The 56779-nt window shown below is 59.6% G+C and carries 56 protein-coding genes and 1 riboswitch (2 of these 57 only partly in view); of the genes, 12 read left to right on the top strand and 44 right to left on the bottom strand.

What is annotated here, in order from left to right; all coding sequences use genetic code 11:
• The 7 genes from BTE54_RS09755 to rplU form a co-directional block, all read right to left on the bottom strand.
• On the bottom strand, positions 1–1043 hold the 5' portion of the coding sequence (locus tag BTE54_RS09755) for a glutamate-5-semialdehyde dehydrogenase (RefSeq protein ID WP_198939117.1). Its footprint begins 244 nt before the window's first position; the window shows 1043 of its 1287 coding nt (coding positions 1–1043); it begins with the start codon at positions 1041–1043; its stop codon lies beyond the left edge, outside the window.
• Positions 1036–2205, bottom strand: coding sequence for a glutamate 5-kinase (proB, locus tag BTE54_RS09750; protein WP_078052300.1), 1170 nt, complete (start codon positions 2203–2205; stop codon positions 1036–1038). The genes BTE54_RS09755 and proB overlap by 8 nt, the downstream gene beginning before the upstream one ends.
• Positions 2202–3272, bottom strand: a complete 1071-nt coding sequence (gene obgE, locus BTE54_RS09745; protein WP_078052299.1) for a GTPase ObgE — start codon at positions 3270–3272, stop codon at positions 2202–2204. Before obgE ends, proB begins: the two co-directional genes overlap by 4 nt.
• Before the next feature lie 168 nt (positions 3273–3440).
• Positions 3441–4031, bottom strand: coding sequence for a GNAT family N-acetyltransferase (locus BTE54_RS09740; RefSeq protein ID WP_078052298.1), 591 nt, complete (start codon positions 4029–4031; stop codon positions 3441–3443).
• Complete coding sequence (locus BTE54_RS09735; protein WP_003505256.1) at positions 4028–4660, bottom strand: GNAT family protein; 633 nt, start codon at positions 4658–4660, stop codon at positions 4028–4030. Before BTE54_RS09735 ends, BTE54_RS09740 begins: the two co-directional genes overlap by 4 nt.
• Positions 4661–4791: 131 nt before the next feature.
• Positions 4792–5061 carry a 50S ribosomal protein L27 gene (gene rpmA / locus BTE54_RS09730; protein WP_003492686.1) on the bottom strand — a complete coding sequence of 90 codons (270 nt, stop codon included), beginning with the start codon at positions 5059–5061 and terminating at the stop codon, positions 4792–4794.
• A gap of 40 nt (positions 5062–5101) precedes the next feature.
• On the bottom strand, positions 5102–5416 hold the full coding sequence (rplU, locus tag BTE54_RS09725) for a 50S ribosomal protein L21 (protein ID WP_003492690.1): 315 nt from the start codon (positions 5414–5416) through the stop codon (positions 5102–5104).
• Positions 5417–5746: 330 nt separating this feature from the next.
• Here rplU and BTE54_RS09720 point away from each other — a divergent pair, with 330 nt between their 5' ends.
• Entirely contained in the window at positions 5747–6187 is a 441-nt protein-coding gene (locus BTE54_RS09720; RefSeq protein ID WP_003520258.1) for a metallopeptidase family protein, read from the top strand.
• A gap of 19 nt (positions 6188–6206) precedes the next feature.
• On the opposite strand, the gene BTE54_RS09715 is transcribed toward BTE54_RS09720, so the two are convergent.
• Together BTE54_RS09715 and BTE54_RS09710 are read right to left on the bottom strand one after the other, a co-directional pair.
• Complete coding sequence (locus tag BTE54_RS09715; RefSeq protein ID WP_003505258.1) at positions 6207–6413, bottom strand: DUF1737 domain-containing protein; 207 nt, start codon at positions 6411–6413, stop codon at positions 6207–6209.
• Complete coding sequence (locus tag BTE54_RS09710) at positions 6410–7321, bottom strand: CoA ester lyase (protein ID WP_198939116.1); 912 nt, start codon at positions 7319–7321, stop codon at positions 6410–6412. The genes BTE54_RS09715 and BTE54_RS09710 overlap by 4 nt, the downstream gene beginning before the upstream one ends.
• Positions 7322–7431: 110 nt before the next feature.
• Here BTE54_RS09710 and BTE54_RS09705 point away from each other — a divergent pair, with 110 nt between their 5' ends.
• The 3 genes from BTE54_RS09705 (at position 7432) to leuB (ending at position 9767) form a co-directional block, all read left to right on the top strand.
• Complete coding sequence (locus tag BTE54_RS09705; RefSeq protein ID WP_020809819.1) at positions 7432–7662, top strand: hypothetical protein; 231 nt, start codon at positions 7432–7434, stop codon at positions 7660–7662.
• A gap of 165 nt (positions 7663–7827) precedes the next feature.
• A complete protein-coding gene (gene leuD / locus BTE54_RS09700) occupies positions 7828–8433 on the top strand; it encodes a 3-isopropylmalate dehydratase small subunit (RefSeq protein WP_020809820.1) in 606 nt (201 codons plus the stop codon).
• Between the two features lie 221 nt (positions 8434–8654).
• Positions 8655–9767 carry a 3-isopropylmalate dehydrogenase gene (leuB, locus tag BTE54_RS09695; RefSeq protein ID WP_065657028.1) on the top strand — a complete coding sequence of 371 codons (1113 nt, stop codon included), beginning with the start codon at positions 8655–8657 and terminating at the stop codon, positions 9765–9767.
• On the opposite strand, the gene BTE54_RS09690 is transcribed toward leuB, so the two are convergent.
• From BTE54_RS09690 to cobA, 3 genes are all read right to left on the bottom strand, one after another.
• Positions 9748–10998: a cytochrome-c peroxidase gene (locus BTE54_RS09690; RefSeq protein WP_143240706.1), complete on the bottom strand. Its 1251-nt coding sequence runs from the start codon at positions 10996–10998 to the stop codon at positions 9748–9750. The genes leuB and BTE54_RS09690 overlap by 20 nt on opposite strands.
• Positions 10999–11167: 169 nt before the next feature.
• Entirely contained in the window at positions 11168–12484 is a 1317-nt protein-coding gene (locus tag BTE54_RS09685) for a cobyrinate a,c-diamide synthase (RefSeq protein ID WP_078052297.1), read from the bottom strand.
• The gene (gene cobA, locus BTE54_RS09680) at positions 12481–13269 is read right to left on the bottom strand and encodes a uroporphyrinogen-III C-methyltransferase (RefSeq protein ID WP_078052296.1); all 789 of its coding nucleotides are present in this window, start codon (positions 13267–13269) and stop codon (positions 12481–12483) included. Before cobA ends, BTE54_RS09685 begins: the two co-directional genes overlap by 4 nt.
• Positions 13270–13327: 58 nt before the next feature.
• On the opposite strand from cobA, the gene BTE54_RS09675 reads away from it, so the two are divergent.
• On the top strand, positions 13328–14458 hold the full coding sequence (locus tag BTE54_RS09675; protein ID WP_198939115.1) for a cobalt-precorrin-5B (C(1))-methyltransferase: 1131 nt from the start codon (positions 13328–13330) through the stop codon (positions 14456–14458).
• Here BTE54_RS09675 and cobM read toward each other — a convergent pair.
• From cobM to cbiE, 3 genes are read right to left on the bottom strand one after another with little or no spacing between them, the layout of a single operon-like run.
• Complete coding sequence (cobM, locus tag BTE54_RS09670; RefSeq protein WP_078052295.1) at positions 14413–15186, bottom strand: precorrin-4 C(11)-methyltransferase; 774 nt, start codon at positions 15184–15186, stop codon at positions 14413–14415. The genes BTE54_RS09675 and cobM overlap by 46 nt on opposite strands.
• On the bottom strand, positions 15183–15602 hold the full coding sequence (locus tag BTE54_RS09665; protein ID WP_198939114.1) for a cobalamin biosynthesis protein: 420 nt from the start codon (positions 15600–15602) through the stop codon (positions 15183–15185). The genes cobM and BTE54_RS09665 overlap by 4 nt, the downstream gene beginning before the upstream one ends.
• Complete coding sequence (gene cbiE, locus BTE54_RS09660; RefSeq protein WP_078052293.1) at positions 15596–16855, bottom strand: precorrin-6y C5,15-methyltransferase (decarboxylating) subunit CbiE; 1260 nt, start codon at positions 16853–16855, stop codon at positions 15596–15598. The genes BTE54_RS09665 and cbiE overlap by 7 nt, the downstream gene beginning before the upstream one ends.
• Between cbiE and BTE54_RS09655 the strand changes: the two genes are divergently transcribed.
• Positions 16854–17636 (top strand): cobalt-precorrin-6A reductase, encoded by a 783-nt coding sequence (locus tag BTE54_RS09655; protein WP_078052292.1) that lies wholly within the window; start codon positions 16854–16856, stop codon positions 17634–17636. The genes cbiE and BTE54_RS09655 overlap by 2 nt on opposite strands.
• On the opposite strand, the gene BTE54_RS09650 is transcribed toward BTE54_RS09655, so the two are convergent.
• Genes BTE54_RS09650 through BTE54_RS09620 form a run of 7 tightly spaced genes read right to left on the bottom strand, consistent with a single transcriptional unit; the run spans position 17603 to position 25921 of the window.
• Complete coding sequence (locus BTE54_RS09650; RefSeq protein WP_078052291.1) at positions 17603–18364, bottom strand: precorrin-3B C(17)-methyltransferase; 762 nt, start codon at positions 18362–18364, stop codon at positions 17603–17605. The genes BTE54_RS09655 and BTE54_RS09650 overlap by 34 nt on opposite strands.
• Positions 18361–19128, bottom strand: coding sequence for a precorrin-2 C(20)-methyltransferase (locus tag BTE54_RS09645; RefSeq protein ID WP_078052290.1), 768 nt, complete (start codon positions 19126–19128; stop codon positions 18361–18363). The genes BTE54_RS09650 and BTE54_RS09645 overlap by 4 nt, the downstream gene beginning before the upstream one ends.
• Positions 19125–19757, bottom strand: a complete 633-nt coding sequence (locus BTE54_RS09640) for a precorrin-8X methylmutase (protein ID WP_078052289.1) — start codon at positions 19755–19757, stop codon at positions 19125–19127. The genes BTE54_RS09645 and BTE54_RS09640 overlap by 4 nt, the downstream gene beginning before the upstream one ends.
• Positions 19754–21109, bottom strand: a complete 1356-nt coding sequence (gene cobG, locus BTE54_RS09635; RefSeq protein ID WP_078052288.1) for a precorrin-3B synthase — start codon at positions 21107–21109, stop codon at positions 19754–19756. Before cobG ends, BTE54_RS09640 begins: the two co-directional genes overlap by 4 nt.
• Entirely contained in the window at positions 21109–24459 is a 3351-nt protein-coding gene (gene cobN, locus BTE54_RS09630) for a cobaltochelatase subunit CobN (RefSeq protein ID WP_078052287.1), read from the bottom strand. Before cobN ends, cobG begins: the two co-directional genes overlap by 1 nt.
• A 2-nt stretch (positions 24460–24461) precedes the next feature.
• Positions 24462–25499, bottom strand: a complete 1038-nt coding sequence (cobW, locus tag BTE54_RS09625) for a cobalamin biosynthesis protein CobW (protein ID WP_078052286.1) — start codon at positions 25497–25499, stop codon at positions 24462–24464.
• Positions 25496–25921: a DUF1636 family protein gene (locus tag BTE54_RS09620; protein WP_078052285.1), complete on the bottom strand. Its 426-nt coding sequence runs from the start codon at positions 25919–25921 to the stop codon at positions 25496–25498. The genes cobW and BTE54_RS09620 overlap by 4 nt, the downstream gene beginning before the upstream one ends.
• A gap of 119 nt (positions 25922–26040) precedes the next feature.
• Positions 26041–26255: riboswitch (cobalamin riboswitch) on the bottom strand.
• Positions 26256–26389: 134 nt separating this feature from the next.
• Here BTE54_RS09620 and cobO point away from each other — a divergent pair.
• Both cobO and BTE54_RS09610 read left to right on the top strand, forming a co-directional pair.
• Complete coding sequence (gene cobO / locus BTE54_RS09615) at positions 26390–27007, top strand: cob(I)yrinic acid a,c-diamide adenosyltransferase (protein ID WP_078052442.1); 618 nt, start codon at positions 26390–26392, stop codon at positions 27005–27007.
• Position 27008: 1 nt separating this feature from the next.
• Positions 27009–28466 carry a cobyric acid synthase gene (locus BTE54_RS09610; RefSeq protein ID WP_078052284.1) on the top strand — a complete coding sequence of 486 codons (1458 nt, stop codon included), beginning with the start codon at positions 27009–27011 and terminating at the stop codon, positions 28464–28466.
• On the opposite strand, the gene cbiB is transcribed toward BTE54_RS09610, so the two are convergent.
• A complete protein-coding gene (gene cbiB, locus BTE54_RS09605) occupies positions 28453–29418 on the bottom strand; it encodes an adenosylcobinamide-phosphate synthase CbiB (protein WP_078052283.1) in 966 nt (321 codons plus the stop codon). The two genes, BTE54_RS09610 and cbiB, sit on opposite strands and share 14 nt — an antisense overlap.
• On the opposite strand from cbiB, the gene cobD reads away from it, so the two are divergent.
• Positions 29417–30463 (top strand): threonine-phosphate decarboxylase CobD, encoded by a 1047-nt coding sequence (cobD, locus tag BTE54_RS09600; protein ID WP_078052282.1) that lies wholly within the window; start codon positions 29417–29419, stop codon positions 30461–30463. The two genes, cbiB and cobD, sit on opposite strands and share 2 nt — an antisense overlap.
• Here cobD and BTE54_RS09595 read toward each other — a convergent pair.
• The 9 genes from BTE54_RS09595 to BTE54_RS09555 form a co-directional block, all read right to left on the bottom strand.
• Positions 30445–31722, bottom strand: a complete 1278-nt coding sequence (locus tag BTE54_RS09595; RefSeq protein WP_078052281.1) for an L-fuconate dehydratase — start codon at positions 31720–31722, stop codon at positions 30445–30447. The two genes, cobD and BTE54_RS09595, sit on opposite strands and share 19 nt — an antisense overlap.
• 36 nt (positions 31723–31758) lie before the next feature.
• Positions 31759–32088: an L-rhamnose mutarotase gene (locus tag BTE54_RS09590; protein ID WP_065656842.1), complete on the bottom strand. Its 330-nt coding sequence runs from the start codon at positions 32086–32088 to the stop codon at positions 31759–31761.
• 11 nt (positions 32089–32099) lie between these two features.
• The gene (locus BTE54_RS09585) at positions 32100–33233 is read right to left on the bottom strand and encodes a mannitol dehydrogenase family protein (protein WP_078052280.1); all 1134 of its coding nucleotides are present in this window, start codon (positions 33231–33233) and stop codon (positions 32100–32102) included.
• A complete protein-coding gene (locus BTE54_RS09580) occupies positions 33230–34240 on the bottom strand; it encodes a zinc-binding alcohol dehydrogenase family protein (RefSeq protein ID WP_078052279.1) in 1011 nt (336 codons plus the stop codon). The genes BTE54_RS09585 and BTE54_RS09580 overlap by 4 nt, the downstream gene beginning before the upstream one ends.
• Positions 34241–34243: 3 nt before the next feature.
• Positions 34244–35065, bottom strand: coding sequence for an amidohydrolase (locus BTE54_RS09575; RefSeq protein WP_078052278.1), 822 nt, complete (start codon positions 35063–35065; stop codon positions 34244–34246).
• 4 nt (positions 35066–35069) lie between these two features.
• Positions 35070–36083: an aldo/keto reductase gene (locus tag BTE54_RS09570; protein ID WP_065656838.1), complete on the bottom strand. Its 1014-nt coding sequence runs from the start codon at positions 36081–36083 to the stop codon at positions 35070–35072.
• A gap of 65 nt (positions 36084–36148) precedes the next feature.
• Positions 36149–37090 carry an ABC transporter substrate-binding protein gene (locus BTE54_RS09565; protein WP_078052277.1) on the bottom strand — a complete coding sequence of 314 codons (942 nt, stop codon included), beginning with the start codon at positions 37088–37090 and terminating at the stop codon, positions 36149–36151.
• A gap of 76 nt (positions 37091–37166) precedes the next feature.
• Positions 37167–38189 carry an ABC transporter permease gene (locus BTE54_RS09560; RefSeq protein WP_065656837.1) on the bottom strand — a complete coding sequence of 341 codons (1023 nt, stop codon included), beginning with the start codon at positions 38187–38189 and terminating at the stop codon, positions 37167–37169.
• Positions 38190–38197: 8 nt separating this feature from the next.
• Positions 38198–39763, bottom strand: a complete 1566-nt coding sequence (locus BTE54_RS09555; protein ID WP_198939113.1) for a sugar ABC transporter ATP-binding protein — start codon at positions 39761–39763, stop codon at positions 38198–38200.
• 254 nt (positions 39764–40017) lie between these two features.
• Between BTE54_RS09555 and BTE54_RS09550 the strand changes: the two genes are divergently transcribed.
• The gene (locus BTE54_RS09550) at positions 40018–40710 is read left to right on the top strand and encodes a FadR/GntR family transcriptional regulator (RefSeq protein WP_003520219.1); all 693 of its coding nucleotides are present in this window, start codon (positions 40018–40020) and stop codon (positions 40708–40710) included.
• 42 nt (positions 40711–40752) lie between these two features.
• Complete coding sequence (locus BTE54_RS09545) at positions 40753–42285, top strand: altronate dehydratase family protein (RefSeq protein ID WP_065656835.1); 1533 nt, start codon at positions 40753–40755, stop codon at positions 42283–42285.
• 85 nt (positions 42286–42370) lie between these two features.
• On the opposite strand, the gene purH is transcribed toward BTE54_RS09545, so the two are convergent.
• From purH to htpX, 4 genes are all read right to left on the bottom strand, one after another.
• Entirely contained in the window at positions 42371–43987 is a 1617-nt protein-coding gene (gene purH, locus BTE54_RS09540; RefSeq protein ID WP_078052276.1) for a bifunctional phosphoribosylaminoimidazolecarboxamide formyltransferase/IMP cyclohydrolase, read from the bottom strand.
• A 152-nt stretch (positions 43988–44139) separates the two neighbouring features.
• The gene (locus tag BTE54_RS09535) at positions 44140–45807 is read right to left on the bottom strand and encodes a heparinase II/III family protein (protein WP_198939124.1); all 1668 of its coding nucleotides are present in this window, start codon (positions 45805–45807) and stop codon (positions 44140–44142) included.
• Between the two features lie 125 nt (positions 45808–45932).
• A complete protein-coding gene (locus tag BTE54_RS09530; RefSeq protein WP_078052275.1) occupies positions 45933–47318 on the bottom strand; it encodes an RsmB/NOP family class I SAM-dependent RNA methyltransferase in 1386 nt (461 codons plus the stop codon).
• Positions 47315–48280, bottom strand: coding sequence for a zinc metalloprotease HtpX (htpX, locus tag BTE54_RS09525; RefSeq protein ID WP_078052274.1), 966 nt, complete (start codon positions 48278–48280; stop codon positions 47315–47317). The genes BTE54_RS09530 and htpX overlap by 4 nt, the downstream gene beginning before the upstream one ends.
• 116 nt (positions 48281–48396) lie before the next feature.
• Here htpX and BTE54_RS09520 point away from each other — a divergent pair, with 116 nt between their 5' ends.
• Positions 48397–48609 (top strand): DUF1674 domain-containing protein, encoded by a 213-nt coding sequence (locus tag BTE54_RS09520; RefSeq protein WP_003520210.1) that lies wholly within the window; start codon positions 48397–48399, stop codon positions 48607–48609.
• A 61-nt stretch (positions 48610–48670) separates the two neighbouring features.
• Here the strand turns inward: BTE54_RS09520 and BTE54_RS09515 are convergent, their stop codons facing one another.
• The 8 genes from BTE54_RS09515 to hemE all read right to left on the bottom strand — a co-directional run.
• On the bottom strand, positions 48671–49552 hold the full coding sequence (locus BTE54_RS09515) for a ParB/RepB/Spo0J family partition protein (RefSeq protein ID WP_078052273.1): 882 nt from the start codon (positions 49550–49552) through the stop codon (positions 48671–48673).
• Positions 49553–49582: 30 nt separating this feature from the next.
• Positions 49583–50377 carry a ParA family protein gene (locus BTE54_RS09510; protein WP_003521142.1) on the bottom strand — a complete coding sequence of 265 codons (795 nt, stop codon included), beginning with the start codon at positions 50375–50377 and terminating at the stop codon, positions 49583–49585.
• Positions 50378–50396: 19 nt separating this feature from the next.
• Positions 50397–51014: a 16S rRNA (guanine(527)-N(7))-methyltransferase RsmG gene (gene rsmG / locus BTE54_RS09505; protein ID WP_078052272.1), complete on the bottom strand. Its 618-nt coding sequence runs from the start codon at positions 51012–51014 to the stop codon at positions 50397–50399.
• 11 nt (positions 51015–51025) lie between these two features.
• On the bottom strand, positions 51026–52909 hold the full coding sequence (gene mnmG, locus BTE54_RS09500; RefSeq protein WP_078052271.1) for a tRNA uridine-5-carboxymethylaminomethyl(34) synthesis enzyme MnmG: 1884 nt from the start codon (positions 52907–52909) through the stop codon (positions 51026–51028).
• Positions 52910–52971: 62 nt separating this feature from the next.
• Positions 52972–54303: a tRNA uridine-5-carboxymethylaminomethyl(34) synthesis GTPase MnmE gene (gene mnmE, locus BTE54_RS09495; RefSeq protein ID WP_161987782.1), complete on the bottom strand. Its 1332-nt coding sequence runs from the start codon at positions 54301–54303 to the stop codon at positions 52972–52974.
• Positions 54304–54389: 86 nt separating this feature from the next.
• Positions 54390–55655, bottom strand: coding sequence for a transcription termination factor Rho (rho, locus tag BTE54_RS09490; RefSeq protein ID WP_004444236.1), 1266 nt, complete (start codon positions 55653–55655; stop codon positions 54390–54392).
• A 186-nt stretch (positions 55656–55841) separates the two neighbouring features.
• On the bottom strand, positions 55842–56387 hold the full coding sequence (gene hemJ / locus BTE54_RS09485; RefSeq protein WP_162934141.1) for a protoporphyrinogen oxidase HemJ: 546 nt from the start codon (positions 56385–56387) through the stop codon (positions 55842–55844).
• Positions 56384–56779, bottom strand: the end of a protein-coding gene (gene hemE, locus BTE54_RS09480) for a uroporphyrinogen decarboxylase (protein ID WP_078052270.1). 639 nt of this gene lie beyond the right edge of the window; only the last 396 of its 1035 coding nucleotides appear in the window; its start codon lies beyond the right edge, outside the window; its stop codon occupies positions 56384–56386. Before hemE ends, hemJ begins: the two co-directional genes overlap by 4 nt.

Below are 56779 nucleotides of genomic sequence, written 5' to 3'. Positions count from 1 at the left end.
GAATAGGTGCCGATATGCTCGATCGCGCCTGAAATACCCTCCACCACGGCGACCGAAATGATCGCATCGAGATATTCGGTGCGCCAGTCCTCTTCCGTTGCCGGTGCGAGACCCGCCACCACATCGCGAACGGCCTGCGAACCGCGCACTTCGCAGCCGGCTTCGATCAAGGCCTTGACGAGCGGCGCAAGATGGGTGGACACGGCAGCGGCATCCACCAGCAGCGTTTCAGCCGCCCCGCAAATACCGGTGCGACGCATCTTGGCGTTGACGACGATACGTTTCGCCATGTCGAGATCGGCCGATTTGTCGATGTAGACATGACAAATGCCTTCCAGATGCGCGAAAACCGGTACACGGGCTTCCGACTGCACCCGCGCCACGAGGCTTTTGCCGCCGCGTGGCACGATGACGTCAACCGTGCCGTTCAGGCCGCTGAGAAGCGCGCCGACAGCGGCGCGGTCGGTCACCGGCACCAGCTGAATGGCATGCTCGGGAAGACCGGCTATCTTCAGACCTTCCACGAGGCAGGTATGGATAGCACGCGATGAATGTTGCGAATCCGAGCCGCCGCGCAGGATAACGGCATTGCCCGCCTTCAGGCACAATGCGCCGGCGTCCGCCGTCACGTTCGGGCGGCTTTCGTAGATCACGCCGATGACGCCGAGCGGCGTGCGCACGCGCTCGATCTTCAGCCCATTCGGACGATCCCAGGCGGCGATGACTTCGCCTACCGGATCGGGCAGCGCCGCCACCGAACGGATGCCTTCGGCAATACCGGCGATCCTTGCATCGTTGAGGGTCAGCCTGTCCACGAAGGAAGCGGCAAGGCCTGCACTTTCCGCCGCGGCCAGATCTTTCCTGTTGGCGGCGAGGATCGCATCCCTGGATGCCTCGATGGCGGAGGCCATGGCAAACAGCGCGCGGTTCTTCTGGTCTGTGCCGGCGATGGATAACGGTCGCGAAGCAGCTTTCGCCTGAGCGCCGATGGTGATCATCAGCGCGTCAATATCATGGCTCTGCTTCACGGCCTGTTCAGGCATGGACCTCATCCTTCTTTGCATTTTTAACTTTGACGGCAGCGCCCGTCATCACCAGATCGTCACGATGAATCATGGCCGCCCGCCCGACATAACCGAGGATCGCCTCGATCTCGTTGGACTTGTGACCGATGATAAGACGCGCCTCTTCAGCATCGTAACCCGCAAGACCACGAGCGACTTCACGGCCTTCCGCACCGATAATGGCGATTGCATCACCACGGCCGAAATTGCCCTTCACCAGTCGCACACCCGCCGGAAGCAGGCTTTTTCCGGCATACAGAGCCTTTTCCGCACCGGCATCCACATGGATTTCGCCGGCCGGCTGCAATTGCCCGGCAATCCAGGTCTTGCGCGCCGTCACCGGCGTGCCCGAAGGCGCGAACCATGAGGAGCGCGCGCCGTTTTCAATAGCCTTCAAAGGATTAAGCGTCTTCCCGGAAGCGATGATCATGCCGCAGCCGGCAGCCGTCGCGATCTTGCCCGCGTCGATCTTGGTGCGCATACCGCCGCGTGAAAGCTCGGATGCCGCACCGCCTGCCATGGCCTCGATATCGGGCGTAATATCGGCAATCGTCTCAAGGAATTTCGCATCGGGATCAAGATGCGGTGGAGCCGTGTAAAGCCCGTCAATATCAGAAAGCAGCACCAGAAGATCGGCGCCCGTCATGGTCGCCACACGCGCCGCCAGACGGTCATTGTCGCCATAGCGGATTTCGGTGGTCGCCACGGTATCGTTTTCATTGATGATCGGGATAGCGCCGATCTTCAGCAACTGGTTGATGGTGGCGCGCGCATTGAGATAACGGCGACGCTCTTCGGTATCGGAGAGCGTCAGAAGAATCTGGCCGGCGACGATCTCATGCCGCGACAGGCTTTCCGACCATGCCCGCGCCAGCGCGATCTGGCCGACAGCCGCCGCCGCCTGGCTTTCTTCCAGCTTCAATGCACCGGAAGGCAGGCCAAGCACGGTGCGGCCAAGCGCGATGGCGCCCGAAGACACAACCTGCACATCCGCGCCATTTTTCTTCAGCGCGGCGATATCCTCGCAGATGGCGTCGAGCCAGTCTTTCTTGAGACCGGTCTTCCGGTCCACCAGAAGCGCCGACCCGATCTTGATGACGATTCGGTGATGGCTCGCCAGCGGCTTGCGCGTCAGGCTCATAGACGGTCGTCCTCTTCCTCGGCCTCGTTGTCCTCATGCGGCATCGACCGATCGGGCAGGGCGGTTTCGCCGCCATTGCTCACCGAGACGATGACATCGCGAAGGGCACGCAGCGCTTCCGTCATGCCGATATGGGCGGCAGCGGAGAGAAGTAGCGGGGGACGGCCGCAGGCCTTCTCCAGTTCCTTGGCTTTCTTTTTCAGCTCTTTTTCATCAAGCACGTCGATCTGCGACAGCGCCACGATTTCCGGCTTGTCGGTCAGCCCGCCGCCATAGGCGTCCAGCTCGGCCTTAACGGTCTTATAGGCCTTGCCGACCTTTTCTTCCTGCGCGGAAACGAGATGCAGAAGCACACGGGTACGCTCCACATGGCCGAGGAAACGGTCACCGATGCCCACACCCTCATGCGCGCCTTCGATGAGGCCGGGAATATCGGCCAGCACGAATTCACGGCCATCGATTGTCGCGACGCCTAGGTTTGGATGAAGGGTGGTGAAGGGATAATTGGCAATCTTCGGCCGCGCACGGGTGACCGTTGCAAGGAACGTGGATTTGCCCGCATTGGGCAGACCGACGAGACCGGCATCGGCGATCAGTTTCAGGCGAAGCCAGACTGTCTTTTCCTCGCCCGCGAGGCCCGGATTGGCATGGGTGGGCGCCTGATTGGTCGACGACTTGAAGTAAGCATTGCCGAACCCGCCATTGCCGCCGGCGGCAAGACGAAAGCGCTGACCTTCCTTCGTCAGATCGACGATCAGCGTCTCGTTATCTTCCTCGAAAATCTGGGTACCAACAGGCACCTTCAGCACCACGTCCGAACCCTTGGCGCCGGTGCGGGTCTTGCCCATGCCGTGCTGCCCGATCGAGGCCTTGAAATGCTGCTGGAAACGGAAATCGATCAGCGTGTTGAGGCCGTTGACCACCTCAACCCAGACATCGCCGCCGCGTCCGCCATCGCCACCGTCAGGGCCGCCGAATTCGATGAATTTTTCGCGCCGGAAGGAAACGGCGCCCGCGCCACCGTCACCGGACTTGATATAGACTTTTGCTTCATCGAGAAATTTCATCGGACTGCCGTTCTGTCGGTTTGCGGACGCAACAATCTTGCCATTGCGTCGAACAAAAATATCGTCGTTTCGAATACAAGCGCTTCTCCGCAAGGTCAAAGACTATCGTGCGGGAAGCCCATGCGTGAGACAAGGCCGGTTTGGGACAAACCGGCCTTGTTTGGGTTGCTAGCGATGCGGCGGAATGAAATCCTCAGCCGTGATCATCGTATCGATATGCGCCACCATGGCGGCGCGCGCCGTGGCATAGATTTGGTGACAACCGGTCACCCGGAAGCCGAGTTTTTCCTGCACGCGCAGCGAAGCGGGATTATCCGCAAATACGCCGGAGTGAAGGGTCATTCCGGGCATACGGCGGAAGAACCGCTCGACCACGGCGGCCACCGCCTCGGTCATGTAACCCTTGCCCCAGTAGAAGCGGTTCAGCCAGTAGCCGAGATGCCACTCGCCGTGCCGCAATTCCACCGAGACGACGCCAATCAGGGTGTCGTCACCGCTGGTGATGGCGAAATCCCAGTCGGGCAGCGTGCCAGAGGTACGCAGCACCAGCCATTCCAGCGCATCCTGCTTGTGGTAGGGCGCGGGAACGCGGGCCAGCATCTTCGTCACGGCGAAATCGCCAAGCGATTCCGCAATGCTGCCGGCATCGGAAAGCCGTTGCGGACGCAACACCAGACGCTTTGTTTCGATGACAGGGCAGGGGCCAGGCGGTGCTACTGTCGTTGCCGTCCGCCGTCGGGTCAGTTCGAGCGCACTCATCCCATGTCCCCCCAGCTCTTCAGCGAAACCCAGGTCTTGCGGTCCAGCCTGTACCATTCGACCGGTACCATGCCGCCAAGCGCCAGCGAACCGACCATGCCGGAGCCCTGGAACTGGAAACCGCATTTCTGGATGACGCGGCGCGACGCGATGTTGGTGACCCGGCAACGGGCATCGATCTGGTCGATTTCACGCGTGCGGAAGGCCATGTCGATCAGCGCATGCGCGGCTTCCGTCATGTAACCCCGGTTCCAGTAGGGTTCCCCCAGCCAGTAACCGATCTCCAGCGTCTTTTCATCTTCCTGGGGTTCGAGCGCGCAGCAGCCCAGAAACTCGCCATTGTCCATGCGGGTAATCGCATAGACGCACTTGCCAATCTCGCCAGCTTTGGAGCGTCGCACAAAATCCGCGGCGTCTTTGGCCGTGTAAGGGTGCGGCATACGCGACACCATGGTCGCGATATTGGCATTGTTGGCAAGATGGGCAAGGGCGTCGATGTCTTCTTCGTGAGGCTTACGCAAAACCAGCCTCTGCGACAGTAAAACGGGGCAATCGCTCCTCGACCGATCGGGCCTCGGCCGCTCTTCGGGTGACCGTGATTGGTCAACCCTCAACAATTCAGCTTGCATGGTTCAGTCCCTCCATGAGGTTAAAGAAAAAGGGGAGTTGGGTGGTGCCCCATCTCCCCTGTTTTCTTGACTGGACCTGATACGTCTCAGCCGGGTCGATGGGACACCGGCTGCATATGACGCTTACCGGCTTATTCTGCGGCTTCCGCTTTCGGGGCCACGGATACGAATACGCGGCCGTTGGCCTTCGTACGGAAGTTCACGTTACCTGCGGTCAGTGCGAAAATCGTGTGGTCCTTGCCGATGCCAACATTGGCGCCCGGATGCCACTGCGTGCCGCGCTGACGCAGAATAATGTTGCCTGGAATGACAGCTTCGCCGCCGAACTTCTTTACGCCAAGGCGCTTGGATTCGGAATCGCGACCGTTACGCGAGGAACCGCCAGCTTTTTTGTGTGCCATTGGAGTTCTCCTTTAAACCTTGTTTCCCGTGTCGCGCCGATCAGGCAGCAACGATGTCCGTGATGCGGACGACAGTGTGATGCTGACGATGGCCGCGCGAACGCTTGGAGTTCTGACGACGACGCTTCTTGAAGGCGATGACCTTCTTGCCGCGATTGTGCTCGACAACTTCAGCCTTGACGATGGCGCCCTTGACGAAGGGAGCACCGAACTTGGCGTCGGCGCCTTCGCCAACAACGAGAACTTCGGTGAATTCTACAGTTGCGCCTGCCTCTGCTTCCAGCTTTTCGATGGTCAGCACGGCGTCGGCCGCTACGCGGTACTGCTTACCGCCGGTCTTGATGACTGCGAACATTTTTTATCCTTTCATGTTCGTTCCGGCTCTGCCCGCAAATGCAAGCTGGCCGTCTTTTTATCAGTCGGAGTAGCGGAAATCCGTCAGGACTGAATGCCCCTTTGAATGTCTGCCGGTGAAGCCGCCTTTTGAGGGGCGGAATAAACAGAAGGCGCACTACGCCATCAATTTGGGTGCCGATTACGCGAGACGCCCGTTTATGTCAAGATGACGACGGCTTGAAAAGTAACTGTAACGCCAAGAATTTCATGCTTTTTCGGCGGGTGAAGCAGTCGGGTCTCGAAATTTGTCCAGCAAGTGTTTATATGGGCCTTCCAACAAGGAGCAGAAATGGCCCGCATAGACCAGACCGACGATTGGCGGGACCGCCATGCGCCGACACTTTCCGCCTTCGAGTCGCTTGCGATCGAGGCATATGGCCACCTGCCGGAAGAATTTCGCGCGCTGACGAAAGATCTCATCATCGAGATCGCCGATTTTCCGACCGACGACGTGTTCGAAGACATGGCGCTCGAAACACCCTTCGATCTTCTCGGACTGTTCGAAGGACGCGGCATCTCCGAACGGTTCACCATGGAAACGGGTGAGATGGTGAACCGCATCACGCTTTATCGCCGTCCCATTCTCGACTACTGGGCCGAGAATGAGGAGACGCTGGGCGATATCATCACCCATGTCCTCATCCACGAAATCGGCCACCACTTCGGCCTGTCGGACGACGACATGGAACGGATCGAAGAAAGCGCCGACGAGGCCGCCGCCGATCGCTGATCGGGGCGGCTACTGCCGCTCACTGCTCGCCGAGCTTCATATCCGGATGGTATTCCTTGCCCTCGACCACCTTGGTCACGGCCTGGCCGCAATGCATGACGCCGCTTGCGGCGTTGAAGGCGTAGCTTGGCGAACCCGCGAGTTCCCATCCCTTGTTCAGCGCCTCGGTGACCCGGTGACAGAATTTCGCGTCGTCGGGACCGGTTATGAAACGATAGACCTTCACGTCTTATTTGCCTCTCTTTGTGCGATGATATCGGCCATGGCGACCAGCCTTTCGGCCTGCCCCACATGCAGCCGCTCGATCATGCGGCCGTTCATGTTGATGACGTTCAATTCCACAGATTCGGGTTTTGCGAAAGCGGCAATGATCTCGCGGGCTTCCGCAACCGCTGCCTCGTCCGGGGCAAAGCGCTGATTGGCCGGCTCGATCTGTGCCGGGTGGATCAGCATCTTGCCATCGAACCCCATGGCGCGACCCTGCTCACATTCGGCTTCGAAAGCGGCGATATCGCGGAAATCGTTCGAGACGCTGTCGATGACATCCAGACCATAGGCACGGGCGGCAAGCACCACCTGCATCATCCAGGGCACGAGATAAGTGCGTCCGGGAAGGGCCGACACCCTCGTTGCCTTACGCAGGTCGTTGAGCCCGATGACAAAAGCCGAAAGCCGCGCATCCGGCGTATGGGCCGCGTCAGCAATCGAGGCGGCATTCAGGACACCAAGCGGCGTTTCGATCATCGCCCAGATTTTCAGGTGCTCAGGCGCATCCGCCTCGGCCAGAAGATCGGCCACATCGTGAATATCGGCCGGCTGCTCCACCTTCGGCAAAAGAATTGCATCCGGCCGGCAGGAAAGCACAAGCTGCAAATCCGCCTTACCGTCGGGCGTGGAAAGCGGGTTGATGCGGATAATGATCTCGCCCGCTGCAAAGGGCGCTTGCGAAAACAGCTTTTGCAGATTGTCCCGCGCCTCGTCCTTCATCCCGGGCGCGACCGAATCCTCCAGATCGAGGATCACTCCGTCACAATCGAGATAGCGGATTTTTTCCAGTGCCCGGACATTGATGGCCGGCACGGAGAGCAACGAACGACGTGGTCTCACAAGAATATTTTCGGAAAAGTTGACCATGCCGCACTTGTGTCAAGCTTTTGTGACATCTGCAAGCTGACAATCCACTGAATCCTCTTGCAAGCCGGAAGAAGAAGGCCCACATTCGTCTGGATAGAAAGGTTTGGATCATGCAAGGCATACGTTCGTTTTTCATCGCCGCATCCGGCATTGCAATTCTCGCGATAGTCGCCCTTTTCACCGCGTCGCTCACGGTCGCTTTTATCGGCGTGCTCGCGGTTCTCAGTGCTGCCCGCCTGCTTTCCGCGCGTCTGAAGCCGGCCCCCATTCCGGTCAAGCCCCGTAACCAGCGCGATATGCGCGTCTGGAACGACGGCAAGGGCACGATTATCGATCTCTGAGATCGTCTCGAATCGGCAAAATGCCAGAGCGCCGCGCGCGGCGTACCAAAGAACGCGGGTTTGCGCTTCTAAAGTGATGAGTTTTGCAGTATTTCCCGGCAGAACACGTCCGGTGAGCTTTAACCAGCCCCGGATTTTGTTGAAGGGAAACACGGGAAGCGACAGATGGAAAAATTCACCAAGCTGACGGGCGTTGCCGCGCCCATGCCGGTGGTCAATATCGACACCGATATGATCATTCCGAAAGACTATCTGAAGACCATCAAGCGCACCGGCCTCGGCAAGGGCCTCTTCGCCGAGTCGCGTTATCTTGAGGATGGTTCACCCAATCCGGATTTCGTACTGAACAAGCCCGCCTACCAGAACGCCCAGATTCTTGTCGCCGGTGACAATTTTGGTTGCGGCTCTTCGCGCGAACATGCGCCATGGGCGCTTCTCGATTTTGGCATCCGCTGCGTGATCTCCACCAGCTTCGCCGACATCTTCTACAATAACTGTTTCAAGAACGGCATCCTGCCGATCGTCGTCAGTCCCGAGAACCTCGAAAAGTTGCTGGACGATGCGTCGCGCGGATCGAACGCCGTTCTCTCCGTCGATCTGGAAAGTCAGGAAATCAGCGGCCCCGATGGCGGTACGATCACCTTCGAGATCGATGAATTCAAGCGCCATTGCATGCTGAACGGTCTGGACGATATCGGCCTGACGCTCGAACATTCGGGCGCCATCGACACGTTCGAAAAGGCAAACGCCTCGGTCCGCCCCTGGGCCTGACCACATTTCGCTCTTCAAAAAAGCCGATCCCGTACCAAACAGTACCGGATCGGCTTTTGCTTTGCTTGAAAAGCCCTTGAGGCGGAGATAAGAAGCCTCCGATCCCGTCCGGCCACGATACGACTTCTCATGTGCAGGAGGGAAACGAGTTTGACGCCGCGTTCGCCGCAATCGAAAACCCTTCAGGATGTTTTCCGGCGCACCGCCCAAGGAGGGTTCTCATGACAGTCCGTTCGCTTTTCCTGCTGCCCGGTGACGGTATCGGCCCCGAAGCCATGGCCGAAGTTCGCAAGCTGATCGATTATATGAACAGCGCGCACAATGCCGGCTTCACCGTTGCGGAAGGTCTGGTCGGCGGCTCTGCTTATGACGCCCATGGCGTGGCGATTTCCGATGCGGATATGGAAAAGGCGCTTGCCGCCGATGCGATCCTGTTCGGCGCCGTCGGCGGCCCGAAATGGGATGGCGTCCCCTACGAGCACCGCCCGGAAGCCGGTCTGCTTCGCCTGCGCAAGGATCTCGAACTTTTCGCCAATCTGCGCCCGGCCATCTGCTACCCGGCACTTGCCGCGGCCTCTTCGCTGAAGCCGGAACTGGTCGAAGGCCTCGATATCCTCATCGTCCGCGAGTTGACGGGCGGTGTTTATTTCGGTGAGCCGAAGCAGATCATCGATCTCGGCAACGGCCAGAAGCGCGGCATCGACACGCAGATCTACGACACTTTCGAAATCGAGCGTATCGCCAGCGTCGCTTTCGAACTGGCCCGCACCCGCGACAACCGCGTCTGCTCGATGGAAAAGCGCAACGTCATGAAATCCGGCGTTCTGTGGAACCAGGTGGTCACCGAAACCCACGCCGCCAAGTTCAAGGATGTTCAGCTGGAACATATGCTGGCCGATGCCGGCGGCATGCAGTTGGTGCGCAAGCCTAAGCAGTTCGACGTGATCGTCACCGACAACCTCTTCGGCGACATGCTCTCCGACGTCGCCGCCATGCTGACCGGCTCGCTCGGTATGCTGCCGTCCGCTTCGCTCGGCGCGCCTGACGCCAAGACGGGCAAGCGCAAGGCCATGTATGAGCCGGTCCACGGTTCGGCCCCGGATATTGCCGGCAAGGGCATCGCCAACCCCATCGCCATGATCGCGTCCTTCGCCATGTGCCTGCGTTACTCGTTCAACATGGTGGATGAGGCAACGAAGCTCGAAGCAGCGATCGCAAACGTGCTGGACAAGGGCATCCGCACCGCCGACATCATGGCCGAGGGCAGCCGTCAGGTCGGCACCTCCGAAATGGGCGACGCGGTTCTCGCCGAATTCAAGGCGCTTTCGGCGTAACGCTCGACGAAACCGGCTGGGCAGGCGGCACCTTTGCCTGCCCATCTTCCTTCGGCAGAAGATGCTCATATCTTTTGTCAGTCAGCGTCTTCAGAAAGGCGACGATGGCGTCCACACGCTTGTCGTCCAGCGCCGGAGCGGATGTCAGTTCCGCCATGGCGATATTTTCAGGCACTTCCGGCGCATCCCACGTCTTGCCCGTTTCCGGATTGATCTGGCGGCTCGGCTTCTTGCTTTTATATTTCACATAAAACAACACTACCGTACGCAAATCCTTGAACACGCCATTGTGCATGTAAGGACCGGTGACGGCGACATTGCGCAGCGTCGGCACCTTGAACTTGCCACGCTGGGCGGCATCGCCAGCAACTTCCGGATTTTGCGCCAGACCCAGATCGACCGCGCCCGGTTTGGAGCCGTTCACGGCCCGAACCGATGTATTGGCGGGAACGCCGATGTTGAAATATTTGTGGTTGGTGAAGAGGCCGTCTTCCAGACCCCTAGCGCCACGGATTTCATGGCAGGTATTGCAATTGGTGAATTGCGTCGAGGAGATCAGAACCCGACCCAGCTCTTCCTGATCGGTCAGCTTCTCCTCACCGCGCAGGAAGCGGTCATATTTGGAATCGAAGGTGGAGAACTCATCCGAACGCTCAAAGCTCGCCAGCGCCTTCGTCATCGCGGCATAGGCGGTGTCGTCGCTTTCAAAAACATCCTTGCCGAACTGCGTGCCGAAAGCCGCGACATAGTCCGGGTTTTCCCTGAGCCGTTTGACGACCGAGGCCTTGTCCGGCATGCCCATTTCGAGGGGATTGAGCGGCGGACCGCCCGCCTGATCTTCAAGCAGGGAGGCGCGGCCATCCCAGAACTGCCCGCCGACATACTCTCCCGCCGCATTCCTGCCGAATGGCGGCGTGAAGCGAGCATAAGCTGCAGTCGGCGCGTTGCGGTCGCCCAGTGAAATGCCGTCATCGCCAAGCGATACATCCCGTCCCACCTTGTCGCTCTCCCGCGCATCGGAAAAACCGGCGGCCTGCATATGGCAGGTGGAACAGGCCATGGTGCGGTTCATCGAAAGACTGGGATCGTCGAACAGCGCCGCACCCAGCTTTTCCAGCGTCGCATAGTCTTCACCGCCATGAGCAGCCATACCATCGACACCGGTGCCCAAGGGGGCCAGCAGAATGGATGCGGCAAGAGCAGCGGAGAAAAAAAATCCGGGTTTCATCATCGGTAGGCACGCTCGATATAAATGCGCGAGAGCGGGTTCGGACCGGGAGATAACTCCGCGCGTCCATGCCCTATAAAGAAATCTATAGCACTTTCCCGTGATCCAGGCCTACAAACTTTCGCAGCTTGGTCCACTTTGCCGCAGGTCCACGGGCAACACCCGGAAACGATCAACCACCTCTGGCGATGGCGTGGAAAAAAGTCCCCGAGACAAGACCTCTCCTGCCACCGGATGGCCCGAGCGGACGACCCTGCCCGTCCGCAATCTGGGCGAAGGGCTCATCGCGACCGGGATCGGTAACCCGCGCATAATGGAATTCATGGCCGCGCAGAACATCTCCCACCGCGCCGAGCGGTCCGCTTGCCGCGATTGTTGCCTGCCGGTAGCCGAGATTCATCTTGCGCGTCGCAAAGCTGGTGGCATGCGACAGAAGCCCGGTCATCGCATGGGTCACACCATCCGCATCTTCCAGCGCCTCTCCGAGCACCATGTAACCGCCGCACTCGCCATGAACAGGCTTTGTCGCAGCAAAGCGGGCAATACCAGCCTTGAAACCAGCCGCATCCGCAAGCTTTCCGGCAAAAAGCTCGGGATATCCGCCCGGCAGCCAGCAAATATCGCAGCTCCCGTCGGGCGCCTCATCCGCGAGCGGCGAGAACGGCACGATCTCGGCTCCGGCCGCCTGCCAATGCTTTCTGAGATGCGGATAAAGGAAAGTGAACGCCGCATCCTCTGCCAGCGCGATGCGCTGGCCGGGCGATGCAATCGCCGCATCCACCGAGCCGGAAGGCACATTCACCGGCGCGGCGAGTGAAAGCAGGGCATCGAGATCGATGGATTTTTCCATCGCATCCGCGAGCCGTTCGATATGCGCATCGATTTCCGGATGTTCGCTGGCCTGCACCAGCCCCAGATGCCGTTCAGGCAGGATGAGCGAGGGATCACGCAGCACGCAGCCGGCAACGGGAAGGCCGATTTTTTCGATGGCTTCCGTGCACAGCGTCCGGTGTCTTTCGCTGCCCGCCCGGTTCAGCACCACCGCCGCCATGGTAACGGCCGGATCGTAGTGGGCAAAACCATGGGCGACGGCAGCGGCCGTCTGCGATTGGCCGGACACATCCAGCACCAGCAACACGGGAATGCCGAACAGCCGCGCCAGATCCGCCGCCGAACCTGTGCGATTTTCCGCAACCGGAATGCCGTCGAACAGGCCCATGGCGCTTTCGATCAGAACGAGTTCCGCGTCCTCGGTCTGCTGCAAAAACAGATGCCGCAGCAATTCCGGCCGCATGGCCCAGCTATCCAGATTAAGACCCGATGTGCCGGTGGCGAAGGCATGGAAACCGGGATCGATGTAGTCAGGCCCGGTCTTGATGCCGCGCACCTTGATACCGCGTCGGGCAAAGGCCCGCAGCAGGCCGATGGTCACGCTGGTCTTGCCAGAACCCGAACGCGGTGCACCGATGATGATTGCCCGCGCCGTCATGAGCCGGAAACTCCAAGACGCGCCCGCATCGAAACAATCTCGCCGATGACGATCAAAGCCGGCGCCTCGAAATTTTGCCTGATTGCATCGTCAGCTATGCTTTCCAGCGAACCGATGAAAATCCGCTCCTGCGCCGTCGTTGCCGACATGATGACGGCGACCGGCGTTTCGCGGGAACGCCCACCCTGCATCAAAAGGCTGGCAATCGTGCCGATATTCTTCAGCCCCATATAAACGACGATGGGTTCGCGTGTTTTCGCCAGCGCCAGCCAGTCCAGATCCTCTTCGGTGCCCGCCGCGTGGCCCGTGGCAAGAGTTATGGCGCGGCTGATGCCGCGCATGGTGGCGGGGATGCCGGCGGAAGCGAGCGCGGTGAACGACGAGGTCATGCCCGGCAATATGCGAAATGGAATGCCGGCATGGACAAGCGCCTCCGCCTCTTCGCCGCCGCGCCCGAAAATAAAGGGATCACCGCCCTTCAGCCGCAGCACCTTTTTGCCTTGGCCGGCGAAATCGATGAGCGAAGCGGTAATATCATCCTGCGTCGCGGAGGGCTTGCCACCCCTTTTGCCCGCAAACACAATCTCCGCCTGCGGACCAAGCGCTATGACTTCGTCGCTCACCAACGCATCACGCACGATGATATCGGCCTGAGACAGCGCGAGCGCCACTTCCAGCGTCAGATAACGCACATCGCCCGGCCCTGCGCCCGCGAGCCAGACGTGACCGGCCTCGAAGACCGGACCTTTTGCGGCGATGCTGTTCAAAATCTGCGCTATCGACATTCTTCTTGGCTGCTTTTTAACGATGACGGAAAAAGCCGTCCCGGCTATAGAAATTCATATGGATACGGATGGAAAGACCCTTCGCCGCGGCTGGACCACGGGCACATGCGCGGCAGCCGCCACGAAGGCGGCCTGCGCCGCCCTTCTGACCGGCGAGTTTCCTTACCCTGTCGAGGTCGAACTTCCAAGCGGCGCAAGGCCGGCATTTTCCCTCGCCACCGAGGAAAAGGGCGAAAACTTCGCCCGCGCCGGCGTCGTCAAGGATGCCGGAGACGATCCGGACGTTACCCACGGTGCGCTGATCGAAAGCACGGTCAGACGCGGTCAACGGGGAAGCGGCATCACCTTCAAGGCCGGAAAGGGCGTCGGCACCATCACCCGGCCGGGCCTGCCCCTGCCGCCGGGAGAACCCGCCATCAACCCCGTGCCGCGCAAGATGATCGAAACCGCCATTCGCGAAGTGGCTGGCGAGGAGGCCGATTTCGAGGTCGAGATTTCCGTCCGCGACGGCGAAAAACTGGCGGAAAAAACCCTGAACGGCAGGCTCGGCATCTTGGGTGGCATTTCCATCCTCGGCACCACCGGCATCGTCATTCCCTTTTCCTGCTCGGCATGGATCCACTCGATCTGGCGCGGCATCGATGTGGCGCGTGCGACCGGATGCACCCATGTGCTTGGCGCTACCGGCAACACCTCCGAAAAAGCCGGGCAGACGCTTTACGATCTGCCGGAAACCGCACTGATCGACATGGGCGATTTCATCGGCGGCATGCTGAAATATCTGCGCAGCCACCCCGTCGAGCGGGTGACGATTGCCGGCGGCGTCGCCAAGATGACCAAGCTCGCCCAGGGCATGCTCGACGTGCACTCCAAGAAGGGGCTGGCCGATCTCGATGCGCTGGCGGCATTGGCGACGGAGGCCGGAGGAGATGAAAATCTCGCCATTGCCATCCGTCAGGCCAACATGGTCGCACACGCCTTCGAATTGGCCGAGGGCGCGGGGATAGACCTCGGTGCGATCGTTGCGGAAAAAGCCTGGGTAACCGCAGCGGCGGCGCTGAAGACGCCGGCCATTGCGCTCGATATTCTGGTGTTCGATCGTCAGGGCGCGCTCAAGGGCCGCACCACCTCCACGCCGTCGCATCAGCCCTTTGCATCTTCCTTCGGAGAGCGGAACCGCCGGACATAGTCGGTGCTATAGAGCGCGCTTTCGCGAAAATCTGTGGACGCAAGTCCACGCCCGACGAAGATCAGGGCGGTCCGCTCCACCGGTTCGGCGGCGAGCTTGTCCTCAATGTCGAACAGCGTGCCGCGAATGACCCGCTCATCCGGCCAGGAGGCTCGAACGACGATGGCGACCGGGCAATCCGAACCGTAAAGCGGCATCAGCTCTTCCACCACCTTGCCGATGGCATGAATGGCGAGATGGACGGCGAGCGTTGCGCCCGTCGCACCGAAAGCCTTCAGCGTCTCACCGTCAGGCATCTTCGATGCGCGCCCGGAAATGCGTGTTAGCACAAGGCTCTGCGCCACCTCCGGCACCGTCAGCTCCCGCTGCAAAGTGGCGGCCGCAGCGGCAAAGGAGGGCACGCCGGGCGTGACGGTATAATCGAGACCCAGTCGCTCCAGCCGGCGGATCTGCTCGCCCATGGCGCTCCAGACGGAAAGATCACCGGAATGCAGCCGCGCCACATCCTTGCCGGCCTCTGCTGCGGCCACGAATTCCGCCTCGATCTCGTCAAGCGAAAGCGCTGCCGTATCGACGATACGTGCGCCCGGCGGGCAATAATCGATGAGCGCCTTTGGAACCAGCGAGCCGGCATAAAGGCACACCGGGCAGGCGGCGATAAGATCGCGCCCGCGCACCGTAATGAGATCGGCAGCACCCGGGCCGGCGCCGATGAAATGAACCGTCATTGTTGTTCTCCATGTTCGATGGCGCAGCCGCTGTCGCGTGGGGCATCGTCAGTCGTTGCGATGGCCACCGTCACATCGCCAACCACAAGACGCGGCGCGACCAGCCTTGCATTCTCTCCGGCGGCGGCAAGCGCCGCCGCTTCACTGACACTTGGCGAGCCGGCATGATCAAGGCTTGCCTGTGAAAATGTCGTTGTTTTCGAAGCAACCGCCTCAAGCCGTTCCTGCGATACGATTTCAAGCGACAGCGACAAGCTCTTCGCCGCCTCCACAAGACCGGCTTCATCGGCCTTGAGCGGCGCAGTCGCCAGGCATTCCGCCATCATGCCGAAAGCATGCTCCGCAGCGCGCACGGCGGCAATAATAGCATCTGAACCCGTGCCTCTGCGACAGCCTATGCCAGCCACGGTCACCATGGCTTGTTCCAACTCCACTGCGTCACCGGCATTGCCGGACGCCAGCCCGACATGGAGCCAACGGCCGTCACTCGCGACACATCCAGGCGGATCATCGATCCGCCGTGCCGCGCGTGGGCGGCAAGCAGCACGGCCTCCATTTCCAGTGTCACCGCATTGGCAACCAGCCGCCCGCCCGGTTTCAGGGCCTCCATAGCCCCCTCAAGCACGCCCGCTTCACTGCCGCCGCCGCCGATGAAAATCGCATCCGGCTGGAGCAAGCCTTCAAAAGCCGCAGGGGCCGCGCCGATCATCACCTCAAGCCCCGAAACACCGAAAGCTTCGGCATTCCGGGCGATACGCTCCGCCCTTTCCGGGTGTTGCTCTATGGCGACGGCACGGAGCGAGGGATGGGACAGCATCCATTCGATGCCAATCGAACCCGAACCGGCACCGATATCCCACAGCAACTCGCCCCGCCGTGGGGCAAGAGAGGAAAGTGTCACGGCTCGGATTTCACGTTTGGTGATCTGCCCGTCATGCTCGAACAGTCTGTCATCAAGCCCACATGTGAAAGGTAGAATACGCGCACCTTCATCAGCCACGACATCAATCGCCACCACATTCAGTGCATCAATATCAGCAAACGTAAAATCAACCGCCTTGACCTGCCGCCGCTTCTCCCGCTCTCCGCCCAGGGCTTCGAGCAAAATGAATTCCGACTGGCCGAAACCCAAATCGGACAACAATTCCGCGATCAAGGCCGGGGCGTGGGCATCCGAGGTGAGCGCGATGATCCGCGCACCGCCATGAAGATACGGCCGCAGGAGATCGATGGAACGTCCGTGCAGCGAAACGCAGTCGACCGCTTGCAGCGCCCAACCGAGCCGTGCGGCAGCCAGCGAGAAAGCGGAGGGCGAGGGATAACAAACTGTCTCACCCGCATCGATACGTCCCAGAAGCGTAACACCGACGCCATAAAAGAACGGGTCGCCGGAAGCCAGCACACAAACCCGCTTGCCACGCAGCGCTACGACATCGCTCATATCCGTATCGAACGGCACCGGCCAGCGTTGTGCTTCACCACGAATGGCCGCGGCCGCCAGTTCCAGATGGCGTTTGCCGCCGAAAACCACCTCGGCCCCTTCTATCGCCTCTATCGCATTCCGGCCCAGCCCCTTAACCCCATCCTCGCCAATGCCGACGATGGAAAGCCAGGGCTTCTCTTTCTTTTCTGTGGAAGCATCGCCCGTTCCAGAATATTCAGACGTCATGACACGCTCCATACTCATCCTTGGCGGCACGGCGGATGCCCGCATTCTGGCCGGCAGGTTGGCCGAAGAATCCGGCTACCGAATTCTGCTCTCCATGGCCGGTCGCACGCTCTCGCCGGTCGAACAGCCGGTGCCGATGCGCAGCGGCGGTTTTGGCGGCGCGGGCGGTCTCGCGGATTTCATTCGCGCAGAGAATTTCGATATTCTGGTGGACGCCACCCATCCCTATGCGGCGAAGATTTCGGCCAATGCCATTGAGGCCGCAGGGCTTGCCAAAGTTCCGCTGGTCGTCCTTTCGCGTCCTGCCTGGCAGCGCCAGCCGGGTGACAGGTGGCGTGAGGTGGACAGCGTCGAACAGGCTGTCACCGCGCTCGGCAGCGAAGGCAGGCGCGCGTTTCTGGCGCTCGGCCGACAGGAGCTTCTTCCTTTCGAAGCCGCGCCCCAGCACAACTATCTCATCCGCAGCGTCGACCCGGTGGAGCCGCCACTGAAACTGCCGCATGCGCGCTATATTACCGCGCGCGGCCCCTTTGCGCTGGACGACGAAATCCGCATGCTGGAAGAAAAACGCATCGAGACGGTGGTCTCGAAAAACTCCGGCGGCAGCGCGAGCTATGGCAAGATCGAAGCAGCGCGACGGCTCGGCCTGCCGGTCATCATGATCGACCGGCCGCAACAGCGGAACGACGCGTCGCTGGATGGCGCGACCGTGACGGATATTGCAGCTGCGCTCACCGCCATCCACCATCAGCTCTCTCTTCTCGAAAAACGCGGCGAATAAACCAGCGGTTCTTTGCCTGAACGTTCGATCAGACGGGTTTCAACCGAGCCGACGATAATGCAGGTAGCCATATCCGCCATATCGCTCGAGGCTTCCGAAAGAGGAACGACCCGAATACGCTCATCCGACCGGCCTGCCGCACGACCAAAAATCACCGGCACCGAACCGGGCAAATGCGCCCGCAATAGATCAAAAGCGGTACCGAGCTGGTGCGGCCGCGACCTGCTGACGGGATTGTAGAAAGCCATCACAAAGCGTGCTTCCGCCGCCGCGATCAGCCGTTTTTCAATGATGCCCCAGGGTTTCAGATTATCCGACAGCGAAATGGCGCAGAAATCATGGCCAAGCGGCGCGCCGGCCTTTGCTGCCACGGCCAGCATGGCAGTCACACCGGGCACGACGGAGAAATCGATATCGCGCCATTCGGCCGGGCCACTTTCGATCGCCTCGCAAACCGCAGCCGCCATGGCGAAAACACCGGGATCGCCGCCGGACACCACACAGACTCTGCCGCCGGAAGCCGCAAGCCGCAGCGCCTGTTCGGCGCGTGAGATTTCCTCACGATTGTCCGAAGCATGGCGGCGTTGATCGGGTCTCAGCGCCAGCCGCTCGAGATATGGAATATAGCCGAAGAAATCCTCCGACGCCTCGACGGCGACAAGCGCCTCCGGCGTTACCTGCGCCGCACTGCCGGGGCCAAGGCCGACAACGACCAGCCTGCCGGTCATGGCTTTTCACCTGCAGAGGGTCTGGTTTTCCAGCCCGGCACCAGAACCAGCGAAAAATAGGGGGCAGGCGATGTATCGCGTTCGATGAGCCGCACCGCATGGCTGTTGGCCATTGTGCCACGTTCGACATAAAGCGCGTCTTCAAGCTTACCGGCCTTTTCCAGCGCCCGGCGAATCTTCGGCAGGTTGCGCCCCACCTTCATGATCACCGCACCATCCGTGCCGGACAGACGTTCCGTCAGTACATCTTCACCAAGCGTGCCGGGAAGCACGCTCAAAATATCATCGCCCTGCACCAGCGGCAGACCGGCCATGGACCAGCAGCCGGACATGGCCGTGATGCCAGCAACGACTTCCGCCGGGTAAGATGGCGCAAGCCGCAGATGAAGGTGCATATAAGAACCGTAAAACAGCGGATCGCCTTCCGACAGCACGGCGACGTTGCGCCCGGCTTCGAGATGTGCAGCGATGTCTTTCGCCGACTGATCGAAAAAGGCGGCGATGGCATCACGGTAATCGTTGCCGTTTTTATCGCTTTCGACTGTTACCGGGTAGACCAGCGGCATTTCCAGCGTTCCGGGCCGGATGAAAGCTTCGACAATACCGCGACCATTGCCGCTGCTGCCTTTCTTGCAGAAGAAGGCAAGCACATCGGCATTTTCAATGGCGCGGACAGCCTTCAGCGTCAGAAGCTCGGGATCTCCGGGGCCGGTGCCGACGCCCACGAGTTTACCCTTCGGATGTTCAAAAAGAGCCGCACTCACAGGCCAGCCCTCGCAACGGCATTTATAGCGGCAGCCGTCATGGCCGAACCGCCCATGCGTCCCTTGACGATGGCATAGGGAATGCCAAGCGAACTTGCCTCCAGCGCGTCTTTCGATTCCGCCGCACCGACAAAGCCGACGGGCATGCCGATGATGGCGGCCGGGCGCGGGGCGCCTTTTTCCAGCATCTCGAGCAGATAGAACAGTGCAGTCGGCGCATTGCCAATGGCAACCAGAGCGCCGCCCAGCTTCTCTGCCCACAGATCGAGTGCGGCGGCGGAGCGGGTGTTGCCGATCTTTTTCGCCAGCTCCGGCGTGCGGGCATCGCGAAGGGTGCAGACCACCTCATTATCAGCCGGAAGGCGCGCGCGCGTCACGCCATGGGCAACCATTTCCGCATCGCAGAGAACAGGCTTGCCGGCTCGTAGAGCACCACGTGCCGCGGCAACAAAATCCGGTGAAAAGCGGAAATGGCTGGCCGCCTCCACCTGCCCGCAGGCGTGGATCATGCGAATGGCGATATCCGCCTGCTCTTCGGTAAAGGCGGATAAGTCCGCTTCTTCGCGAATGATGGCGAAGGAGCGCTCATAGATCGCATTACCGTCGCGAATATAGTCATAGTCGGTCATCGGTCATCCTGTCGAAGCGCCGCACCGATCGCCTGTTTGCCCAGCCGGGCAAACAGGGTGGCGGCGTTTTCACCGGGCTTATGTTCTTTTTCGTAAAGACGGGCAAGCCGCGAAAGCGCCGTCCTCTGCTGCTGGAAGGGTAAAATGCCATCCGGCAGGTCACCGGCGCGGCCCGAAATCGAAAAGGCCAGACCATCAGCGGTGCCGGAAAAAGTGAGAAGCGACGGCGCGGGGTGCGCGCAACCTTTGCCGCAGCCGGAAATATGCAGCGTGAAGGAGCCATCCAGCAACGAGGCGCATTCCTTAGACGCAAAGGCGGCCAACTCATGGGTGGGAAGAAAAGCCGAAGCGCAGCCCGACGCGCCGGTACAGGCGGCAATGGAAGAGCGCGCGTCACCTGCCGTCGTGATGAAACCGGCCGCCCTTGCAATCTCAAGCAATCCGCCGCAGGCAGATGACGATCCAAAGAATAGCAAGCTATGGTTTGGTGCCGGCCGCAGGGCCGTGATGCCGAGGGTACCGGCCGCTTCGCAGAGATGCGACAAATCGCAGCCCCGGATTTGCCCGAAAGCAGGCGCGACACTAATGGCGAAGCGATCCTTTCCCGTCGCCATCAGTCCCAAAGGGGCCGATGCCGCTGTGGCTTCGCCCACAATCACCCGATCCAGGAGGCGATCACCGCAAATCGCTTTTATCGTTGAATGGTCCAGATCGCGGCCACGGGCAAGCGGCCCTTCGCCGGCCAGATAGACGAGCAGCGACAGGACGACACCCGCCGCTATGTCCGTCTCGACCAATCCGGCATTCAGCGATTTACTTTCCGACCCACCCACGAATAGCCGCCAGAAGACCCGATCATCCAGAGAGACCGCTTTCAGGCGAATATCGGCCAGCAAATCTTCCATGGAGAGGCGCCCGCCGCCATCAATGACGACAGACATTTTAGCGGCAAGCTTTTCATGGAGAGCGAGCCTGTCGGCCTCTTTTCGAATCTCCGCGGCGAGAGGACCACCATCGGCAATCTCCGCGTCATCCCGACCGGCGAGAGGCGACGTCTCGACCGCGAGCCCCGCACGCAGCGGCAAATCCAGCGCCAGCACATCTTTTTCCAGAGCACAGGCGCTTTCCGGTGTCAGGCCGCGAAATTGCAGGCTGCCGCGGGCGGTAATGTCGATCAATCCGTTGCCATGCCGCTCGGCAAGCTGGCAAAGCACCACCGTGTCGCGCGGGTCGATATCCGCCTCGAAAGCGATCCGCGACAAAAAACCGTCGCCGGTGCGCATGGGAGCGGACAGGGCCGGGCAGAGGCCACGGCGGCCGAATGGCTGAACTGGATCGGCAGCGGCCATCATCACGCCTCCACCCTTTGGGGGCGCGGAAGGACCAGCATTTCAAGTTCCGTATCCACCGCGTTGCGGCGGCTGTGCCACAGGCCGCGACGACGGGCGGATAAAAAGCGTTCGGCCATCACCTGCGCCGCCTTCGGGTTTTCCCGCAGAATGAAATCGCGCACATCCTCATTGCCGAAATAGGCATCGTAAAGCGCCTCGATCAACGAGGAGGACACCGCATGGGTGGTTTCGGCAAAGCCGATCAACCGGTCCACCGTCTCGAGGAATTCCGCCGCCCCGCGCGGACCGTGCCGCATCTGACCGGCAATGAAGCGGGGATTGACGGCACGCGCGCGCACCACCCGCGTCAGCGCCTGCGTCATCGACCTTGCACGCGGGCGGGCCGGATCTGTCGTATCCAGCGCAACAATATCGGCGACGCCGCCAAGCACAGCCTTCGCGGCGGAAAAACCGCCGATGAAGGCGACATCCGAAGAACCGTCCAGAAGATCACGGCCCGGATCGTCACCGGTATGAACCAGAAGATCGGCGCGCCTGACCAGCTCCACGAAACCGGTATCTTCGAAAATCTCCAGCCCGTCCGCACCGCCAAAAGCGTGGCTCGCCGCATCGAGATAGGCCTGCCCCAGCTCCTCGCGTTCGTCCCATTTCCCGCTGGCAAGCTTTTCTTCGATACCGGCACCATAGGTGCCGGGCGCGGAGCCGAAAATGCGCGCCGGAATATGCCCGAGCGTGGCGGCCTCTTCCGCAAGCGGATTGTCGCCGGGCGCTTCCTCCCGCCGCGCGACGGCCTTGGCGGCGGCGTCGAGAAGCGCGATCAGCGCAGGGAACATGTCGCGGAACAGGCCGGAAATGCGAAAGGTGACGTCGACACGCGGCCGCCCCAGGCTCGCCGGCGGCAAAACCTCGATGCCGGTGACCCGGCCGGTGGCGGGGTCGTGGATCGGTCTCGCCCCCATCAGATGCAGCGCCTGCGCCACATCCTCACCGCCATTGCGCAGGCTGGCGCTGCCCCACAGATCGAAAACCAGATGTTTCGGCCAGTCGCCATGGGACTGAAGATGATGGCGCAGCACCTCTTCGCCCGCCATGCGGCCCAGCTCGAACGCCGTCGGCGTCGGCATGGTGCGCGGATCGGCGGCATAGAGATTGCGGCCCGTGGGCAGCACATCGAGCCGCCCGCGCGCAGGTGCGCCGGAAGGGCCGGGGACGATATGCCGGCCATCGAGCGCGGCAAGCAGGGCAGCTTTTTCCGATTTGGCGCTTTCAAGCCTCAGAAGATCGGTCTCGTCTTTTGCACAGCGGCCAAAAACATGCTGGCCGTCCTTGATGGCGAAATCCTTGAGGTCGCAGAGAAAGGCGTCGATGCGTGAGAGGGCCGCATCGGCATCATCCTTCGCAGCCACGCCCGCTTCCGCCGCGAGCCCGGTCTCCAGCGCCTTTTCGACGATCAGTTTCGCCAGCCGGTCACGCCGGCGACGATCCAGACCATCCGCCTGCGCATATTCATCGACCAGCTGCTCCAGCGCCGACTGTTCAGGCGAAAGACCGGCATTGACCAGCACCGGCGGGACATGGCCGATGGTCACGGCCGCGATCCGCCGCTTGGCGACCGCCGCCTCGCCCGGATTGGAAACGATAAACGGATAGACCACCGGCAGCGAGCCGGTGACGATTTCGGGAAAACAATTGCGGGAAAGCGCCACCGTCTTGCCCGGCAGCCATTCCAGCGTGCCGTGCGCGCCCACATGCACAATGGCATGTGCGCCCGCAATCCGCTGCATCCATGCACCGAAGGCAACAAGCGCGTGACGCGGCGGCAGCGCAGGGTCGTGGTAGTCCACCCGACGATCCTCATTGCGGCCCCTGTCCGGCGCCAGCGCCACGAACACTTCGCCGAAACGGGCAGCGCGGAACCTGAATGCGCCATCGACGAGTGCATCGTCATCGGTTGCCACACCCCATGTCGCTTTTACGGACCCGGCAGGTGCCGACGGCAAGGCGGAGAAAAAAGCCTCGTAGGTGGAAAGATCAATTGCCGCTTCCTGCTGTTCGACACAGTCGAGCAGCGCCCGCGCGGTCTTAGGAATATCCTTGATCGTATAACCGGCCCCGGCAAGATCGTGCAGCATTTCGAGAACGCTTTGCGGCACATCGAGACCGACGGCATAACCGGTTCGCCCGGGTGCCGCACCGGGATAATCGGGCATCAGAATGACGATACGGCGATCCCGTAGGGGGGCATTCCTCAGCCGCAGGAAAGCGGCGATGAGATTTGCCACCTGCTCGACGCGATCAGCCTCGGGTACATTGAGCAAACTCGCGCCGCCATCCACGCGCGCCTGTTTGAACGAGATCGCACCGGCGAGAATCCGGCCATCCAGTTCCGGCAGGACGACATGCATGGCAAGATCGGAGGGATTGAGACCCCGCGCGTTTTCCGCCCATCCGTCCCGCCGCGTCGTCGCCATCACCACCTGAAACACCGGCACGCCGAGACGGTCGAACAGCGTTGTGTCATTGTCATCCGTCTGGCTGGCGAAGGCGGTGGCGGCAATGATGGCGGCGGGCTTCAGATCGGGCAGAACCGTTTCGAGAAAACGGATCGCCTCGCCATCCTTCAGACCACTGACAAAAATCGGCAAGGGTGCAAAACCGCGCTGCGAGAGCGCCTCGAAAAGCGCGTCCACCGGTGCTGCGTCTGCCGCCAGCAGCATGGAACGGTAAAAGAGGATGGGCAGAAGGGACGCACCGTCGGGAAAACCCGCGCAAGCTTCTGCCCTATCCACAACGCCCCTGCCGGGCCGGTAGAAACCGGCTTTCGGCAGCGGTTCGGCTTCGATATCCGGCCATGCCTCGCCCCTTGCAAGAGCGGCGAGACCAAGGGCAAGCCGATCCATATTCTCCTGCCCGCCCTCACGGAAGAAGGAGAGGACCGAGGCCAAAATCCGCCGATCGACGGTCGAGGCCGCTTCCAGTTTCTCGTCCCTTTCGCTGCACTCACCCGGCAAAAGCAGAAGCTTGATGCCGCGCCTGCGCGCAAGAATGGAAAGCTGATCGACACCGTAACGCCAGCGTTCCGCACCACCGAGAATCCGGATAAGAATAACCCTGGCATGTTCTGCCGTCTTTTCGATCCAGAGATCGACCGACATGGGATGTCGAAGCTCGGAGAGGTTGGCGGCTGACACGGAGGGGAGCGCAACCTGTGTTCGCCGCCAGGCCTGTTCCAAGCCGGCCAGATCGCTTGCCGAAAAAGACAGCACCACCACATCCGACCGGGGCTGGTTGAGATCAACCGGCTCGATCAGGTCGTCCAGAGACGAGGATGTGGTGGCGAGGATGTGCATCGTCAGGCGGCCAGCATCTGTTCGATCTTTTCGCGGTTGATGCCCTTTTCGCCGATGACGACGAGGCGGCTGCGGCGTTCCTCACCCGCGGCCCAGGGCCGGTCGTAATAATGGTTGACGCGGCTGCCGACAGCTTGCACCTGCAGGCGCATCGGCTTTGCGGAAACCTCGATGAAGCCCTTGATGCGCAAGACATTTTCCGCAGCCGCCGTCTCGGCGATACGGGCTGCCAGCGCGTCCGGATCGGTCACGGCCGGCAGATCGATGACGAAGCTGTCGAAATCGTCATGCTCGTGGTCGAGTTCACCGTCATGGTGGGTACGGCGGTTTTCGATGTCCTCTTCTACCGCAAGGCCAAGGCCGATCAGCACGGCGGGGTCGATGGCGCCATTGGAGGCCACGACGATCTTTGCCGCCTTCGGCAGATGTTCGAGAACATGCGCCCTGGCCTTGTTGAGGCCGGCATCGTCAAGAAGGTCGGCCTTTGTCAGCACGATAAGATCGGCGCAGGCGACCTGATCTTCGAAAACCTCTTCGACCGGGTCATCGTGATCGAGCGCCTCGTCATTGGCCCGCTGGGCGGCGAGTGCTTCCATGTCGTGCGCCACCTGTCCTTCAGCAAGGGCGGCGCCATCCACCACGGCCACGACGGCATCCACCGTCACGCGGCTCTTGATCGCCGGCCATTGGAAGGCCTGCACCAGCGGCTTCGGCAGGGCGAGGCCCGAGGTTTCGATGAGGATATGCTCCACCTTCGGCTGACGGCTCAGAATCTGTTCGATGGCGGGCTGGAAATCATCCGCCACCGTGCAGCAGATGCAGCCATTGGCCAGTTCGACGATGTTTTCTTCCGGGCAGCTTTCAATACCGCAACCTTTGAGAATCTCGCCATCGATGCCGATATCGCCGAATTCGTTGACGATGATCGCCAGCCGCTTGCCGTCCAGCTTTTCGAGAAGGCCGCGCAGCAGCGTGGTTTTGCCAGCCCCCAGAAAGCCGGTGACGATGGTGCAGGGAACGCGGTCCAGAAGGGTGCTCATGATCTCTCCTCGGTAAAATCGAATGGGGGAATGCGCGCCACCATGCCGCGCTTTAAGGGTTCGGGGCGGCCGCGCCAGGGCATCAGGCCGTCGGGGGCGGCAGCCAGCAGCCGCGCACCGGTCAGCAAATCTTCCGCATCACCGGTCGTCAGCCCGCCGAAGACATAGGACCAGCCATTGGCGCTGCGCAGCACGGCGCTAAGCCCGCGCTTGCAATTGGCGAGGCAGTTGACGGAACGAACGGTGACGCCCGTTTCCTCCGCCTTTGCGAGGACGGCATCGGCGAAACGCGAACCGGGGCGCGGTTCGGCATTGGGATCGGCTTCATCGCGACAGCTTCTGCAAACGAAGACGGTCACGCCGGACGCCGTTTCGTCCTGCGTGTTTCCGCCTGCACATGAAGATGTCGCTGAAATATCCAAACCGTATCGTTTCCCGCGCCTTGCAAAAAATCTCGGGGGTGCGGATGTCGAATACGGTATGCGGACAGGCGCAAACCGGATGTTCGATCTAACCGACTGACCGGAGCACCCCGCCCGGCAGACGTTTTTCCTGAAACGGCAGGTCTCCTGGCTCGCGGCTTTACACCCTGACACCGCCTTCCCGAACCCTTGAGGTGTCCAGTGGCTTTACGGTGCGGGCTTACCGCTTACAGTTGCGGGGGCAGCCACGGAATGACCCGGTAGTCGGGCTGGAACCGTGTTCCCTCTTAGCTTTTCCCGTTGCCGGGAAAAGACCGTCAGTTCGTTACCCTTAGGCTGAACGGGCGTGGGGGTCAATGCCGCGGCCCTGTGGCCCGCACATTGCCGGGTGCGGCAAATTGGGTATAGTCGCCGCTCCGAATGGCGGGGGCACCGGGTCCCGCGCCGCTGGATGAAAAGGAAAACGCGATGACACGCGACATCAGCGACAGCGAAGCCGAACGTCACCGGCAGAAAATGGTCAACCGCAAGACGGTGCAGGACGCCGAAGTTGCGGAAAAGACCATCGAAAAAGGTCTGCTGATGATCAATACCGGTCCCGGCAAGGGCAAATCCACCGCCGCATTCGGCCTTGCCCTGCGCATGCTCGGCACCGGGCGGCGGGTCGGCGTCGTTCAATTCATCAAGGGCGCATGGTCGACGGGAGAACAGCAGGCGCTGACTTTGTTCGGCGACAGGGTCGTGTGGCGCACCATGGGCGAGGGGTTCACCTGGGACACGCAGGATTTGAAACGCGACATCTCAGCGGCGGCAAAGGCCTGGGAAGAAGCCCAAATCCTGATGGCCGACGAGACCATCGGCCTGCTGATCCTCGATGAGCTGAACATCGCACTCCGTTACGATTACCTGCCGCTGGAGGACGTGGTCGAAACGCTTTCCAGCCGCAGGCCCGATCTGCATGTCATCGTCACCGGCCGCAATGCCAAGCAACCGCTCATCGACGCGGCCGATATGGTGACGGAAATGACCCTCGTGAAACATCACTTCAAGGCGGGCGTAAAGGCGCAGGCAGGGATAGAATTCTGATATGGCTGCACGCGCGCTGATGTTTCAGGGAACCGGCTCGGATGTCGGCAAATCGCTGATGGTGGCCGGCCTTGCCCGCGCCTTCGTCAGGCGCGGCCTGTCCGTCATGCCGTTCAAACCGCAGAACATGTCGAACAATGCGGCTGTGACCGCCGATGGCGGCGAGATTGGCCGCGCGCAGGCGCTGCAGGCTCGCGCAGCGGGCGTGCCGCTTTCCGTGCATATGAACCCGGTGCTCCTGAAGCCACAGAGCGAGACCGGCGCCCAGGTGGTGGTGCAGGGCAAGATTGCCGGCAATGCCAAAGCGGCCGATTATCAGCACATGAAGGCCGGGCTTATGCCGCGTGTGCTGGAAAGCTTCGAGCGCCTGAAACAACAGGCCGATCTGGTGCTGGTGGAAGGCGCGGGCAGCGCCTCCGAAATCAACCTGCGTGCCAATGACATCGCCAATATGGGTTTTGCCAGAGCTGCGGACGCGCCTGTGATCCTGATCGGCGATATCGACCGGGGCGGCGTCATCGCCAGCCTCGTCGGCACGAAAGCCGTACTCGAAGCTGAAGACGCGGCGATGATCGAAGGTTTTATCGTCAACCGCTTTCGCGGCGATCCGGCCCTGTTTTCAGACGGCATGCGAATAATTGCGGAAAAAACCGGCTGGGCCTCTATCGGGCTCCTGCCGCATTTTTCCGATGCCGCGAAGCTGCCGGCTGAAGATGCTCTCGGGCTTTCCGGCCCGGCTGAACGGAAACCTGGCGCGAAGATCCGCATCGCCGTACCGATCCTGCCGCATATTTCCAATTTCGATGATCTCGATCCGCTGGACATGGAACCGGATGTCGAACTGATTCGCGTGCGGCCGGGCGAAACCATTCCCGCCGATTGCCGGCTGGTGCTGCTTTGCGGCTCGAAAGCCACCATCGCCGATCTTGCCGTGCTGAAAAATACGGGGCTCGACATCGATATCAAGGCGCATGTGAGACGCGGCGGCCATGTTCTGGGCCTTTGCGGCGGCTACCAGATGCTTGGAAAAACCGTTGCCGATCCCGAAGGCATCGAAGGACCGCCGGCAACAGTCGACGGGCTCGGCCTGCTGGATGTCGACACTGTTCTGACGGGCGACAAAAGGCTGGTTTCCGTTACAGGGAAAAGTTTCGACGGAATTGATTTATCCGGCTATGAAATGCATGTCGGTGAAACCACGAGCGGAACCGACAGCTTACCGTTTTCGAAAATTGATGGGCATGAAGACGGCGCTGTGTCGCCTGACGGCCGTATCTTCGGCACTTATATTCACGGTCTGTTTTCGGATGACCGCCAACGCGGCGCGTGGCTTGAGCGGCTTGGCGGACACAACACGGAACTGAACTACGATGCGCGGTTGGACGCCGTTCTTGATCGCCTCGCGGCGCATATGGAACAGCACCTCGATCTCGACCGTCTGCTTGCTATAGCGCGATAAGGATCGCCAGAAGTCCCAGCAGGCCGATCAACAACAGGTCGGCAACCCGCGCAAGCCGCAGCGCCCTGCGAATATCGCCGGCGACCAGCGCCGCCCTGCCGCCTTCACCCATGAAACGCGCCTCGATCATCTGCCCGCCATAGGAGCGCGGCCCTGCGAGCGCAAAGCCGAGGGCGCCGGCCAGCGCCGCCTCCGGCCAGCCGGCATTGGGGGAACGGTGATGATGGGCATCGCGACGTATCGCGGCAATGGCCCCGCCGGGTGATGCACCCTTAACAAAAAACGCGGCAACCACGAAAAGACCGCCGCTCAGCCGGGAGGCCGGCAGATTGACCAGATCGTCCAGCCGGGCGGAGGCCCAGCCGAAAGCCTCATGGCGGGGCGAGCGATGGCCGATCATGCTGTCAGCCGTATTGATCGCCTTGTAGGCCGCGCCGCCCGGCAGGCCCAGGAGGGCGAGCCAGAAGGCGGGAGCGACGATGCCGTCGGAAAAATTCTCTGCCAGACTTTCGATCGCCGCGCGGCAAATTGCCGCCTCGTCCAGCTTTTGCGGATCGCGCCCGACGATCATCGATACCGCCTTGCGGCCGCCTTCCACACCCTCGCGTTCCAGCGCAGTGGCGACAGCCTCCACATGCTGCTCGAGACTTTTCTGCGCCGGAAGCGAAGCGCCAAGTACAGCGACCAGCAAAAGGCCGAAAGGCAGGAAGAGGAGAACGGATTGCACTAACCATGCAACAAGCAGCGTCAGCCCGACGAAAACAACGAGCGCCGCCACGCCTGCCCCCTTGCGCTGTGAAAATGACGCGCTCTCCCGGTTCCATTTTTTGTCCAGCAGCGCGATAAGCGAACCGATCCAGGTGACGGGATGGCCGATGCGTTTGAACAGCGAGTCCGGATAGCCGGTCAGGCGTTCGATGACGAGCGACAGGAAAGCGAGAGCAAAGAACATGGGCGAGACAGTACCAGAAAAGGCGAAAGCTGCGATCCGTCACGGCGGCAATCTCGGCAGGGCGCGTCTTATGTTTCCTGAAGCGCCGGAACCATGGATCGACCTTTCGACCGGGATCAATCCGCACTCCTATCCGCATTCGCCGATCCCTGCCAGCGCATTCGCGCGCCTGCCGGAAACGAACGCTGCCGAAGAATTGAAACATCTGGCCGCAACCCATTTCGGTGCGCCCTCCGCCCGGCATGTGGCGCTCTCTCCCGGCACCCAGATGCTGATGCCATTGCTGGCCCAGATCGCTATCGCCCGCGGGGCCAAGAGCGGCGCAGTACTTTCACCAGCCTACGCGGAACATGCCCGGACCGCACGCATGGCCGGGCTGGCTATGACCGAGGTGGAAAACATTGACGCGATGTCGGCTCACGACTATGCCGTGGTGGTCAATCCCAATAATCCCGATGGTCGCATCACGAATCGCGCCACATTGTTGTCGCTGGCCGAAGCCATGCGCCGCAAGGGCGGGCTGCTCGTCGTGGACGAAGCCTTTATAGAGACGGGGCTTGTCGAAAGCCTCGCAGATGCCGCCGGTCAGGAGGCGCTGGTGGTCCTGCGCTCCTTCGGCAAATTTTACGGCATGGCGGGCGTTCGGCTGGGTTTCGCGATTGCGCAGCCCGATATCGCTGCCGACCTGGAGGCAAGGCTCGGCCCCTGGGCGGTTTCGGGCCCGGCGCTGCACATCGCGATGCAGGCTCTGGCGGATGGGAAATGGCAATCATCCATGCGTCTGCACCTTGCCGAAGACGCCCGGCGCATGAACGCCATGCTGGAGAAAGCGGGGCTGGCAATTGCCGGTGGCACCTCGCTGTTTACTCTGGTGCGGGATCCCCGCACCGCAGACCTGTTCAGCCATCTTGGCCGACATGGCATTTTGGTCCGCATTTTTTATGAAAGGCCGAACGACATGCGTTTCGGCCTTCCCGGTAGCGAAACGGAGTGGCAGCGGCTCGAGGAGGCGCTGTCATCCTTTGACTATTCCTCGAAGGTATAGGTCTCAATCGACTCCGGCTTCATTTCGATGGAGAAGCCCGGCAGTTTCGGCGGCATGTAAGCGGCGTTTCTGATATCGCAGGGTTCGATGAAGTGCTCGTGCAGGTGGTCGACATATTCGATCACGCGGCCTTCCTTCGTGCCTGATACGACCAGATAGTCGATCATCGACAGATGCTGCACATATTCGCAAAGGCCGACGCCGCCGGCATGCGGCCAAACCGGCAGATTGTATTTGGCGGCGATCAGCAGCACCGCCAGCACTTCGTTCAAACCGCCCATACGGCAGCTATCGATCTGCACCACATCGATGGCGCCTTCGGCGATGAACTGCTTGAACATGATGCGGTTCTGGCACATTTCACCGGTCGCCACCTTAACGGACCCGATGGCCGCGCGGATCTTGCGATGGCCGGCGACATCGTCCGGGCTGGTCGGCTCTTCGATGAAGAATGGCTTGGCGAAAGCGAGCTTCTTCACCCAGTCGATTGCCTGATCCACTTCCCATACCTGGTTGGCGTCGATCATCAGGTAACGGTCGGGACCGATCACCTCACGGGCAATGGTGAGGCGGCGGATGTCGTCTTCCAGATCGCGGCCAACCTTCATCTTCACATGGTTGAATCCGGCATCGATGGCTTCCTGGCAAAGGCGGCGCAGCTTGGCGTCGTCATAACCGAGCCAGCCGGCAGAGGTCGTGTAGCAGGCATAACCTTCGCTCTTCAGCGTCTCGATACGTTCCTTCTTGCCGCTTTCGGCTTTTTTGAGGATCGCAAGCGCATCGTCCCGGGTCAGCACGTCAGTCAGATAACGATAGTCGACGATATCGGCGATTTCTTCCGGGCTCATATCGGCAACGAGCTGCCAGACCGGCTTGCCCGCCTTCTTGGCCAACAAATCCCACACGGCATTGACGACGGCGCCGGTTGCGAGATGCATCGCACCCTTGTCCGGCCCGATCCAGCGCAGCTGGCTGTCGCTGGTCAGATGCCGCCAATATTTGCCGGGGTTCTCGGTGACGGTGGCAAGATCGGTGCCAACGACCAGATGACGCATCGCTTCGATGGCCATGCAGCAGATGTCGTTACCGCGGCCGATGGTGAAGGTCAGCCCGTGGCCTTTGAGACCCGGCTCATCGGTATCGAGAATGACATAAGCCGCCGAATAATCCGGGTCGGGGTTCATCGCATCCGAACCGTCGAGGCTCTGAGAGGTCGGAAAACGCAGGTCGAAAACACGCAGATCAGTAATTTTGGTCATGGCCGTTCACTCGCGGTCAGTGTCAAAGGAAATCGTTCAATCGTGGTGGAAGGTTTCTTCCATCATCGCCCACCACTCGCCTTCCTTCCGGCTTTCGAGCGGTTGCTGGCAGGGAATGGTGAAGGACCACCATTCCTGGTTCTTGGGGCTTGCGGCCATCTTCGCCATGTCGGCGCTGATATCGCTGCCGTGATATTCCCAGTAGCCGAAGAGCAGATTTTCCGGCTCGCGCAGGAAGATCGTGTAGTTGTGTATATTGCAGTCGCTGATAAGCGCCAGAACTTCAGGCCACACAGCCGCATGCAGCCTTTTATACTCCGCGATCATCTCCGGTTTGACGCCTATGACCATGCCCATGCGCTGCATGAAAAACTCCGTTATTGCTTGATGGTGGCGAGCGCAGCGCGCAGCTTCGACTGTGGCAGGCTCAATCCCAGCCGTTCCGCTGCGGCAATGATCGGGGCGAAGCGGCGGCGTTTCTTTTCATCGTGGTTGCCGGCGATATCGGAGAGCCGATGGGCGAGAAAGGGATTGCGCAAACGCTCCCGCAGCACGCCAATATAGGCCTGCGCATCATCCCCCATGCCTTCAGCAGCAAAAACCGGCAGAACCTCGTCCCGCCAAAGCGTCTCAAGATCCGTAACGAGAGCATCGTCGGCCATTGCCTGACGCACCGTCTCGTCCTTCGCACGCGCATCCTGCAACCAGCGTTCCGCCAGATAGGAATGGCCGAGATTGAGCAGGAAAAGCTTCAGCTTTTCATAGTGATCGAGATCGTCCGTCAGCACCACGGCAGGGTGCGTGCAGGGAAGGACAAGCCCGTCCTGCTTCTCTATAGCCCATAGCGCATAGGGTTCCGCCACCGCACCCACCGGGTCGATAGGCTCGGAGACGATGCGATCCACCAGACTATTGGCAAAACGGCACTTCTCATTCAGATAAAAGGCAAAACCAGCCGGCAATTGCCACTCATCGGCAAGCCGGCGAATGACCTGTTTCAGCTTTTCGCCATTGCGCGGCACGAGTTCGCAGGGGAAGATGGATACAGGTGCTTCCGGATTGCGCTGAAAACGCTCCAGCAGCAACATGCAGAGTTTCGCCGGAAAGCTTTTCGGTACAACCGTGAAATCGCCAGCAAGCCCAGCATTATCCGCCGAATCCAGCTCATAACCGCGATCGCCCGTATTGGACAGAATAACCTCGGCCTCGCAGGCAAGGCGGCGCACATCCGCCCATTCGGTCGCAGCCGTCAGCGCCCGCGCGACAGCTCCGCCCCGAATTTCCTCATCCACTTCCTGCCCATCGCGGATGCCGCGAATGCGCACGGGGTAGGGTGCCCCGCCGTTCAGTGCCGCAACACGCTTCAGGCTCTCCGCATTGCCGGTCGTCTGGACAATCGCGATGCGCCCGAGAGCCTCGCCCTTGTCCAGCGCCTGCGAAACAAAGAGATCCGCATGCGCCAGAAGAAAGCGGCTGGTGCCGAATTGCAGGATGGGCGTATCGGGCGTCATGCGACCTCCACCATGCCCTTGATCACTCCGGCCTTCGGATCGGTCAGGCCGGCGAATCTGGAGGGCACATCGGCAAGCGTCATGCGATGGGTGATCAGCGCTTCCGGTACCTTGCCTTCCCGCAGCGCCTGCAGGACGCGCTCGAAATCCTGAGGCGTGGCATTGCGGCTGCCGAGCAGCGTCGTCTCCCGCTTGTGGAATTCCGGATCGTTGAAGCTGATATCGCTGGCAACGATGGAGACCAGCACATAGGAACCACCATGGCCGACAAAGGAAAAGCCGCGCTCCATGGCTTTCGGATTGCCGGTCGCATCGAAGACCGCATCGAAAAAATCGCCGCCGGTGATGTCGGAAAGGCGATCCCTGTCGCCCTCGCCGAGCGCCACCGTGTGTGCGACGCCGAGATGTTCCCTGCAGAACTCCAGCCGGTCGGTGCGGCCGTCGATCATCGTTACTTCGCCGCCATCGAGAACCGCGAAAACCGCAACAGCCATACCAATCGGCCCGGCGCCGACGATCAGAACCTTCTGCCCCTTCTCGACAGCGCCACGACGCACCGCATGCGCACCGATAGCCAGAAATTCGGTCATCGCCGCTTGGTCGAGGCTCAGCCCCTCCGCCTTCAGCACGAATTGCTGCGGCACGCTCAGATATTCGACCATGCCGCCATCGCGATGAACGCCCAGCACACCGATATTGCGGCAGCAATTGCTCTTGCCCTTCAGGCAGGCGCTGCATTTGCCGCAAGAGATATAGGGAATGACGGTGACTACGTCGCCGGCGGACAGATGGCTGCCTTGCGGCGCTTCCTCCACCGTGCCGGAAAGCTCATGGCCCATGATACGGGGATAGGAAAGATAAGGCTGGTTGCCGGTGAAGATGTGCAGGTCCGTGCCGCAAACCCCGATGCGGCGAATACGCACCAGCACTTCACCGTCGCCACGGACTGGTTTCGGCAGTTCCTTGGAGACGAGTTGACCTGGGGTTTCGCAGAAAATCGCCAGCATGCATCACCTGTGGGAAAGGGAATAAAAACGGATGGCGTTACCGCCGAAAACTGCCGCATGGTCCTCTGCCGGCACGATATCGCGGCAGAAATCCAGCCATGCCTGATAATCGCCCGCCAGCCGCAACACCGGCCAGTCGCTGCCAAAAATCACGCGGTTGCCGCCAAAGAGTTCCAGGATGGTCTCGGCATAAGGCCGTACCGCTTCCGGCCGCTGCTCACCGCGCTCGGTCAGCAGACCGGAGAGTTTACAATGGACGTTCGGGAGAGCCGCCAGAGCGGCCATATCCTTACGCCAGTCGCTGTAGTGACCGGTAGCAATCAGGGGCTTCGCGCCATGGTCGATGACGACAGGCAATTGCGGATGGCGGCGGGCAAAGGCGAGAAGATGCGGCAGATTGGGCGGCAGGACCAGCGCATCGAACGCCAGACCATGTTTTACCAGCGCCGCCACGGCGGGATCGAGTGCCGGATCATCGATCCAGGCGACATCCTCCATGCCCTGCAACATCGGGCGGACACCCTTGAACGCCGGATGTTTTGCCCGACGGGCGATTTCACTCGCTGCATCGGCGGATTTCATGTCCACCCAGCCGACCACACCCTTGATGAAATCGGTCTCTTCCGCCAGTTCCAGCATGAAATCCGTGTCAGCCGCCGTCTCCATAGTCTGGACCAGCACGGTGCCGGAAACGCCGGCAGCGGCCAGCAAAGGCGAGAGGTCGGCGGGGAGAAAATCCCGGTAGATGGCGGCGAGCGACGGCGGCGGCCATTGCCCGGCGCGATCTTTCATCAGCCAGAAATGCTGGTGAGCGTCGATGAGCATTGACTCAGGCCTTCCCACCGGGCACCGGCGCGCCTTCAGCAATCAGGCCGCGCCTGTGCAGTTCGGACCAGAATTCATCCGGGATAGACTGCTCGAACCACTCGATATTGGAGGCGAGCTGCTGCGCATTGCGCGCACCCGAAACGACCGTGACCGACGCCGGATGGGCAAGCGGAAATTGCAGCGCGGCCGCCTGCAGCGATACGCCGAGTTCCTCGCAAACACCCTGCAACGCATCGACACGCGTGAGAATATCGGCAGGCGCGTCGGCATAATTGAATTTGCGGTTGCCGGCCAGAATGCCGGAATTGAACGCGCCGGCGACAACGAGGGCGGCACCGCTTTCAGCGCAACGGTTCATGAAAGCAAGGCTCTGCTGCTCCAGCAGCGTATAACGGCCGGCGAGCATGGCGACGTCGATATCGAAGACATCCATGGCGTCGCTGACGATTTCCCACTCATTGACGCCGAGGCCGACGGCCCCCGTCGATCCTTCCTCGCGCAGCTTGCCAAGCGCGCGGAAGCCACCGCCGGTGGTCAGCTGCTCCCAGTAATGCTGGTGCTTTTCGCCATGGGTGAAGGAGCCGATATCATGCACATAAAGAATATCCGGCTTCAGAACACCGAGCCGCTGCTGGCTTGCCTCGAAGGAGCGCAGGATACCGTCATACGAATAATCATAGACCGGGCGGAACGGCAGGGGCGCTATATAGGCATCCTCCTCCGGACCGACGGTCTCGTCAGGTACCATCACACGGCCGACCTTGGTGCTGAGCGTATATTCGTTCCGGTCATGCTCCGTCACCATAGTGCCGAGGCGACGCTCCGACCGCGTATAGCCATAAAACGGCGCGGTATCGAAATAACGCATGCCGCTTTCCCATGCCTTGTCGAACGCACCCTTGGACTCTTCATAGGGCGTGACGCGGTAGAGATTGCCCATCTGGGCGCAACCGAGGCCCATGACGGTGACGTCGACGGCGCGGCGCGGCAATTTACGTGTATCGGAGACTTTCATCGCAGGGACTTTCCAGCTTGTCTTTGGAAAGACGCGCCGCCGCAAAGCGGCGCGTCATCACGCAATCAATAAAGAACGTTCTTGGCTTCCGGCTTTTCGATATTGTCTTTGGTGACAACAACGACGCCGGTGTCGACGAACTTTTCGACCTTTTCCTTGCCGATGAGCTTGGAAATGGTCTCTACGCCCTTTTCACCCATCTGATAGGAACCCTGAACCACGATACCGGCCAGCGTGCCATCCTTGACGAAGCCCTGAAGGTCCTGATTGCCGTCGAAGCCGATGGCGACAACCTTGCCGGCCTTACCGCTCTGGGCGAGCGCGCGACCGACGCCGATTGCCGTCGGCTCATTGGCGCCGAAAATGCCCTTGAGGTCGGAATTGGCGGCCAGAACGTCGGTCGTCTGGTTCAGCGCGGTCGCCATCTGCGACTGCGAATAGAATGGGCCGACGATCTTCAGGTTGGAGTTCATCTGGATGTAATCGGTGAAACCGCCGACACGGCCGATTTCAGAACCGGCACCGGCGACATAGGACATGACGGCGATCTTGCCTTCCTTGCCCACCTTGTCGATCAGCGCCTGCGCTGCCAGTTCACCGGCTTTCTTGTTATCGGTCGCCAGAAACGACTGGTAATATCGCTCCGAGCCCTTTGCGAGCTGCGAGTCGATCAGAACCACCGGAATACGGGCTTCCCAGGCCTTCTTGACGGCAGGCACCAGCGCGTCCGGATCGGAAGGTGCCAGAACAATGCCCGCGACCTTACGGTTGATGGCGTTTTCGACCATGTTGACCTGGTCGGCAATGGCGGACTCGGCAGCCGGCCCCTGGAAGGTCATGGTATTGCCGGAAGAGTTCTTCATCGCCGCATCAGCGCCCTTCTGGACGTTCTGCCAGAAGGTGGAGTTGACGGTTTTGACGATGACGGCGATTTCACCGGCCTGCACGGTGGAAACGCTCCACAGCGCAATTGCGGATGTCAGAAGGGCAGTCGCAATTTTCTTCATTTCTTCCTCCGTGATGTCGGCATACCGGGCCTCCCCTTGCCGATCTTTTTTGCGGAAAGGGTCCGCAGGCCCTTGATCAGCGGCGGTTGCGCAACTGGTCGATCCAGACGGTGACCAGAATGACGAGGCCGATGATGATCTGTTGTGTGAAGGCGGAAACGCCATTCATGTTGAGACCGTTGCGCAGGATGCCAATGACGAAGGCACCGATGGCCGTACCGGAAATCGTTCCCACGCCGCCGATCAGCGATGTGCCGCCGATAACGGCGCTGGCAATGGCGTCCAGCTCATACATCACACCCTCGTTCGGCTGGGCGGTGACGAGGCGAGACATCAGCACGCAGCCCGTCAGCCCGGCGAGCGTGCCGGACAGGATGTAGGTGAAATTTGTGACGCGGGCGACATTGACGCCGGAAAGGCGCGCGGCTTCGGCGTTGGAACCGACAGCGTAAATGTGACGGCCGAGGATCGAGCGGTTGAGCATAAAGGAAACCGCAAGCGCAATCACCACCATCAGGATGACGGGGTAGGGAATGCCGGGAAACACCACATTCGGAAAGCCGTCGTCACCGATAGTGACGATGCGGAAGAGGGCGCCATTGCCGAGTTCGCCGAAAGATTCGCCGAGGCCGGAGACGGCGCGCGCACCGGTGATCTGCAGCGCTACGCCACGAGCGATCAACATCATGCCGAGGGTGGCGATGAAGGGCGGCAGCTTGAAACGGGTGACCAGAAGACCGTTGATGAGACCGCAGAGCGACCCCGTCAGAATGCCGAGCAACATGCCGACCGGCACCGGCATGCCGAGTTCCTTCACCGCAAGGGCGGCGACGACACCGGCAAGCGCAAGCACAGAACCGACGGAAAGATCGATGCCGCCGGTGATGATGACACAGGTAGCCCCGATGCCGAGCAGCGCGATGGACGTGACCTGCAATGCAATCGTCATGCCGTTATTGACGGTGAAGAAGGCGCTGCTGGTGGCGGAAAAGACCGCGACAAGCGCAAAGAGGCTGCCAAGTGCGGCAAACTTCTGGATAATATCCTTCTGGCGGTCGCTGACTGCGAAGCTCTTCTTGGGTTCTGCAATATTGGCCATGTCGTTCCTCACTGCGCGGTCCGGCCGTAACCGGACGCATACCGCATGATTTCTTCCTGATTGGTCTTGGCGGTTTCGAGCACGCCCGTAATCCGGCCCTGGTGGAAAACGGCGATACGATCCGTCAGCCCAAGAATTTCCGGCAGTTCCGAACTGATGAGAATGACGCCGATGCCCTGCGCGGCGAGCTCGTCCATGATCTTGTAGATCGCGAATTTCGCGCCGACATCGATGCCGCGTGTCGGCTCGTCGAAGAACAGCACGCGAGATTGCCGGAACAACCATTTGCCGATGATGATTTTCTGCTGATTGCCGCCGGAAAGCAGCCGCACCGTCTGCCCGATCGAGGGAGTACGGATATTCAGGAGATCGACGTAGCGCTTTGCCACATCGTCATGTTTCTTGAAATCGATCAGGCCGAAACGGTTGGAAACCTCGCCGAGATTGGCAAGCGTCGTATTGGCCGCCACCGACATCTTGATGGCGAGACCATCGCTTTTACGGTCTTCCGAGAGATAGGCGATGCCCTCCTCAATGGCGTCCTGTGGCGAATTGATCGAAAGTTCGCGCCCGTTGAAAACGATCTTGCCCGCATCGAGCGGATCGGCGCCGAAGATCGCCCTGGCGACTTCGGTGCGGCCGGCGCCCATCAGCCCGGCAAAACCGAGGATTTCACCACGTCGCAGCGAAAAACCGACGTCGTGGAACACGCCGCTGCGCGTCAGGCCCTCGACGGAAAAAATAACATCTTCCGTGGGGCGCGATGTACGCTCGGGGAATTTGTCTTCCAGCGAACGCCCGACCATGCGCGTGACGATGTCGTCAACGGTGATCGAAGCGAAATCGTCGGTCGAAATATAACGTCCGTCACGCAGAACCGTCACACGGTCGACGATTTCGGCCATTTCATCGAGACGGTGGGAAATATAAACGATCCCGACACCGGATGCCTTGAGATCGCGGATGACCTTGAACAGGAGCCGCGTCTCCTGCTCGGTCAGCGAAGAGGTCGGCTCATCCATGATGAGCACTTCAGCGTCAAGAGAAAGCGCCTTGGCGATTTCCACCATCTGACACTGGGCGACCGAAAGGCCGCGGACGATCTGGTCGGGGTCGATATCGACACCCAGCCGGTCGAGACAGCGCTTGGCATCGAGGCGCAGCTTCTTGCGGTCAACGAGGAAACCGCGACGCGGTTCTCGCGCAAGATAGATGTTTTCGGCAACGGAAAGATGCGGAACGAGGTTGAGTTCCTGATGAATGATGGCGATGCCCGCAGCTTCGGATTCCAGCGGCGATGCATATTGCACCTTCACGCCTTTATGAAGGATGGTGCCGTCGCTCGGCTGATAGACGCCGCTGACGATCTTCATCAGCGTCGATTTCCCCGCACCATTTTCACCGCAGACGGCATGTACCTCGCCGGCGCGCAGATCGAAATGCACGTTCGACAGTGCTTTGACGCCGGGAAATTCCTTGCTGATGTTATCGAGGCGCAGGAGCACCACGCGCTGTCCATGCGCCATCTGTTCAGGCGAAAAATCGCCTCGAATTATCGATGCGCCCTGCGACATCTGGAAACCTCCCACCCGTATCCCCGCTCCACCGGGGTCATGAACAGGCCAAATGGTTAGGCCGGTTTTTCAGAATGGTCAAGCCAATTAGGCCAAAATTTGCGAAGCCATATCCAAAGCAGGAACAACACATGAAAAGGTAATCAATAATAAATAGGTAATTTCATATACTTAAGTAATTCCTTGCGTATTGATACGCTTGGCGTTACGGTAAGGCCAAATACGAATTGCAGACAGGGCTCGTCAAAAAACACATGAGTGGTCAGGCCAAAATAGCGGAACCGCGCAGGCTTTATCAGCAGATTGCGGACCAGATACGCGAACTCATCGATATGGGTGAATTCCTGCCCGGCACGCGGCTTCCCGCCGAACGCGAACTAGCACAGAAGCTCGGCGTATCGAGGCCTTCCTTGCGCGAGGCGCTGATTGCGCTTGAAATCGACAACACCGTCGAAATTCGCATGGGTTCCGGCGTTTATGTGTCGGCGGAAGCGTTGCAGACGACCCACCATACCAAATCGCTGGGTGACAGCCCCTCCGAACTGATGCAGGCGCGCGCCGCGCTGGAGGGAGCGACCATCGTGCTGGCGACAAGCCGGATGACCGATGAGACAATCGCGACCCTCCGCCAGATACTCAATACCATGCAGCGGGAAATCGAGGCCGGCCGCAAGCCTCTGGATCAGGATCGGCTGTTTCATGTCACCATCGCCGAGCAATCCGGTAACAGCGTTTTGGCCCGAATGGTGGCCAACCTCTTCGATGAGCGCCACAGCCCCATTTCGGCCCAGCTTCGCGTGAAATTCGAAGACCGCGACACCTGGACCCATGCGCTTCAGGAACACGAGGCCATTCTGGCAGCGCTTGAACTGAAAGACCCGCTACTGGCGCAGGCCGCCATGCATACCCATCTGGAAGGTTCGAAGAGACGCTGGGTCGAAAACTGATCTGGAAACATAGCAGGCAATATACCGGGAGGAGGAAAACCCGTGAGTGAGAATTCCGAGGCAACCATTTTGCTGAACGCCAACGACAATGTTGCGGTGGCACGTCGGTCCATTCCGGCCGGCGGCGCGACGGGCAGGGGCGATCTGGCGGCGCTCGAGCTGATCGGGCGCGGGCACAAGGTGGCCCTCAAATTCATCAAATCGGGCGATGAGGTGCTGAAATACGGACAGGTCATCGGTATCGCAACCCAGGATATCGAGCCCGGCCGCCACGTGCACCTGCACAATCTCGCCATGGTGCCTTCCGAACACGCGCATCAGTTCAGCGTTGATATCGAAGAAAAGGGCATGGTCCCGGAAGCCGAACGCCGAACGTTCAAGGGTTATGACCGTGGCCTCGGTGGCGTCGGAACACGAAACTATATCGGCGTCATCGCTTCGGTGAACTGTTCCGCCACGGTCTCGCGTTACATCGCGGATTATTTCAACAAGCAGGGCGGCCTTGATGGTTTCGACAATGTCGATGGCGTCGTGGCGCTGACCCATGGCGGCGGCTGTGCGCTGAATACGAAATCGGAAGGTTACCGCCTGCTGATCCGAACTATTCAGGGCTATGCCCGCCACCCGAATTTCGGCGGCATTCTGCTGATCGGCCTCGGTTGTGAAACCAACCAGATCGCGCCCATTCTCGAACATTACAAGATGGAAGAGGGTGAGCGGCTGCGCACCATGACGATCCAGCAGCATGGCGGCACCCGCAAGACGATCGATGCGGCGATTGCCGAGATCAAGGCCATGCTACCGATGGTCAATGCCGCCCGCCGAACGGAGCAACCGCTTTCCAAGCTGAAGGTGGCACTGGAATGCGGCGGCTCGGATGGTTATTCCGGCATTTCCGCCAACCCGGCTCTGGGTTATGCCTCCGACCTCATCGTCCGCAACGGTGGAACCACGGTCCTCTCCGAGACGCCGGAGATTTACGGCGCTGAACACCTCCTGACGAAGCGCGCCGTCACACCTGCCGTCGCCGAAAAGCTGCTACAGCGTATCGACTGGTGGCGTGATTATACCGCCCGCAATGGCGACGAACTGAATAACAACCCCTCCCACGGCAATAAGCTTGGCGGCCTCACCACCATTCTGGAAAAATCGCTGGGCGCGGTCGCCAAGGGCGGCTCCATGCCGCTGAAGGCGGTTTATGAATTCGCCGAAACCGTAACGGAGCAGGGTTTCGTCTTCATGGATACGCCCGGCTATGACCCCGTTGCGGTCACCGGCCAGGTCGCCGGCGGCTGCAACGTCATCTGTTTCACCACCGGCCGCGGCTCGGTTTCGGGCTTCAAGCCGTCACCATGCATCAAGATCGCCACCAATTCCGAAATGTATGAACACATGAAGGAAGACATGGATATCAATTGCGGTGAGATCGTCACCGGCGCTGAAACCATCGAGGAATCCGGCAAACGAATTTTCGAGCATATTCTGGCGGTGGCCTCCGGCGAAAAGACCGTCAGTGAGATCTACGACTACGGCGACAATGAATTTGTACCGTGGCAGGTCGGCGCAGTGACCTGAACCCGTCGCACCAAGACTGTCCCACGTGAAACAAAGGCCCGGAAAGTGTTTTCCGGGCCTTCGTTATTCCTAGCTGTTTCCGCGTTTAGTGGCGGAAGTGGCGCATGCCGGTAAAAACCATCGCCACATTGTGCTCATTCGCGGCGTCAATCACTTCCTGATCGCGCATGGAGCCGCCCGGCTGGATGACGGCGGTGGCACCTGCGGCAATCGCGGCGAGCAAACCGTCGGCAAAGGGATAAAATGCTTCCGAAGCGACGGCGGAGCCGCGCGTCAACGGTTCGGCAAGGCCAAGAGCCTTGGCGGCATCTTCCGCCTTCTGGGCAGCGATACGGGCCGAATCCACACGGCTCATCTGGCCCGCGCCGATGCCAGCCGTCTGCCCGTCCTTGGCGTAAATGACGGCATTGGACTTCACATGCTTTGCGATCTTGAAGGCAAATTTCATATCTTCAAGTTCCTGCGGCGTCGGCGCACGCTTGGTGACGACCTTGAGGTCGAGATCCTCGACCATGCCATTGTCGCGGCTCTGCACCAACAGGCCGCCCGAGACGGTCTTCGCGGTAATGCCCGCCGCGCGGGGATCAGGCAGGCCGCCAGCGGCCAGAAGGCGCAGGTTCGGCTTGCGGGCAATGATGGACTTCGCTTCTTCGGTAACATCAGGCGCGATGATGACTTCAGTGAAGAGTTTGACGATTTCTTCCGCCGTTTCCGCATCGAGCGTGCGGTTCAGGGCGATGACGCCGCCAAAGGCCGACACGGAATCGCATGCCAGCGCCCGCCGGTAAGCTTCGGCAAGTGTCGGACCCGTCGCCACGCCGCAGGGATTGGCGTGCTTGATGATGGCGACTGCCGGCGCATTTTCCGGCAGGAATTCCGCCACGAGCTCGTAAGCTGCATCGGTGTCATTGATGTTGTTATAGGAAAGCTGCTTGCCCTGAAGAAGCGTGGCCGTTGCAACGCCCGGACGCTTTTCGCCGGTGAGGTAAAAACCAGCGCTCTGATGCGGGTTTTCGCCATACCGCATCTTTTCCTTCAGCGCGCCGCCGATGGCGCGGTAATCCGGTGTTTCGATCGCAAGCGCCTCGGCAAACCAGTTGGAAATCACCGCATCATAGGCGGCGGTGCGGGCATAGGCCTTGGCGGCAAAACGCTGGCGCAGCGCATAGGATGTCTGGCCGTCATCGGCCTGCAGGGCTTCAACCAGATCGGGATAGTCAGACGGATCGGTAACCACCGTGACATAGGCATGGTTCTTGGCGGAAGCGCGGATCATCGCCGGGCCGCCAATATCGATGTTCTCCACCGTCGTCGGATAATCGCCGCCCTTGGCGCGAACTTCCTCGAAGGGATAGAGATTGATGACCGAGAGATCGATTGCCTCGATGCCGTGCGCCTTCATCGCCTCGACATGCTCTGCATCGTCCCGGATGGCCAGAAGCCCGCCATGGACATTGGGATGCAGCGTCTTGACGCGACCGTCCATGATCTCGGGAAAATTCGTTACGTCGGAGACATCCGTCACCGGCAAGCCTGCTTCGGCAATGGCCTTCGCCGTTCCACCGGTCGACAGAAGCTTGACGCCAAGCTTCGACAGAACCGTCGCCAGCTCGATAATGTCAGTCTTGTCGGACACGGAAAGAAGCGCCGTGCGGATTTTGACCTTATCGGGGGCGGGGATTTTTTTGGACACGACGGCCATCAGGCATACTCCGTTTAACGGGGAGGACAGGCTGGAATGGGATTGATCCAGCAACTGCCGCCGCGTTAACACAGCTTACCGGATTAATAAACAGCGGGGATGCCGAACGGTGAAAACTATGGTGGTTTTTGACCGGCACCGCCGGAAATTGTCTAAGCCTGGCGTTCGATGAGCCAGCGGATTTCCCGCGTATTTGCGAGATTGAAGGGGAGTTCGATCTGCTGCGACGGGCGCATACCGGACGCATCGGCCATGAAGACATCCTCGGTGACGAAAAGCTCCAGCCCCGGTGCGGAAAACAGCCAGACGGTTCCATCCGCTGCCTCCAGATAGGCGGACTCCTCATCCCGCTGGTGTATCTGAATGTGGGGATGAATATGGAAACGTGAAACCGCCGTGACCGACTGCAATTGCGTTTTTACCGCACTCGCATCGGCCCGAAGCAGATCGCGACCCTTTATCTTGGTGCCGGCCGCATTCAATTCTATTTCCCGCTCATGGTGGCAGCCGAAATTCTGCAAATAGCCGTCATGAGACGCCCACAGGATGTCATTGCCGTTCGCATCCGTTCCACGCCGGCTGTCGACGTGGCTGACGCCTGATACCATGATCGGACCAAGCAGCCGCGAGCGCGACAGTCTGCACGATGATGTATCCGCAAGCGTGACGGTGGAATGCGCCGCCGTGGAACGGCTGGCCCGCTGATATTCCGGCGCGGCGTTGCGTGGAAAGCCGGAATTGACGATGAAGCGGTTCTTGCCACAGGACATTTCGAAAGACAGGCAACCCGAATGGGCATTGCGTGAAAGCTCCGCCGAGCCGGGATAGCCCGTATCCACGATGATGACCGTATCGTCCGTCGCAAGCCGGTGGTAATTCACGTCCGGCAGAACCTTGGAGGGCCGGCCGGCCGTTTCATCATAGCGCAGCACCGAAACAAGCTCATTGGCGAGCGTCGCCGTAGCGCCGTTGAACAGCGCGAGATCGCCGCCCTGATGCCGGAAGAACCGGATCGCCGGGAACATGCGGTCTATCGCCGGCACCAGGCCGGAGGGCAGATCGTGGCCGAGATTGATATAACTTTGCCGAAGCGGCAGGAGATCGAGCAGCAGGTCCAGCATGACGCGTGGATTGCGGGAAACATGCCCGCCATCGGGCAGAATCTGGCGTTCCATTTCCTGAGCCAGCTTCATTCCATTCCGCGTGATCCGCGAAAGGCGCGTTGGCATGGCGATGGAAGCCATGGCCAAGGCAATCCTGATCCTCAGCCGCGCTTCGCCATCCGGCGCATGTCGGACGATTCTTTCGAGATAACGCACATGAAATGCGAGGCTTTTCAGGAACCGGCGATAAAAACCGGCATCGGCCTCGTATAAAACCACGGGAGAGTGCGAAAGCCAGGCAATCAGCCTTTGTGCGGCGATTTCCGGCGACCAGGCAGTGCCTGCAAGCCGTTTGCCATGAAGCACCATCCATTCCGCAACAATACGACGCGCCCGTTTGCAGGCCTCGCTCGATTTATCGGAGCGAATATGCCGTAGCCAACTGAATGCATGCAGCCGTTCTTCAAAGACCGCCGATGGATATTCCACCTGAAATGGCGAAGCTCCGCCGGTTTCGACGACACGCCCGGCCAGCGCGATGCGGCCCCGCAACAGTTCCTCGGCGAAATAGGGATCGATGGCTCTGAGATCGGTCGGCGCCGCCACCAGACCGTCTGGTGCACGGGTGGCAAATCGCGACATATGCAGGCGCAAAGGGGTGAGGCCGACACACAGATGACGATACGCCATCCGCGACAGAAGACCGGCGGCATTCATGCTGCCTGCAAAGGACCCTAACAAGCTGTGTTTCCCGTTTCACATGTTTTGTTTTTATCAGTGAACCGCGACGACCGGAACGTTTTCGATAAATATCTAATGATTCGCGAAAGCTTGGCTTTTTTCTACTTCTTACGCAAGACACTGCTAAAAAACCCATCGACGCCGCCGAACATGTCCGGTGTCGTACGAAGATCGCCATTGGGGCTGATAGCCGCTTCCATTCCAGGCCAATCCTCGCGGCGGACGGCAACACGCTCCACACCCGGATATTCCGCCAGAACCTCGGCAATCATCGCTTCTCCTTCGGAAGGATCGAGCGAGCAATTGGAGAAGACCACAAGGCCGCCGGGGCCAACAAGCGTCAGCGCATGCCGCAGCATCTGTCCCTGAAGGGCAGCGAGTTTGGCAATGTCGTTCTCATCCTTGGTCCAGCAGACATCGGGATGTTTGCGAAGTGTCCCGGTGGAAGAACAGGGCGCATCGAGGAGGACCGCGTCAAAAAGCTGTTCCGGCTGGTACTTCAGCATATTGGCTTCCACCGTTTCGGCGCGGAGGCCAAGCCGGTCGAGATTTTCCCTGAGGCGACGAAGACGGTTACCGGACTGATCCAGCGCCGTCACATTGGCGCCCGCCAGTGCAAGCTGCGCGGTCTTGCCGCCCGGAGCAGCACAGAGATCTGCGACACGTTTACCCGCGATGTCGCCCATAAGGCGAACCGGCATGCTGGCGGCGAGATCCTGCACCCACCACGCACCTTCAGCGAAGCCTTCAAGCGATGGGATCTGCCCCTCGAATTCACCCAGGCGCACGCTGCCATTCGGCATGAGCGTACCGCCCAGTTTTTCCGCCCAAAGAGCAGGATCAGCCTTGATCGTCAGATCAATTGAGGAGGGTGTCAGCTGCGCCTCCGAAATCCTTTGCGCAACCTCATTGCCGTAAGCGGAAACAAGCCGCGCATGGAACCAGTCCGGCAGTACCGGAACGCCGGCGACAGCCTTCTCGATATCCGCTTTTTCACGACCGAGCCGTCGAAGAACGGCGTTCACCAGTTTGACGAAACGCCGGTTGCGCGGATCGCGGTGAGCTTGCTCCACGGCGAGATCGACAGCGGAATGATCCGGCACATCGAGGTAAAGCATCTGCGCCGCACCGACGACGAGAACGTGATGCAGCGAACGCGCGCCCTGCGGCAGCGGCCCATCCAGCAGCATCGACAATGCCGTTTCAATCCGCGGGAGGTGGCGAAGCGCGCTGTTGACGATGGCTCTCACCAGCGCCCGGTCCGCAAGCGACAGGGCTCGATAGACGGGATTGCCGTTTTCGCTATCGAGCATCCCATCCAGCGAGGTCTTCTTTTCCAGAACGGCCGCCAGAATGCGGGTCGCGGCGATGCGCGCGGCGAGACCCGGCTTGTCCTGGAAAGACGAAGGGCCGTCTTCACGGCCCCTCCCATTTGCTGGTCTCGGTTTTCTGGACCGCGCCGGCTTATTCTGAATATCGGATGTCAAGACCACGGCCCCTTGCGCTCGTTTTCATTGCCGCGTCCCCAGCCTGTTTTGGGAACGGAGCCTAATTTGCGCAGAGGTCTATCACCCGATGGCGGCGGCGTCGATCCTCGCGGGGAAAACTCCTGTGCCATGGCATGCAGCGCGGCCACGCGGTTTTCCGTATTCGGATGGGTGGAGAAGAGATTGTCCATGCGCTCGCCGGAAAGCGGATTGATGATGAACATATGTGCCGTTGCCGGGTTACGCTCGGCATCGTCATTGTGGATGCGCTGCGCCATGCCCGAAATCTTCTGCAAGGCGGAAGCAAGCCACAGAGGGTTGCCGCAGATTTCCGCGCCGCGCCGGTCAGCGGAATATTCCCGCGTGCGGCTGATCGCCATCTGCACCAGCATCGCTGCCAGCGGCGCCACGATCATCGCGACCAGCACGCCGATAAATCCGAGCGGATTATTGTTGTTCTCCCGGTTGCCGCCGAAGAAGAAGGCAAAATTGCCGAGCATGGAGATGGCGCCGGCCAGCGTGGCGGTAATTGTCATGGTCAGCGTGTCCCGGTTCTGCACATGCGCAAGCTCATGCGCCATGACACCGGCCACTTCCTCGGGCGTGAGACGCTCCAGCAGTCCTGTCGAAGCGGCAACAGCGGCATTCTGCGGATTCCGCCCGGTCGCGAAGGCATTGGGTTGCGGGCTATCGTAAATATAAACCTTCGGCATCGGCAGACCGGCATTCTGCGACAGGTCGCGGATCATGTGAAAAAATTCGGGCGCATTCGCCTCGTCGATCTCCCGCGCATGATAGGCGGAGAGAACCATCTTGTCAGAGTTCCAGTAGGAAAAAATATTCATACCGGCCGCGATGACCAGGGCAATCATCATGCCGCCCTTGCCGCCAATCAGAAAACCGACACCCATGAACAATGCGGTCATGAAGGCCAGAAGCATTGCCGTGCGCATCATGTTCATCCGTTAAACTCTCCTTGTCACTCACCGGGAATATTCCGGGGTTTATAAAGCCCCTCGGATTATATAATCTGGTAAGCGGCAAACGTATTTCAATATCCCGTCATAGGGAGGATTTCATGCAGAATGCGGATAATGACAACGCCACAGACAGTGGCGCGGAAAGTGTAAAGCGACTTTCGCCGGCGGCGCAGCGAGCGTTGAAAGAAGCGGAAGAACGGCGCAAGCAACAGGCCGATCTCCAGTTGCCGCCGGAAACCGGCGGCCGCGGCGGCGCGGAACCCGTGCGTTTCGGCGATTACGAAATAAAAGGCCGGGCCATCGACTTTTGAACGCCGTAAATAAAAATACCCGCCAAAGGCGGGTATTTTATATTTTAAAACAAATAGTTACTTATTTCTGCTCCAGAAGCCGGCATACCGCTTCAAGCTGTTCCAATGTCCGATAACCGATACGGATTTGCCCCGATCCGCCCTTGTGGCTGATCTTCACATCCAGCCCGAGAGCATCGGACAGGCTGCGTTCGAGCGCGATCGTATCGGAATCCTTTTCCGCCGCAGGTCGCTTCTCCGCAACATCGCCCTGCGATTTGATATCGTTCTGCGCCAGGCGCTCGGCATCACGGACCGAAAGTCCCTTGGATACGATTGTTTTCGCGAGCGTCGCCGGATCGGAAGTGGAAACAAGCGCGCGGGCATGACCTGCAGAGAGCGAACCATCCGCCAGCATATCCCGTACCGGATCGGGAAGCTTCAAAAGCCGCAGGCTGTTGGCAACGTGGCTTCGGCTCTTGCCGATGATTTCGCCGAGATCATTCTGCGTATAGCCATGTTCGGCGATCAGCTGCTCATACCCCATCGCTTCTTCAAGCGGATTGAGGTCGGAACGCTGTACGTTTTCGACAATTGCCAGTTCCAGCGCCGTGCGATCATCCACATCGCGAACGATGACGGGAACATCGGTAAAGCCCGCCAGCTGCGCCGCACGCCAGCGCCTCTCGCCCGCAATAATCTCGTATCGGTTGACTTCAACCGTTCTTACGACCACAGGCTGAACAATTCCATGCTGACGAATGGAGGCAGCAAGATCCTGCAGCTCGTTCTCATCGAAATGACGCCGCGGGTTCCTCTGGCTGCGAGCGATGAATTCGATGGGAATGGTACGATCGGCGTTAACAGCGCGCTGAGGCTCACCCACAGGCACAGGCTGGTCCATTTCTCCAATCAATGCGGCAAGACCGCGCCCCAGCCGACGCTTGGAAAGATCATCACTCATAAGATATTACTCCATACATTCCGGCAAACGTCAGGCGGCTTTACGCAGACGCTCTCTCTGAATCACTTCGGACGCCAGTTGCAGATAGGCCTGGCTGCCGGCACATTTCAGATCATAGAGAATTGCCGGCTTACCATAGGACGGCGCTTCGGAAACACGCACATTGCGTGGAATGAGCGTGTGGTAGACCTTTTCGCCCAGATGCGTGCGCACATCCGAAACAACCTGTTGTGCAAGATTATTTCGCGCATCGAACATCGTAAGAACGATGCCCTGTATATCGAGCTGCGGGTTCACCGATCCACGAATCTGACTGACCGTATCCAGCAACTGGCTAAGGCCCTCCAGTGCAAAGAACTCGCATTGCAGCGGCACGAGCACGGAATGTGCGGCCGTCATGGCATTCATGGTCAAAAGATTGAAAGAAGGAGGGCAGTCGACGAGAATGTAGGAGTAGCCTCTGGCTTCCTGTGTCTCCATGGCCGCACGCAGCAGGAAAACGCGGTTGGAAACATTCGCAACCTGCATTTCGAAACCGAGCAAATCCATCGTGGAGGGTACGATGTCGAGATTGGGAACGGCGGTGGGAACAGCAACTTCCGCTACCCCATGATCTCCGACCAGAAGATCATATGACGAAAGCTTGCGCTCCTTGCGGTCGATTCCAAGCCCGGTACTCGCATTACCCTGCGGGTCCAGATCCACAATCAGCACGCGCTCACCAATAGCCGCCAGCGCGGTCGCCAGATTGATGGCGGTTGTCGTTTTACCAACGCCGCCTTTCTGGTTTGCAACTGCGATAATTCGGTTTTTTTCCAAAGTCATGCCGCACCTGGTCAGCTCATCAGCGCCTCAAAGCGAGGTTGCTGATTTCAAGAACAACAGAATCTGCCTCAATGGCACTCTGATGTTTTACCAGATCAAACTCCCAGCGACCATGTGCTTTCTGCACTTCAGAATCATAATCCCGGCCTTTATTAAAATAGGCCTTTAGATTTGGATTATTCTGCGCCCAGGGATGGATATAATCGAAAAGCAGATCCAGTTCGGCGAGCGCGCGCGCTGAAACAGCGTCGCAATTTTTGATGATTTCCGGTGCCGTCTCGATCCTGACAGGGTGGACTGCACCTCTTGCACCGGTTTCCTTCAGTGCAATTCGCAAGAATGCCGCCTTTTTATTGTTGCTTTCGACCAGATCAACCCAACCTTCGCCAAGCTCCGCCAGAAAAATCGCGGTGACGACCCCGGGAAATCCGCCGCCGCTTCCAAGATCAATCCACTTTTTTGGCTGAGGAGAGAGCTGGAATATCTGCGCGCTGTCGGCCACGTGCCGGTTCCAAAGCTCGGCCAGAGTGGAAGGCGCTACCAGATTTGTGGTTCTGTTCCACTTCTTAAAAAGCTCGACAAAACGCTCGAGCCTTTCCTGTGTTTCACGTGAAACACTCTGGCCGTTTATCTTCATAATCCGACTCGCTATTGGTGCATGCGTAATTTTTCACTTCGCGTTGCGGAATCCTTCCGCAGAAGTGCGAGCAGCAGCGATATCGCAGCCGGCGTCATGCCGTCAACACGAGCGGCCTGGGCAATATTCTCAGGACGGGCTTTTTCCAGCTTTTGTTTAAGCTCATTGGAGAGGCCGGACAAACTCTTAAAATCAAAATCATCCGGGATTTTTCTGTCTTCGTCCCGCTTGATATCGATGATATCGGCGCTCTGTCTCTGCATATAGACCGCATAACTCGCCTCGATCTGCAAGACCTCTGCAACTTTGCTGTCAAGGGCACCCAATTCCGGCCAATGTTCGGTAAGGACTTCGAGAGTCATATCCGGATAGGCCAGCAATTCATAAACGGACCGGCGTTGGCCGTCCTGATTAAGTTTCAACCCCTGCTTCGCCGCCTGGGACGGGCTAATGGAAATCGCCTTCATCAGCTCTCGACCGCGATCCAGATCGGAAATGAAGTTTGCAAAGCGTTCCTGCCGCGCGCGGCCGACAATGCCAGCCATCTGACCGATTGGCGTAAGCCGCAGATCCGCGTTGTCGACGCGCAGCGAAAGACGATACTCCGCTCTGGAGGTAAACATGCGATAGGGTTCGCTGACACCTTTCGACGTCAGGTCATCAATCATGACGCCGATGTAAGACTCGGTTCGGCTAAAATAGACCGGATCGGCATCGCCGGCATAAAGCGATGCATTCAAGCCGGCAACGAGACCCTGAGCGCCCGCTTCTTCATAACCCGTCGTGCCATTAATCTGACCGGCCAGAAACAATCCGGGAATCTTGCGGCATTCCAGCGATGGCTTCAGCTCGCGCGGATCGACATAATCATATTCGATCGCGTAACCCGGCTGCAGGATCGTCACCTGTTCAAGGCCCGGTATCGTTCGGATAAATTGCTCCTGAACGGAAGCGGGAAGGGACGTCGATATACCGTTTGGGTAAATGGTGTGATCGTCGAGACCTTCCGGCTCGAGGAATATCTGATGACCGTCCCGTTCGCCGAAACGGGTGATCTTATCCTCAATCGAAGGGCAATAACGGGGACCGACCCCCTCGATCTGTCCAGAATACATCGCCGACAAATGAATATTGTCCTGAATGATCTTATGGCCAGCCGGGGTGGTGCGAGTTACACCACATTCTATTTGCGGATTGAGAATACGATCCGTCATAAAGGAAAATGGGACAGGATCCTCATCGGCGGCCTGCCGATCCACCGCATTCCACTCAATCGTGCGTCCGTCCAGTCGGGCAGGGGTACCGGTTTTCAGGCGGCCCATAACGAGCCCCAGCCTCGAGAGCGTGTCCGAGAGGCCAATAGACGGCATTTCTCCCACACGTCCCGCCGGAATCTTTTCGGAACCGATATGAATGAGACCGCGCAGGAAGGTTCCGCTCGTCAGCACAACTGCGCCACAAGGAATCCGGCTACCGTTCTTCATGATAACGGCTGCGACGCGATCATCGGCCATCTCAATATCGAAAGCATCGCCTTCAATAATGGTGAGGTTTTCAATCGAATCGATCTCGCGTTGCATGGCTTCGCGGTAAAGCCGCCGGTCGGCTTGCGTGCGCGGACCACGCACGGCCGGTCCCTTTTTGCGATTGAGCATGCGGAATTGTATGCCCGCTGCATCGGCAACACGACCCATCAAGCCATCCAGCGCATCGATCTCACGAACGAGGTGGCCTTTTCCCAGACCGCCAATGGCGGGGTTGCAGGACATGACGCCGATCGTCTCACGCTTGTGGGTAACAAGGGCGGTTTTTGCACCATGCCTCGCAGCAGCGGCCGCGGCTTCGCTGCCCGCGTGGCCACCGCCAATAACAACGACATCGAATGACTGGTGCATATCCCTGCGCCCTGTTCTCTCAGCATCGACATCGCCGCTCGGCCGCCGATGTTTCACGTGAATCATTTTCCTATGCAGAATTCCGAGAAGATCACGCCTAGCAAATCTTCCACATCAACGCGGCCGGTGATCCGTCCGAGCGATGTCGCCGCGAGTCTTAGATATTCCGACCTTATCGCAAGGTCCAGGGTCTCGGAATCGAGCGCATCACTAACATAGTTCAGCGTCTCTTCAAGTCGTTTTTTATGTCTCGCGCGCGCCGGAACCAAAGTCTGGCCGGCACCGACGCGTTTTTCTATCTCCTGCCTCAGCATCGAACGCAGTTCATTCAAGCCTATTCCTTCCTTTGCTGAGATAGACAAATCAAATCCATCATCCAAGACAGGGGAATGAAGCGCTGTTTTCGTTCTAACTCGCAAGTAACTCTGGTTCTTGAATGATTCGAAATTTTGTTTCGGAAACGAATCCTTATCCTGCAGCAGCAGAATGAGGTCTGCTGTTTCCGCTGTCAGAACCGCGCGCCGGACACCTTCGAGCTCCACGACATCCTGTGTTTCCCGTATCCCTGCCGTATCGAATATCCGGACGAGATATCCTTCTAGATTGATGTCAACGCTCAAGACATCTCTCGTCGTGCCGGCAATATCGGTAACGATCGCAACATCGCGGCCGCTAAGAGCGTTCAAAAGAGTGGATTTGCCCGCATTCGGTTCACCGACGAGCGCGACCTTGAACCCGTCGCGAATGATTTCTCCGCTTTCGCCACCCTGGAGATGATCACGGATTTCCTTTTGGAGAAGCGCCATGGCTTCCCAAACCTGAGCCGCCACGGAATCCGGAACATCCTCCTCGTCGGCAAAATCCAGTTCCGCTTCGATGAGCGCGCGAGCGCGCGTCAGGCGGCTGGCCCAGCCATCATAGAGCGCCGACAATTTGCCACTGCTCTGTTCCACCGCCAACCGCCGCTGCATTTCCGTTTCAGCCTGCAACAGATCGGCGAGGCCTTCGACCTCGAGGAGATCCATCTTCCCATTCTCGAAGGCTCTACGGGAGAACTCACCGGCATCGGCAGGCCGAAGTCCTTCGAGATTTTCAAGCTCGGCAAAAATCGAAGCCATGACCGCGCGACTGCCATGGCTATGAATTTCAACACAATGCTCACCCGTGAAGGAATTTGGAGCTGGAAAAACGATTACCAGCGCCTGGTCGATGATCTCATCGTTTCGATTCCGAATCGAGCAGAGCGTCGCCTTTCGTGGTAAAGGAAGTTCCCGGCCCGTCAACATCTCAAGGGCATCGAAAGCCTGGGAGCCGCTGATCCTGATAACAGCCACACCGGCTGGCAGAGCACCGCTGGAAAGCGCATAGATCGTATCGGCGGAAGCTGGCATCATTCACCTCGGTCTAAAACAGTCAAGCCGCATCCGAATAAACGGATACGGCTTTAAAGCTCTTACGATGAATCCGGCTAAAGTTCGGATCAGGTATTCATCGATTCGAAGAAATCCGAATTGTTCTTGGTCTGCTTTAGCTTGTCGATCAGGAATTCGATGGCGTCCATCGTACCCATCGGCGCGAGAATACGGCGAAGAACGAAAATCTTCTGCAGATCCTGACGCGGCACCAGCAGGTCTTCCTTACGCGTACCGGATTTCAGAATATCAAGTGCCGGGAAGATGCGCTTATCGGCAACCTTGCGGTCGAGCACGATTTCCGAGTTACCGGTACCCTTGAATTCTTCGAAGATGACTTCATCCATACGGCTGCCGGTATCGATCAGCGCAGTCGCTATAATGGTCAGCGAACCGCCTTCTTCGATGTTGCGAGCGGCGCCGAAGAAACGCTTCGGGCGCTGCAGCGCGTTGGCATCCACACCACCCGTCAGAACCTTACCGGAGGAGGGAACAACCGTGTTATAGGCACGGCCGAGGCGCGTAATGGAATCGAGCAGGATGACGACGTCACGACCATGCTCGACCAGGCGCTTCGCCTTTTCGATGACCATCTCGGCGACCTGCACGTGACGAACGGCCGGTTCGTCGAAGGTGGAGGACACAACCTCACCCTTCACCGAACGCTGCATGTCGGTCACTTCTTCCGGACGCTCATCGATCAGGAGAACGATCAGGTAGCATTCCGGATGGTTTGCCGTGATGGAATGGGCGATGTTTTGAAGCAGAACGGTCTTACCGGTGCGTGGCGGCGCGACGATCAATCCGCGCTGACCCTTGCCGAGTGGTGCGACGAGATCGATCACACGCGACGACAGGTCCTTCGAGGTCGGAACATCCAGTTCCATCTTGAAGCGCTCATTCGGATAAAGCGGCGTCAGATTGTCGAAGTGAACCTTGTGGCGGATCTTTTCCGGATCGTCGAAATTGATCGTATTGACCTTGAGGAGCGCGAAATAACGTTCGCCTTCCTTGGGGCCGCGGATCGGGCCTTCGACTGTATCGCCGGTCTTCAGCGAGAAGCGGCGGATCTGCGACGGCGAGATATAGATATCGTCCGGACCGGGCAGATAGTTTGCATTTGCGGATCGCAGGAACCCGAAACCGTCCTGCAGGACTTCAACGACGCCCTCGCCGATGATTTCGATGTCCTGGCTCGCGAGAACCTTAAGGATTGCGAACATGAGCTCCTGCTTGCGCATGGTGCTCGCATTTTCAACTTCCAGGGATTCGGCAAAAGTCAGCAAGTCGGTAGGCGATTTGCTCTTAAGTTCCTGAAGCTTCATTTCAGCCATGAAGAGAAGACCGTTTGATAATGTAATGTCGGGGGAGGGCGTGTTCGCGAATCAGATGCTGTGGGAGATACCGCAGATGACTGAATAATTCACATGCCACGAAGATGAGTGGCCCGAAAATAGCGATTGAACACGGTCGCTGCAAGAGGAAAGCACGAATTCCGCGAAATTTATCGTCGCAACGTCTTAACCGAAGGGTTTCACAACCACAAGTATGACGATGAGGATCATCAGCACCGTCGGAACCTCGTTCATCAACCGCCAGTGACGGGCAGGCCGCGTATTTTCATCCCGCGTGAAACGTTTTGCGCTGCGCGTGAAATAAACATGGGTCACAGTCAGAAGCACCACCAGCGCGATCTTTGCATGCAGCCAGCCACCGGAAAAACCATAAACCGACCAGGCGAGATAAAGTCCCAATATCCAGGATATCATCATCGCCGGGTTCATGATCACCTTGATCAGCCGCTGTTCCATCACTTTGAAGGTTTCGGATTGCTGCGAACCGGCGGGTGCATCGGTGTGGTAGATGAAGAGCCGCGGCAGGTAAAAAATCGCCGCCATCCAGGAAATAACGGCGATAATATGCAGCGCCTTGATCCAGAGATAGAGATCGGCCGGATCGGCATAAAATAACAGGGCGACGAAGGCAGCAAAGACACCGAGCGCGATGCCGGCGCGCAAAGCCGCCCGGTTTCCGGAACGAGCGGAGGTCTGTTTTTCGCCGCTCATGCCCCGGCTCCGCCGGCACGCACCCTCTGCACCAGCCGGGTGACGTTTTCCGGGTCAGCCTGCGGGGTGATGCCATGGCCGAGATTGAATATCAGCGGACCCTGTGCAAGAGCCTGCAGCACGGCATCTATACCATCCTGTAACGCCTTCCCTCCTGCCACCATCAGCATGGGGTCGAGATTGCCCTGCACGGGCCCTTCCTTCTGCAAGTCCCTGGCAAAGCTCAGCGGCACCGACCAGTCGAGCCCGATTGCGTCGGCGCCCGTCTTGCGACGATAATCCTTGAGAAGATAACCAGCCCCCTTGGCGAAGGCGATGATTTTTGCCGAAGGCCGACGGGCGCGCACCGATGCGATAATGCGGGCAACGGGTTTTATCGCATAATCCTCAAA

Origin of the sequence: Agrobacterium sp. YIC 4121, from assembly GCF_002008205.1 — a bacterium.
Taxonomy (GTDB): domain Bacteria; phylum Pseudomonadota; class Alphaproteobacteria; order Rhizobiales; family Rhizobiaceae; genus Agrobacterium; species Agrobacterium leguminum.
The sequence above is the reverse complement of the archived record's forward strand: the minus strand, read 5'-3'. Positions and strand labels throughout refer to the sequence as shown.

Coding starts and splice junctions, on each gene's coding strand:
- BTE54_RS09675 (WP_198939115.1), top strand. CDS start 13,328: ATGGATACGGATGGAAAGACCCTTCGCCGCGGCTGGACCACGGGCACA.
- mnmE (WP_161987782.1), bottom strand. CDS start 54,303: ATGATGCCAGCTTCCGCCGATACGATCTATGCGCTTTCCAGCGGTGCT.
- BTE54_RS09570 (WP_065656838.1), bottom strand. CDS start 36,083: ATGAAAGTCTCCGATACACGTAAATTGCCGCGCCGCGCCGTCGACGTC.
- proB (WP_078052300.1), bottom strand. CDS start 2,205: ATGAGCCTGACGCGCAAGCCGCTGGCGAGCCATCACCGAATCGTCATC.
- BTE54_RS09585 (WP_078052280.1), bottom strand. CDS start 33,233: ATGACGCCCGATACGCCCATCCTGCAATTCGGCACCAGCCGCTTTCTT.
- BTE54_RS09650 (WP_078052291.1), bottom strand. CDS start 18,364: ATGACCGGCAGGCTGGTCGTTGTCGGCCTTGGCCCCGGCAGTGCGGCG.
- rsmG (WP_078052272.1), bottom strand. CDS start 51,014: ATGAAGATAAACGGCCAGAGTGTTTCACGTGAAACACAGGAAAGGCTC.
- hemJ (WP_162934141.1), bottom strand. CDS start 56,387: ATGAGCGGCGAAAAACAGACCTCCGCTCGTTCCGGAAACCGGGCGGCT.
- cbiE (WP_078052293.1), bottom strand. CDS start 16,855: ATGACGTCTGAATATTCTGGAACGGGCGATGCTTCCACAGAAAAGAAA.
- cbiB (WP_078052283.1), bottom strand. CDS start 29,418: ATGTTCTTTGCTCTCGCTTTCCTGTCGCTCGTCATCGAACGCCTGACC.
- BTE54_RS09735 (WP_003505256.1), bottom strand. CDS start 4,660: ATGCAAGCTGAATTGTTGAGGGTTGACCAATCACGGTCACCCGAAGAG.
- BTE54_RS09555 (WP_198939113.1), bottom strand. CDS start 39,763: ATGTCGCAGGGCGCATCGATAATTCGAGGCGATTTTTCGCCTGAACAG.
- BTE54_RS09720 (WP_003520258.1), top strand. CDS start 5,747: ATGGCCCGCATAGACCAGACCGACGATTGGCGGGACCGCCATGCGCCG.
- BTE54_RS09520 (WP_003520210.1), top strand. CDS start 48,397: ATGCAGAATGCGGATAATGACAACGCCACAGACAGTGGCGCGGAAAGT.
- cobM (WP_078052295.1), bottom strand. CDS start 15,186: ATGACGGTTCATTTCATCGGCGCCGGCCCGGGTGCTGCCGATCTCATT.
- BTE54_RS09595 (WP_078052281.1), bottom strand. CDS start 31,722: ATGACCAAAATTACTGATCTGCGTGTTTTCGACCTGCGTTTTCCGACC.
- BTE54_RS09580 (WP_078052279.1), bottom strand. CDS start 34,240: ATGCTGGCGATTTTCTGCGAAACCCCAGGTCAACTCGTCTCCAAGGAA.
- cobW (WP_078052286.1), bottom strand. CDS start 25,499: ATGAGCACCCTTCTGGACCGCGTTCCCTGCACCATCGTCACCGGCTTT.
- BTE54_RS09665 (WP_198939114.1), bottom strand. CDS start 15,602: ATGGTGACCGTGGCTGGCATAGGCTGTCGCAGAGGCACGGGTTCAGAT.
- BTE54_RS09550 (WP_003520219.1), top strand. CDS start 40,018: ATGAGTGGTCAGGCCAAAATAGCGGAACCGCGCAGGCTTTATCAGCAG.
- cobG (WP_078052288.1), bottom strand. CDS start 21,109: ATGATGGCCGCTGCCGATCCAGTTCAGCCATTCGGCCGCCGTGGCCTC.
- BTE54_RS09685 (WP_078052297.1), bottom strand. CDS start 12,484: ATGACGGCGCGGGCAATCATCATCGGTGCACCGCGTTCGGGTTCTGGC.
- obgE (WP_078052299.1), bottom strand. CDS start 3,272: ATGAAATTTCTCGATGAAGCAAAAGTCTATATCAAGTCCGGTGACGGT.
- htpX (WP_078052274.1), bottom strand. CDS start 48,280: ATGAACATGATGCGCACGGCAATGCTTCTGGCCTTCATGACCGCATTG.
- leuD (WP_020809820.1), top strand. CDS start 7,828: ATGGAAAAATTCACCAAGCTGACGGGCGTTGCCGCGCCCATGCCGGTG.
- BTE54_RS09565 (WP_078052277.1), bottom strand. CDS start 37,090: ATGAAGAAAATTGCGACTGCCCTTCTGACATCCGCAATTGCGCTGTGG.
- cobD (WP_078052282.1), top strand. CDS start 29,417: ATGGGCGAGACAGTACCAGAAAAGGCGAAAGCTGCGATCCGTCACGGC.
- BTE54_RS09740 (WP_078052298.1), bottom strand. CDS start 4,031: ATGAGTGCGCTCGAACTGACCCGACGGCGGACGGCAACGACAGTAGCA.
- BTE54_RS09515 (WP_078052273.1), bottom strand. CDS start 49,552: ATGAGTGATGATCTTTCCAAGCGTCGGCTGGGGCGCGGTCTTGCCGCA.
- BTE54_RS09655 (WP_078052292.1), top strand. CDS start 16,854: ATGACACGCTCCATACTCATCCTTGGCGGCACGGCGGATGCCCGCATT.
- rpmA (WP_003492686.1), bottom strand. CDS start 5,061: ATGGCACACAAAAAAGCTGGCGGTTCCTCGCGTAACGGTCGCGATTCC.
- BTE54_RS09560 (WP_065656837.1), bottom strand. CDS start 38,189: ATGGCCAATATTGCAGAACCCAAGAAGAGCTTCGCAGTCAGCGACCGC.
- BTE54_RS09640 (WP_078052289.1), bottom strand. CDS start 19,757: ATGACCGACTATGACTATATTCGCGACGGTAATGCGATCTATGAGCGC.
- BTE54_RS09510 (WP_003521142.1), bottom strand. CDS start 50,377: ATGACTTTGGAAAAAAACCGAATTATCGCAGTTGCAAACCAGAAAGGC.
- BTE54_RS09705 (WP_020809819.1), top strand. CDS start 7,432: ATGCAAGGCATACGTTCGTTTTTCATCGCCGCATCCGGCATTGCAATT.
- rho (WP_004444236.1), bottom strand. CDS start 55,655: ATGGCTGAAATGAAGCTTCAGGAACTTAAGAGCAAATCGCCTACCGAC.
- cobO (WP_078052442.1), top strand. CDS start 26,390: ATGACACGCGACATCAGCGACAGCGAAGCCGAACGTCACCGGCAGAAA.
- BTE54_RS09610 (WP_078052284.1), top strand. CDS start 27,009: ATGGCTGCACGCGCGCTGATGTTTCAGGGAACCGGCTCGGATGTCGGC.
- leuB (WP_065657028.1), top strand. CDS start 8,655: ATGACAGTCCGTTCGCTTTTCCTGCTGCCCGGTGACGGTATCGGCCCC.
- cobA (WP_078052296.1), bottom strand. CDS start 13,269: ATGTCGATAGCGCAGATTTTGAACAGCATCGCCGCAAAAGGTCCGGTC.
- cobN (WP_078052287.1), bottom strand. CDS start 24,459: ATGCACATCCTCGCCACCACATCCTCGTCTCTGGACGACCTGATCGAG.
- BTE54_RS09710 (WP_198939116.1), bottom strand. CDS start 7,321: ATGGTCAACTTTTCCGAAAATATTCTTGTGAGACCACGTCGTTCGTTG.
- BTE54_RS09690 (WP_143240706.1), bottom strand. CDS start 10,998: ATGATGAAACCCGGATTTTTTTTCTCCGCTGCTCTTGCCGCATCCATT.
- BTE54_RS09575 (WP_078052278.1), bottom strand. CDS start 35,065: ATGCTCATCGACGCTCACCAGCATTTCTGGCTGATGAAAGATCGCGCC.
- BTE54_RS09590 (WP_065656842.1), bottom strand. CDS start 32,088: ATGCAGCGCATGGGCATGGTCATAGGCGTCAAACCGGAGATGATCGCG.
- purH (WP_078052276.1), bottom strand. CDS start 43,987: ATGGCCGTCGTGTCCAAAAAAATCCCCGCCCCCGATAAGGTCAAAATC.
- BTE54_RS09535 (WP_198939124.1), bottom strand. CDS start 45,807: ATGAATGCCGCCGGTCTTCTGTCGCGGATGGCGTATCGTCATCTGTGT.
- rplU (WP_003492690.1), bottom strand. CDS start 5,416: ATGTTCGCAGTCATCAAGACCGGCGGTAAGCAGTACCGCGTAGCGGCC.
- mnmG (WP_078052271.1), bottom strand. CDS start 52,909: ATGCACCAGTCATTCGATGTCGTTGTTATTGGCGGTGGCCACGCGGGC.